Genomic DNA, 45139 nt, shown 5'->3' on the forward strand with positions numbered 1-45139 from the left:
AGCCGGCTGGACACCCACTCCCTGCTCGGCCAGTCGGCGCTCGGCTGGATCACGTTCCTGGCGCTGTGGGGCCTTCAGGTGCTCATCGTCAGCTACGGCATGCAGATGATCCGCCGCTACATGGCCTTCGCCGCACCCACCACGCTGCTCACCATGTGCGCCCTGGCGGTGTGGATGTTCGTCCGCGCGGGCGGCTCGGTCTCCCTCGACGACGGGAAGCCGCTGACCGGCGGCGCCATGTGGCTCCAGGTTTTCCAGGCCGCCGCGCTGTGGGTGGTGATCTACGGGACGTTCGTCCTCAACTTCTGCGACTTCACCCGCTCCGCGCGCAGCCGCGGCGCCATCGTCCGCGGCAACGTCATCGGCATCCCGGTCAACATGCTCTTCTTCGCCTGCATCGTCGCGGTCCTCAGCGGGGCCCAGTTCAAGCTCGACGGACGCGTCATCACCAGCCCAACCGACATCGTCCGGACCATCCCGAACATGTTCCTGCTGGCCGTCGCCTCGCTCGCGCTGATCGCCCTGACCGTCGCGGTGAATCTGCTGGCCAACTTCGTGGCCCCCATCTACGCCCTGGTCAACCTGTTCCCCCGACGGCTCGACTTCCGCAGGGCCGGCCTGGTGAGCGCGGGCCTCGGCCTCGTCATCACCCCCTGGAACCTGTACAACAGCCCGGTCGCGGTGAACTACTTCCTCGGCGGCCTCGGCGCCCTGCTCGGCCCCCTGTTCGGCGTGATCATGGCGGACTACTGGATGCTGCGGAAGTCCCGGGTGAACGTGCCCGCCCTCTACACCGAGGACGCGGACGCCGACTACCACTACCGGCGCGGCTACAACCCGCGCGCCGTCGCCGCGTTCGTGCCGAGCGCGGCCGTCGCCGTCGCGGTCGCCCTGGTGCCCGTCTTCCACACCCTCGCCGGATTCTCCTGGTTCGTCGGCGCGCTCCTCGCCGCCGCGCTGTACACGGTCCTCGCCGACCGCACCGCACCCGTCCGCGACCTGGACGGCGAGGCCATCGCCGTCGCCGCCGAATAGCCCGCCCGAGCAGAAGGCCGGAGCCCGCTCCCATGCGCATCCTCGTCGTCAACGTCAACACCACGCAGTCCATCACCGACGCGATCGGCAGGCAGGCGGCCGAGGCCGCTTCACCGGGCACGGAGATCGTGCCGCTGACCCCCTCCTTCGGCGCGGAGTCCGTCGAGGGCAACTACGAGAGCTACCTCGCGGCCGTCGCCGTCATGGAGACCGTCCGCGCCCACCCCGGACCGTACGACGCGGTGATCCAGGCCGGGTACGGCGAACACGGCCGCGAAGGACTCCAGGAGCTGCTCGACGTCCCGGTCGTCGACATCACCGAGGCGGCGGCCAGCACCGCCCGGTTCCTGGGCCGCCGCTACTCCGTCGTCACCACCCTCGACCGCACGGTCCCCCTGATCGAGGAGCGCCTGGAGGTGGCCGGACTGAGCGCGAGATGCGCCTCCGTCCGCGCCACCGGACTCCCCGTGCTCGCCCTCGAACAGGACGAGCGGGCCGCCGCGGACGCCATCGCCGAACAGTCCGTGCGCGCGGTGGCCGACGACCGCGCCGAGGTGATCTGCCTGGGCTGCGGGGGCATGGCCGGCCTCGCCGGACAGGTCGCGGACCGTACCGGAGTCCCGGTCGTCGACGGGGTGAGCGCCGCCGTGACCGTCGCCGAGTCACTGGTCCGCCTGGGCCTGTCCACCTCCAAGGTGCGCACCTACGCCCCGCCCCGGCCCAAGCGGTTCGCCAACTGGCCGCCGGCGGCAGGCTGACCCGTCGCACCGGCCGGTCCGCCAGGCCCGGCGGCCTCCCGTCGCTCCCCGGCCCGGCGGTGCGCCGTCCGGGCCGCGGGGTATCCTGACGGGCCGCCCGGCTGCTTCGCCGCACGGACGCAGACGGTGCCGGAACGGGACGGGACGGGAGACGAAGGACCGAGATGACGGCGTCAGGGGACTACGTGCCCGAGTCCGAGCGGGTGACGCGGCAGTTGCGCGACGAGATCCTCGACGGAGTACGGCGGCCCGGCAGCCGTCTGGTCGAACGCGAACTCGCCGAGGCGCTCGGCGTGAGCCGGCTGCCCGTCCGCGAGGCGCTCAAGACCCTGGTGGCCGAGGGCCTGGTGACGCCGCGTCCGCGGAGCTGGGCCGTGGTGCGCGAGTTCACCGCAAGCGACGTCGCCGACCTCGACGAGGTCCGTTCGGCCCTGGAGACCCTCTCCTTCCGGCTCGCCGCACAGCGCCACACACGCGACGGCCTGCGCCGGCTGCGCGCGGACCTGGACGCCGAGCTGGAGGCGGCCCGCTCCGGCGACGCCGTGCGGGCACGCCGGGCCGCGGCCGACTTCCACCAGACCGTCACCACGCTGGCCGCCAACGAACTGCTCAACGAACTCGACCGCGTCCTCAGCAGCCGCATGCGGTGGTTCCGGGGCCAGCACGACGACCTGCTGGGTGTGGCCCTGGAGCACGAGGCCCTCTACCAGGCCATCGCGGAACGCGACGTCGAGCGGGTCGGAACACTCGTCCTCAGCCACCTGGCGACCGGCCGCAGCGCGGCCCTGGGCCACCGCGGCCAGGAGCGCGACCAGGACTGAGCGGGGGCCGACCGGAGTGCCGCGGCGCACGGCGGCCGCTAGCGGCGGCCCGACGCCGGCCGGTCCGCCTCCCGTCCGGCCCGGTCCGCCTCGCGTTCGGCCCGGCGGGCCTCCCGCTCGGCCCCGGTGAGGGCGTCGGCGGCCGTCCGCAGCCGCCCCTCGGCCTCCTCCCGCTCCCGTTCGGCCCGCCGCAGTCCCTCACGGGCCCGCCGCAGCTCCTCACCGGCCCGGCGCACCTCCTCCTCGGCGGCGGACACCCGCTCACCGGCCTGGTCGCACCGGTCGCCCGCCCGCCGCGCCCGCGCGTCGGCCTCGGCGTGCTCCTCCCGCAGGGCACGCAGCCGCTCCGCGGCCTCCTCGGCCGCCTTCCCGGCCGCCGCGAGCCGCGTCCGCCGCTTCCGGCGCCGCTCGTCCAGTTCGTCCTTCGTCCGGGACCGGGCCGGTGCGCCCGCGGCAGCCGGACGGCGCGCCGCCGGGGCGGCCCCCGCCTCCGGGCCGGTGCCGCCGGGGAACGCCGACGGCGGCGTGAGCGCGCTGTGCAGCCGGCCGGCGGCCCACAGACCGGCGGCGTCCGGGTCGCTGAGCACGGCGCGCAGGGTGGACTCCAGCTCCTGGCGCACCGCGCCGGACAGCGGGTGCCCCGCGTCCCGGGCGAGCTGCGCCGCCTGCCCGGACAGCGCGGCGACGACACGCTGCCGCCGAGCGGACAACTCACGCAGCCCGTCGGCGTCCAGGGTGCGGTACGCCTCGCGCAGCGCCCGGCCCAGCTGGAGGAACTGTTCGCTCTCCGCCGGGCGGGAGCGCAGCAGCAGGTTGGCCGCCCAGGCAGCCAGGGTGGGCCGCCGGGCGGCATGGATGCGGCGGGCGTCCTCGGCACGCCCGTCGGCCCTGGCCGCGCCCGCCAGTTCCTCCCGGCGGGCGACGAAGCCGGCCGGCGGCACGGTGTAGAGGTCGTCGAGGGCCGCCTCGGCCCCGTGCCCCGTGCCACCGCGGCCGTTCTCGCGCTTCATGATCCCCAGGCTCCACCGCCCGGGACCGTCCCGCATCCGCAAGGGGCCCGGGCCGCGCGTGCCGCCGCGGCACTCCTGGGACCGGCTGGAGCGGCTCGCTCGCGTCAGGTCTTGCGCAGGTCGGGCGCGGGGACGCCGAGGAGCAGACGGCGCACCGCGTCCCAGGCGGCGCGCAGGGCACGGGCCACCGCGGGCGGGTCGCTGCCCATGATCCGCACCCACGCGCCGCAGTCGTCGGGCAGCATGCTCACCCCGAAGGCCTGGCCTGCGGTGCGCAACGCCTCGTGCAGGGTGTCGGCGACCTCACCGGCGGCGGCGAGCGGCGTGAGCACGAACAGCGTGGCCATCAGGTCGTGGCCGCCGAAGACGGCCGGGCCGGTGACCGAGCCGGGCTCCCGCGGATCCAGCCGTACGGTGTCCAGGACCAGCAGGTCGCCGTCGGGCCGCGTGATCTCCAGGTCGCTGAACAGCATGCGGTAGGCGTGCCGTTCACCGCGCGCCAGCCGTCCGGCCGTGATCGTCTCGCCCAGCAGGACGGTGGCCGTCGGGTCCGCGGTCACCAGGGTCTGCTGGTAGAAGCGGGCGTCGCGGTAGGGGATCAGCGGGTCGGGCAGGTACTCGACGTAACTGTCCGCGCCGGCAGTGAGGTGGACGACCTGCGTGGCGTGGTCGAACTCCACCCGGTGCAGCTTCGTGGCCGCCTGCGTCGTCAGGTGCACGGCGGTGCCCGGACCGCAGTCGACGTCGATGCGGTTGCGGTCGGCCTGGACGATGCCGCCGCCGGTGGACATCAGGTAGGTGAACGGCATGTCCGGCCGGAGGGGGTCCACGTACAGCGGCCGCATGATCTGCAGCGGCGACTTCTGGTAGCGGTGGACGAGTTCGGTGCGCTCGCCGACGCGGGCGTAGCGCAGTTCGAGCAGGCCGACCTTGCCGGGGCGCCCGGCGGCCAGGGTGTCCGCGGGGCCGGTCAGGCCGAGCATCCGGGCCGGAACCCGCCGGGGTTCGTAGTGTGCGGGATCCAGCCGCGCGGGCGCCTTCGTCATGCGGACGCCGCCGGAGCGCCGGCCGGCCGGGCCGCCTCGTGGGCCAGCACGAAGTCGGCGATGGTGTCCAGGCCCTGACCGGTGAGGGAGTTGGTGAGCACCACCGGCCGGCCCTCCCGGACGGTGTGGGCGTCCGCCTCCATCTGCGCAAGGTCGCAGCGCACGTACTGGGCGATGTCGACCTTGTTGATGACGAGCAGTTCGCACTCGGTGATGCCCGGGCCGCGCTTGCGGGGCATCTTGTCGCCCTCGGCGGTGTCCAGGACGAACAGGAACAGGTCGACCAGGGCCGGGCTGAAGGTGAGCGTCAGGTTGTCGCCGCCGCTCTCGAAGAGCAGCGTGTCCACCTCGGGGAAGCGCTCCAGGATCTCGTCGGCCGCCGCCTGGTTCATCGTCGGGTCGTCCCGGACCGCGGTGTGCGGGCAGGCGCCGGTCTCCACGCCGACGATGCGGTCGGCGGCGAGGATTCCGTCCAGGGTGCGCCGCACGTGCGCGGCGTCCTCGGAGGTGTAGATGTCGTTGGTGATCACGGCGGGGGTGCGGCCGCGTTCGATGAGCACCGGGACGAGCGCCTCGATCAGCGCGGTCTTGCCCGAGCCGACCGGCCCGGCGACGCCCACGCGCAGCACACCGTCCTGGGGGCGCCGGACGAACTCGTCGTGGTCGTGGTGGTGCGAGCCCTTGACCTGGGTGGGGTCGTGCATGGTGATCCGTGCTCCTTGTCAGACGTGGTGGTTCTCGGTGGGGGTGGCAGCCGTGGCTCAGCTGGCGAACAGCCGGGCCTCGGCGCGTTCGTGGCGGCCCGCCATGACGTCGGCCACGGGGACGCATCCGCCGAGGTCGGCCAGTTCCCGGTGCAGCGCCGCCTCCACGGTCTCCTCGATGACCGGGGCGGCGCCGTGCAGGACGACCTGGGCCCGCCGGTGGTCGGTGAGCCGCAGCCGCAGGGCGGCGCCGACGAAGCTGGCCGCGAAGGCGAACAGCTCGCAGGTGACGGCCTGCCGCACGGTGAGGCCGTTGCCGGCGTGGACGACGCCGGCGACGACCGGCTGGCAGCCGCGCACCGCGCCGTCCCGGTACAGCGTCCGGTACCGCTCGATCGGCGCGGTGCCGTAGACCTCGCCCGCCAGGTCGAGCAGCTGCCGCCCGGTGCGCACGGCGGCCTGCCGCGCCTCACGGCCCAGCTTCGTGGCGTGCAGCCGCCGCTCCACGGCCACCACCTCGTCCCAGTCGTCCGCGCCGACCGCGCGGTGGGTGAGGGCGAGGGCGGTGGCGTCGGCCGGTCCCGCGCTGTGGCGGAGCAGGTCGTTCAGGAGGGCGGGCAGGGTGCGCGGGGTGACCGCACGGGCCTGCTGGAAGCCCTCCAGGCCGTGGGAGAGGGTGTAGTAGCCGCTGGGGAAGGCCGAGTCGGTGAGCTGGAGCCCGGTCAGCAGCGCCGGGATCGGCATCGGGTCGTTCACGCCGGGTTTCCGTTCCTGCCGGACGGCCGTACGCCGGGACCGGCCGTGGGGCGCGCAGGGCACGCGGGGTGCCCTGCGCACCGTCGTGGGGGGTCAGACGATGTAGAAGAGCTGGTTGAGCGGGAGGCGCTCGGCCGGCTCGATGGTGGCGGGCTCGCCGTCCACGGTGACCTTGTACGTCTCCGGGTCGACCTCGATGCGCGGCAGCGCGTCGTTGCGGACCATGTGCTGCTTGCCGACGGTGCGGCAGCGCCGCACCGGCTCGACGCGCCGCCCGAGACCCAGTTCGCCGGGGACGCCGGCGGCGATGGACGCCTGGGACATGAAGGTGACCGAGGTACGCTGCCGGGCCCGGCCCATGCTGCCGAACATCGGCCGGTAGTAGACCGGTTGGGGCGTCGGCAGGGAGGCGTTGGGGTCGCCCATCAGCGCCCAGTTCACCATGCCGCCCTTGATGATCAGCTTGGGCTTGGCGGCGAAGGAGTTGATCGGCCAGAGCACGATGTCGGCGAGCTTGCCGGGCTCCAGCGAGCCGATCACGTCGGAGGCGCCCACCGCGATCGCCGGGTTGATGGTGAGCTTGGCCAGGTACCGCAGGACACGCGCGTTGTCGTTGCGGGAGCTGTCCTCGGCCAGCGCGCCCCGCATCTCCTTGCAGTGGTGCGCGGTCTGGAAGGCACGGGAGAAGGACTCGCCGACCCGGCCCATGGCCTGGGAGTCGGAGGAGAAGATGCTGATCACGCCGAGGTCGTGCATCACCGTCTCGGCCGCGATGGTCTCCGCGCGCACCCGGCTGTCGGCGAACGACACGTCCTCGGGGATGTCGCGGGACAGGTGGTGGCAGACCATCACCATGTCCAGCAGCTCGTCCACCGAGTTGATGGTGTACGGCAGCGTCGGGTTGGTGGAGGAGGGCAGCACGTTCGGCTCGCCCGCGACCCGCATGATGTCGGGGGCGTGCCCGCCGCCCGCGCCCTCGGTGTGGAAGGTGTGGATGGTCCGGCCATCGATCGCGGACAGCGTGTCCTCGAAGAAACCGCCCTCGTTGAGGGTGTCGGTGTGGATGGCCATCTGCACGTCGTACTCGTCGGCGACGCTCAGCGCGTTGTCGATGGTGGCGGGGGTGGCGCCCCAGTCCTCGTGCACCTTCAGACCGGCCACGCCCGCCTCGACCTGCTCGCGCAGCGCCTCGGGCAGACTGCCGTTGCCCTTGCCGAGCAGACCCACGTTGACCGGCAGGTCCTCGACCGCCTCCAGCATGCGGTGGATGTTCCACGGGCCGGGGGTGCAGGTGGTGCCGTTGCTGCCGTCGGTGGGGCCGGTGCCGCCGCCGAAGAACGTGGTGATGCCGTTGGACAGGCCCTCCTGGGCCTGCTGCGGCGAGATGAAGTGGATGTGCGTGTCGACGCCGCCGGCGGTGGCGATCAGGTGCTCGCCGGAGATCACCTCGGTGCCCGGACCGATGACCAGCTTGGGGTCGACACCGTTCTGCGCGTGCGGGTTGCCGACCTTGCCGACGCCGACGATCAGACCGTCGCGGACCCCGATGTCGCCCTTGACGACACCCAGCACCGCATCGAGCACCACCACGTTGGTGATGACCAGGTCCAGCGCGCCCTCGCGGTTCAGCGCCGCGGGGTCCTGGGCCATGCCGTCGCGGATGGCCTTGCCGCCGCCGTAGACGGCCTCGTCGCCGTAGGAGCCGGCGTTGTAGTCGTGCTCGACCTCCACCACCAGGTTGGTGTCGGCGAGGTGGAACCGGTCGCCCACGGTGGGGCCGAACAGGTCCGTGTACTGCTTGCGCGGGATGATCGCCATCAGCGGTCGGCCCCCTCGTTCTCGGTGTCGGCGGCGGTGGTGGCTTCGGCGGTGGCCGAGGTGGTGGCGAATCCCAGCTCCCCGGCGCGGCGCAGCGCCGCGCGCCGGGTGTCGTCGGTGTTCAGGCCGCCGTTGACGAGTCCCGCGAAGCCGACGAGGCGCCGGGTCCCGCCGAAGGCGACCAGTTCCACCTCGCGGGTGTCACCGGGCTCGAAGCGCACGGCCGTGCCGGACGGGATGTCCAGGTGCATGCCGTACGCCGCCTCGCGGTCGAACAGCAGCGCGCGGTTGACCTCGAAGAAGTGGTAATGGGAGCCGATCTGCACGGCCCGGTCACCGGTGTTGGCGACGGTCAGCGCGACCGTCGCTCTGCCGGCGTTGATCTCCACGGGGTCGTCCCCGTAGAGGTAGTGGGCTCCACCCGACATCGTTGTCTCCTAGTTCCAGGCGGTGGATCAGGCGGGTTCAGGCGCTGATGGGGTCGTGGCAGGTGACCAGCTTCGTCCCGTCCACGAAGGCCGTCTCGACCTGCAGGACGGTGAGCATCTCGCGTACCCCGGGCATGACGTCGCCGGCGGTGACCACCTTGCGGCCCAGCTCCATGCACTCGGCGACGGTGTGGCCGTCACGGGCGGCCTCCAGGACCGCCTCGGTGATCAGCGCGGCCGCCTCCGAGTAGTTGAGCTTGGTGCCCCGCGCCCGGCGGCGGCGGGCCAGGTCCGCCACCACGTAGACGTGGAGTTTGTCGATTTCGCGGGGTGCGAGGTTCATGGCGTCACTTCGCTTTCTCGAACGAGATGCCGGGCCGGTCCAGGGCTGGAACGGCCGCCAGGAAGAGCCAGGTCGTCACGACGAACGGCCAGGTGAAGGGGGAACCGCCGGACGGCTGGGCGAAGGCCTGCCAGGCGGCGGTGAAGGGGACCGAGGCCACTGCGGCGAGCGTGGCGTACCCGGCGGTCCAGGCGGTGGGGGCCAGGAAGGTGGCGCCCAGCGCGATGGCGACCAGCACCGCGTTGTAGCCGTAGAGTCCCGCGCTGATCCGGTCGGCGGGCAGGCCCATGGCACAGGCCGTCAGGATCGCGACGGCGCTGCCGCCGGCCGCAGCGAGGGCGGCGGTGCGGGAGGCGACGAGGAGCCCCGCGAGCAGGATCAGGCCCGCGTACCACTTGTCCAGGAGGAAGACCTGGGCGATGCCGTCGCAGAAGGCCCGGCCGAGCTGCGCCGCCGACAGGGTGGTGAAGCCGTCCGCGGTGATCGGCGGCGCGGCGGCGGCCGAACCGGCCGGCAGGGCGATCGCCAGCACCCCGGCGACCAGGCAGAAGGGGGCCGTCAGGGCGGGGAGGCCGATGCGGCCCAGCAGACGGGCGGCCGCCGCGCCCGCCACGGCGCACACCGCGGCGGCCAGCACGGCGAGCACCGCGGTCCGCCACGAGGCGCCGAACCGCACGACGACGGCGATGGCGGTCAGGCAACCGCAGTACCCCTCCAGGCCTTTGGACAGGCCGTCCCGGTCGGCGCCGAGGACGGCCGCGGCCCCGGTGGACGCCGCCGCGCCGAGCACGCCGTACACGCCGACCCGCCAGCTTCCCGCGAACAGTGCGACGGCGAACAGCAGTCCGGTCCACGGACTCGCGCTGAGGGCGACCTGTGCGATGCCGCGCAGGTGCATCCGTCCCAGATCGGCGGGAACCCAGCCTCCAGGCTGTACCACCCGCCCTTCTGCAGGCATGCCTTCTCCTCGTCCGGGAACACCTCAAGGCACCAAAGACAGCTGATGCACGGCGAGATGATGCGTGATCAACAACTTGTTGAAGGCTACGCCTGGACGTGGCGGAGAAAGCTCACCAGCGGCAGGTGACCAAACGGTCACCGAACGGCATCCCGGCTGGTGAACAGGGTCGGGCAGCCGCCCCGGGATGTGAATTCCTTGGCCTCGAATTCAAACCCTTGGCACTCCCTTGGTCTTTTCCGGATGAAAAATCGACCAAAGCGTGGAAGGGCCTCGCGGGCGGTCCGACGTGGCGCGCCGGGAGGGACGACGGCGGTGGCGCCGGTGTGCCACCGCCGTCGCGGACGTCACCTCACACCCGGTCGGCCGCGATGAGCAGGTACTGGAAGCTGCCGTTGCGGTAGGCGTCCAGGAAGGCGCGGGGGCCGGTGGTGAACGGGACGGTCAACGGGACGGCCGTGTGCGGGAACCAGCCAAACAGGCGGGCGGGGCCGCCGGTACGGCGTGAAGAGGGCGCGCTCGCGCCGGAGATGCGCAAACACCGACTCGGTGCGGGGCGGCGCGCGATCACCGCGCCGTGCGCCCCGCCACTGCCTCACCTGCCCTGTCCGGCACGCCCGGGAGGGCATCCTCGCGCCGGCGGCGGTGTGCGGCGGCGCACCTGGCAGGGGCGCGGGGACACGGCCTCGCCTGGACAGGCGGAGGGCGGGGGAGCGGGCTTCACTCGGGGCGTGCGCGGGACGTGCGGGCCGCTCGTCCCGGTGGGCGGAGACGAAGGGCGGCGGCGGACGGTGTTCCGCGAGCCGGGTGCCCCCCCGTCCTCACCTCGCGGCGCGGGACGCCTCGTCCTTCTGCCAGGCGCCGACGCCGAGCTTCCCCGTGGTGCCCAGGTCCAGTTCGGGCGTCACCGTCACCGCGGCGGCACCGGGCTTCGCCACCACCCGCACGTAGGGCGCGTGGACGGGCTCGCTCCCCAGGCCGGTGGTGTTGCGCCAGACCAGGGCGGCGCGCGCGCTCTCGCCCGGCTCCAGCACCAAGGGACGGGGCGCGGCGTCGGCTCCGGTGCCGGTGGCGATCGAGGCGCCGCCGTGCAGGATCCGCACGCCGGTGACCGCCGTGTGCCGCTCGTCCAGGAGCCGCACCGCCGGATAACCGTCGAGGCGGTAGGCGCGCGTGCCGCAGTTCGCCAGGTGCAGCCCGACGACCCGCAGCCCCATGGCGGCGTCACCGTCGTCGGCGTACACACGCACCCCCGGCGTCGGGCAGGGCCCCGTCCCGGCCGGCGCCTCCGCGGCGGGAACGCTGCGGACCTTGACGATCTTCAGGCGGGCACCTCCGTCCGTCCCGGTGGCCGACGCGCCCGGGTCGACGGTACGTCGCACGGTACCGCCGGGGCCGACGGTCGCCACGGCCTTCTCCGTGCCCGCCCGCGCCACGCCGCCGGTCGTCAGCACCTGGTAGGTGATCGTGTAAGTGAAGGACTGCGCCGCCTCGTTGGTGACCTCGAAAGCGGGACAGCCGTCCACCACGACGGCCCTGACGCCGTCCCCGTCCGCACCGGTGGACTCCCCAGGCGACGCGGGCGACGCCGGGGCGCCGGAAGGGGCGTCGGCGTCGCGGCAGGCGGATCCCTGCCGCCGAGCCGGGCCGGAACCCGGCGCCCCGGTTTCCAGGGGGCCGCACGCCCCGAGCAGCAGGACACCGGTGAGAGCAGCGGCAAGGGGAAGGAAGGCGCGGCGCATGCGGCCAGTCGATCAGGCCGTCCAGCCGCAGGCTGTGACGCAGGCCATAGGCGCCCGTCACAGAGTTGTCACGGCGTCACCCGCGCCCGGCCGAGAGCGCGAACAAAAGCGGGTTCCGATCAGCGGGCGGTGCCCGGCGCCTTGCGAGGGCGCGTGCCGGGCGCCGCCCGCCGGGCCCACTTTTGTTCGCGGCTCCAAGCCGCGGATCGCCCCGCTGTCGCCACGGTGGGGCCGAGACCCGCGCCCACACGGTCAGGGCGCCACGAGCACCCGACCGCACCGCACCGAACACACCGGTCTCCGGCGGGCGTCCGGACGGTTCACCACGCTCGCGCGCCCGGCGTACGCCGCGCTGTCGGCTCCGCCAGGAGCTCCTCGCGCGCGAGAGGCGCCGAAGGGGAGTTCGCCCGGGACGCGCCCGTACCGCCGGTCCGGGGGCGCGCCTGTACCGGCGGTCCAGGGGGCGCGGGTGCCGCCCGTACCGCCGGTCCCTGCGGGCTCCCGTACCGTCGGCCCCGGGGGCGCCCGTACGGCCGGTCCCGGGGACGCCGCGGGGCGGATCAGCGCGCCACGAGCACCCGCCAGTCGCGCGAGCCGATGTCGGCGGGCGTGCCGTCGAGGATCCGGGCGGTGCGTGCCGCCGGTTCCAGGGCGACCGTCGCGAGGCTCGCCCACCGCTGCCCCAGCGGCTTGTCCAGGTCGGGCAGGCAGGTCACCGGCGGCTCGCCGTCGCCGGTGACGAGGAGACCGGTGAGGCCGCCGGGCGTGGCCGGCGCCCCCCGGCGGGCGAGACGCGCGCGGACGAAGTCGCGGCGCCGGCCCGAGTCGGGCTGGTAGAGCCACGTCTTCTCACCGGCGGCGGGCCGCGGCGTGAGGAAGTGGTTGGTGCGCAGGAACGTGCCGTCCTCGGGTGCCACGGCGAACACGCCGACGGGGCTCAGGTCGAGCAGGACGGCGTCCGCCTCGTCGAAGAGCGCGAACGACCCCGACGACGCGACCGGCGCGCCGCGCACGATCTCGACGGCCTCCGCGACGCTGCCCGCCTCCTCGAGGACGACCGCCGCGAGCACGTGCACCGGGACTCCGCCGACGCCGTCGCGGACGTGCCCGAGGATGTTGAAGTGCAGTGCGAGTCCCGCGCTGTTGACACCGATCTTGCCGAGGATGCCGTCCTCGGTGAGCCCGACGACGCCGTGCCGGCCGCCGCGCACCTCCACCGTGTGCCACAGCTCGCTCAGTTCGACGTGCCAGTCCCAGGTCTGCGCACCGAACGTACGCGGGGCCGTGCCCGCCCGCCCCGCGGTGACGCGGCGCACGATCGTGGTGCACTCGCCGGGCGGCACCGAGGTGCTGCGGGCCAGGATCTCGGTGCGCGCGTTGAGCGCGGCGACCCGCCACGGCTCGACTCCGGCGCCCCGGGCGATGCCCTCGATCTCGGCGTGCGCCGCCGGCCGGAAGGCCCCGATCGCCTCCGAGGCGCGCTCGGCGTCGGCGCGTACGGCGGCCTCGGTGACGCCGCCGAGGGCGAAGAGGCGGTCGTACACCTCGATCGCGGCGGGAAGGGTGGCGCGCAGCTGACCGCCGCGGACGGTGCCGCGCTCGTACGGGTCGGCGGCGACCGCCTCGACGTGGCGGCGGTGCGCGGGGCGGGGGATCGGCGTCGTGGTCACGAGCGTTCTGCCTTTCGAGTGCGGGTGCGGGTCCGCGGTGGCCGCGGTGGCCGCGGTGTCCGCGGTGTCCGGGGTGTCCGGGGGAACCGCGCGGCGCTGCCGACGGCCGCGGCGGGCACGGCGCCGGCGGCCTGTGCCGCGGTGCACGGGGTCCCTGAGAAGGTGAGGCGTCGGTCAGGCGTGCGGGATGCTCCCCAGGGCGCGGGCCGTGCCCCAGTACACGGCGGCAGCGGTGATCATGCCGGACGGGATCGACAGGTCCACGCCGGCCAGGGCCCTGGCCAGCGGACCGGTCCAGAAGGTGGTGTTCACGCACAGCGCGGACACGACGCCGCCGGCGAGGAGCGCGAGGACGCCGGCCCAGTGGACGCCGCGCCGGTACCAGAACGGGCCGCCGCGCTCCTCTTCGAGCAGATGGGCGCCGTTGTAGCGGTTGCGGCGCATGACCAGGTCCGTCACGGCCACCGCCATCGCCGGACCGGTCACCGTCACCACGAGCTGGAGCATGGTGTCGACGCTGGTCAGGAAGTCGAAGACGAGGATCGCGTACAGCGTCATGGCGGTTCCGAGGACGCCGATGATCAGGACCGCGGGGATCCGGGCGAGGCGGACACCGACCGACTGGATGGACAGGCTCGCGCTGTAGGCCGTCATGCCGTTGTTCGTCATGGTGTTGACGACGACCGCGACGACGAAGACGGGGATGAACCAGCCCGGCAGGATGCTCTCCAGCGCGCCCTCCGGGTCGCTCATGTCGAGGCTGGTCGCGGCGAGCGCCCCGACGCCGGTGAACACCACGCTCGGCAGGTAGGCGCCGAAGGCGGTCCACCCGGCGATGGCCACCGGGCTGCTGTCGGGCGGCAGGTAGCGGGCGAGGTCGGGGCTGTTGCTGTACGACAGGGGCGTGGACGCGATGATCGTGAGACCGGCGCCCAGGGCGGCGGCGAGCGCGGTCCCGCCGAGCGGGGCGGAAGGGGCGTAGGACCAGTCGGCGTGGGCGAGCACGTACCCGGTGACGACGACGAACACGACGGTCAGCACCACGCTGAGCGCGGTGTAGAGGCGGACGATCGTCGCGTGTCCGAAGACGGCGATCAGCAGGGTGCCGCCGGCGATGAGGCAGATGACGGCCGCGTCGACGGAAGAGCTGTGCGGCAGCCCGGCCCGGCCCGCCAGGCCGATGCCCGCCACGGAGGCGGCCGACCAGTTCAGGGCCAGGTAGGCCGCGGCGATGAGCCACCCGGTCAGCACGAGCACGGCCTTGTTGCCCAGGACGCCGTACAGGGCGCGCGAGATGACCGACCCGCTCGTGCCGGCCGCCGGCCCGCTCGCCGCGACGACGCCGGTACAGATCCACAGCAGGTTCCCGGTGAGGATCACGCCGAAGGCCTGCGGGAGCGTGAGCCCCATCAGGATCAGGGCGGCACCCACCACGAAGCTCAGATAGCTGACGTTCGGGGCCGCCCAGACCGCGAACAACTGGCGTGGCCGCCCGCCGCGTTCGTCCGCGGGCACCTGGTCGATGCCCCGTGTCTCCATGTGCCCGGCCCGCTCGGTGCCCTGTCCCTCCAGGGGGCCGGGGGCGGAGGCGGGGTTCGTCGTCGTCATCGGGGCCTCTCGGGTCCGCGGACCGCGCTCCTTATTGGGCGCGTGACCAACCAGTTATTGGTCGCACATCCAATAACGTGTCCTCCATCACGTCAAGACCCCGGACGGCAAGGACCCGGAAGCGGCCCGGCGAGCGGCGCGCGGAGATCGTGCGGACCGCCGCCCGGATCGCGCTCCAGGAGGTGCTCGAACGCGTCACCCTGCGGCGCGTCGCCGACGAGCCGGGCGTCCGCCCCGCTCGTCGGCCACTGCTTCCCGGCCGCGGACCACCTGGTGACCGAGACCTTCTCCTGCGCCGCGACCGAGCGACGCGCCTCGCTCCTGCCCCGCGGCGAGGAGGGGCTGCCGCCCGTCGAGCGGCTGGCCCGCTTCCCGGTGCGCCTGGCCGATGGCGAGTACCGCGACCTCAGCCGCCTTCGGCTCGACGCCCGCCGTCTCGGCCGGTTCCGTGCCGGGCTGCGCCCGGCGGTGGCCGCGCAGGAGTCCCTGACGCGCTCCGCCCCCATGGACCTCGTCGAGGAAGGTGTCCGGCCCGGAGACTTCCGGGTCGGCGACCCGCTCGGGGCGGTGCTGCACATCCTCGTCACCGTGGACGGCCTGGGCGTGTACGCCGACGACGACGCACAGGTGGAGCATCCGGCGCTCGAGGACATGGCGATCACCGCGGCCCAACGCCTGCTGGGCCTCGCCCGCGGCACACTGCGCTCCCTTGCCCGGCCTCGGAAGAATCCCGCCGACGTGGAGCGCTTTGCATGATCATGCGTAAGGGTGCATACTCTTCCTATGTCTAAGGTCCTCACCTCCCTTCCGGCCGGCGAGCGTGTCGGCATCGCCTTCTCGGGCGGCCTCGACACCTCCGTCGCGGTCGCGTGGATGCGCGACAAGGGCGCCATTCCGTGCACGTACACCGCCGACATCGGCCAGTACGACGAGCCCGACATCGCCTCGGTGCCCGGCCGCGCCAAGACCTACGGCGCCGAGATCGCGCGCCTGGTCGACTGCCGTGCAGCGCTGGTCGAGGAGGGCCTGGCCGCGCTCACCTGCGGGGCGTTCCACATCCGCTCCGGCGGTCGCTCCTACTTCAACACCACGCCGCTCGGCCGCGCCGTCACCGGCACGCTGCTGGTCCGGGCGATGCTGGAGGACGACGTCCAGATCTGGGGCGACGGGTCGACCTTCAAGGGCAACGACATCGAGCGGTTCTACCGCTACGGCCTGCTCGCCAACCCGCAGCTGCGGATCTACAAGCCCTGGCTGGACGCGGACTTCGTGACCGAGCTGGGCGGCCGCAAGGAGATGTCGGAGTGGCTGCTCGCCCACGACCTCCCCTACCGCGACAGCACGGAGAAGGCGTACTCCACCGACGCCAACATCTGGGGTGCCACCCACGAGGCCAAGACGCTGGAGCACCTGGACACCGGCGTGGAGACCGTGGAGCCCATCATGGGCGTACGGTTCTGGGACCCCGAGGTCGAGATCGCCGCCGAGGACGTGACGATCGGCTTCGAGCAGGGCCGCCCGGTCACGATCAACGGCAAGGAGTTCGCCTCCGCCGTCGACCTCGTGATGGAGGCCAACGCCATCGGCGGCCGGCACGGCATGGGCATGTCGGACCAGATCGAGAACCGCATCATCGAGGCCAAGAGCCGCGGCATCTACGAGGCCCCCGGCATGGCGCTGCTGCACGCCGCGTACGAGCGTCTGGTCAACGCCATCCACAACGAGGACACCCTCGCCCAGTACCACATCGAGGGACGGCGCCTGGGCCGGCTCATGTACGAGGGCCGCTGGCTCGACCCGCAGGCCCTGATGGTCCGCGAGTCGCTCCAGCGCTGGGTCGGCGCGGCCGTCACCGGCGAGGTGACCCTGCGGCTGCGGCGCGGCGAGGACTACTCCATCCTCGACACCACCGGTCCCGCCTTCAGCTACCACCCGGACAAGCTGTCCATGGAGCGCACCGAGGACTCGGCCTTCGGCCCGGTCGACCGGATCGGCCAGCTCACCATGCGCAACCTGGACATCGCCGACTCCCGCGCCAAGCTGGAGCAGTACGCCGCGATCGGCCTCATCGGCGCAGGCACGCCCGCCGTCGGTGCCGCGCAGGCCGCCGCCACCGGCCTGATCGGCAGCATGCCGGAGGGCGGCGCGGAGGCCATCGCCTCCCGCGGCGAGGGCTCCGACGACGCGATGCTGGACCGGGCCGCGATGGAGTCCGGCACGGACTAGGCGGGTTGCCCGGATCGGGCCGGGCCCCGCGAGCCCGGCGCGATCCGAACGGAAGAACGGAAGACCCTGACCGTGGACGCCCGCTCTTCGGACGGAAGGCCCGGCACCGCCTCGGCGCGGTGCCGGGCCTCTCACTCTCCGCCGGGCGCGCGGGCCGGGCCCTGCCGCGGCCGGCCCGGCCCGAGGCCGCTCCCGCGGCGGGCCCCCTTCCGGTCGGCGGCGCCCACGGTCTCGACGGCGGTGCCGCCGCCGCGGGGCGCTCGCCCTCGGGGGCCGGCGATCGTCCACGACTGGGCTGCGGTTCGACCTCACGCCCCTCCCCCCGACGGCGTCTGCCGCACCCGCGCCCACCGACGCTCGGGGAGGCCGCTTCAGCCCGACCTCCGTCCGGCCGTACGAGGCCGCAGGCCACCGGCGGAGCCCGCTCAGAGGCGGCGCCGCCCGCCGGTCCCCGTACCCCGCGTACGACATCCTGCCCCCTGCCTTGCCCGAAAGTTCCTTGCCCCCGGCGCCTGTGCCCCCGTCCCATGGAGGGAGAGCTACCGGAGGAGTGGACTGACCGTCATGCGCGCGCGCCCGCAGGAGAACTCGGAACGAGACACGGGGGCCAAGCCCGCGAGGAACCGTCCGCTGGTTCCCGCCACCCCGACGGCAGCCTCTCTCCTCGACCTCCAACGCACGGCGGGCAACACGGCCGTGGCGCGGATGCTCGACCTCGAGCGCCACAGCCACGGCCCGGGCTGCGGGCACGGGACCGCGGAGGCGGATACGGCACCGGTGCAGCGCTCCGCCGTGCACGACGTGCTGCGCACACCCGGCGCCCCGCTGGAGCCGGTGCTGCGGGCGGAGATGGAGGCCCGGCTCGGCGCGGACTTCTCGGACGTGCGCATGCACACCGACCAGGCGGCCCGGCGCTCGGCCGCCGAGATCGGTGCCCGCGCGTACACCTCGGGCAGTCACGTGGTCGTCGGCGAGGGCGGCGCCGACCGGCACACCCTCGCGCACGAGCTGACGCACGTCGTCCAGCAGCGCAGCGGACCGGTCGCCGGCACCGACCGCGGCGACGGCCTGCGCGTCAGCGACCCCGGTGACCGCTTCGAGCGCGAGGCGGAGGCCAACGCCCACCGCGCCCTGGCCGCCGCGCTCCCCGCGGCCCCGCGGGCGGAGGCGCACGAGGCCGGCGCCCCGGGCCGGGAGCAGCAGGCTCAGGCCGCCCCGGCCGTCCAGCGGGCCCCCACGTTCCACCAGACGGAACAGACCGCCGAGTCCGACCGGGACGTCGCCCTGCGGATGCTGGACCGTGTCGCCCGTACCGCCGAGCGCGTCATCATCGCCACGCAGCCGAAGGCCAAGGGCAAGTTCACCCCTCATCTGGCCGTCAACCTGCTGCCCGACGGCACCCTGGGCATCGCGGGCAACACCGGCAAGCGGCTGGTCACCGAAGAGCAGCGCCAGAAGATCGACGCCGAGGTCAGGAAGTTCGCCGACGGCAGCGCACCCAGGGCCGGTCACCACGGCTGGGGTTCGAGCTCGGGGGAGCGGCAGCGGGAGCGGCAGGACCGCAGCAAACTCCGTGCCCTGGACTCCGGATCGTACGAAGAGGTCCACACCGAGTCGCCCGAACTGTCCGCGATCCGGGAGGCGATGCACAGGCCCCTCACCTGGTTCGCCGTCGGCAGGAAGGACAAGAAGCCCGCCCAGCACGGAGAGATGACGCTCCTGGGCGAGCAGGTCGCCGCCTGGAAGCGGAACCCCGGGGACCCGAACGCGCCCCGGACGGTGCACATGGGCGGCGTCAAACTGGCCTGCCTCGCCTGCGAGTGGGCCTTCGACGCGGTCAACAAGCACATCGGCGAGCCACTCGGTTACCGGGTGGTCGCCGCCGGGGCCCACGGGCAGTTCTTCCCCAACTGGGGCATGCCCGAATGGATGCAGAGGGAGCCCGCCGTGGTCGCAGAGATGAGCGCCAAGGCACACGCGATCGGTGCCGAACTGGCCGACGGGGTGATCAAGGGCGACATGGCCGTGGGGGACTTCCACCACGACCCCGCGGATTCCGTGTCGGAGTACGAGTCGGACTCCGACTGACCTTCCGGGCGAGGTCCGCGGGCGGCCGGTGCGGGGTGGAGAGCCCGTAACAACCGTGTGGGCATGGCGCCCTGACGCTCGGTCAGGGCAGGATGGACGTCACATCGCGCCGCGATGCGGCCGCGCCGGCGGCCGTGCCCAGACCGGGGAGCCTCGACGCCATGCCCGACCGGACACCCGACCGCCTGCCCACGGCCCTGGTGGTCGGTGCGAGCGCCGCGGGCCTGTTCGCCGCGGCGGCGCTGAGCGAGTTCGCCGAGGTCACGATCGTCGAGCGGGACAGCCTCCCCGCCGGCGTCGCGCCCCGCCGCGGCGTGCCCCAGGCCCGGCACGCGCACCTGGTGTGGAGCGGCGGGGTGCGCGCCTTCGACGACCTGCTGCCCGGTGTCGTCGACGACGTCGTGGCCAGGGGCGGCCGGCTCGTCCGCATCATGGGCGACATGGTCTCGCGCGCCCCCAACGAGGTCTGGTTCCGCCGCTTCCTCGCCCCGCACCACCGCAATCTGGTCTGTTCCCGGAACCTGCTCGACGCCGTCCTGCGCGACCGGGTGCTCGCCCACCCGCGGATCACGCTCCGGCAGGCCACGACCGCCCTCGGGCCGACGGGCGACGCCCGCCGCGTCACCGGTCTGCGGGTCCGGGACACGACCGGCGAGCGCACCCTGACCGCCGACCTCGTCGTCGACGCATCGGGACGCGGCTCCCGTGCCCCGCAGTGGCTCGAAGCCCTCGGGCTCCCGCGCGTCGTCGAGCGCAGGGTCGACGCCGGCATCACCTACGCAACCCGCCTCTACCGGGCCCCCGGCACCACCGCCGGCACCCGCTTCCCCCTCGTCAACGTGCAGGCCAACCCGGCGAAGGCACCGGGCCGGGGCGGCATCGTCCTGCCCGTCGAGGGCGGCCGCTGGATCGTCACCCTCGCCGGGACCCGCGGCGGGGAGCCGACCGGCGACCCGGACGCCTTCGTGGAGTTCGCCCGGCGCCTGGGAGACCCCGTCATCGCCAGACTGATCGAGCAGGCCGAAGCCGTCGGCGGCGTCACCGTGACCCGCGGCACGGCCAACCAGCGCCGCCACTACGAGAAGATGCGGCGCCGGCCCGACGGATTCCTGGTCGTCGGTGACGCCGTCGCCGGCTACAACCCCGTGTACGGCCACGGACTGACCGTGGCGGCACAGAGCGCCGCCGCCGTCCGCGACCTGCTGCGCGGAACCGGCTTCCCGGTCCCCGGCGGCATGCGTCGCCTCCAGCGTGCCGCCACCCGCCCCGTCTCGGCCGCCTGGAACCTCGCGGTCGGACAGGACGCCTTCTATCCGGACGCCACCGACACCGCGCCGAGCCCCGCACAACGGCTCCTCGCGCGGTACGTCGACCGGGCGGTGGCCACGGGAGCCCGCAACCCCCGCGCCCTGAGCGCCCTGCTGGACGTCATGAGCCTGGAGGAACCGGCCACCCGCCTGTTCGCACCCGACATGCTGCTCCCCATGCTGTTCGGGCCCAGGAAGAAGCACCTGACGGGACCGCCGCTGACGGAGGCGGAGTGGGAGGCGGCCCTGCCGTAGACCGCTCCAAGCCGCCTCTCACTAGGTAGACTGACCTACCTAGTGAGAGGGGTGGTCTGTGATGAGCGAGACCGGCGCCGCGGCCCCGCGGCCCACCAGGCGGCGGGGTGCCGCGCGGGAGCGGCTGCTCGCCGCCGCGTCGCGCCGCTTCTACGCGGACGGCGTGTGCGCGACCGGCATCGACACGATCACCGCCGAGGCGGGCGTGGCGAAGATGAGCCTGTACAACAACTTCTCCTCCAAGGCCGACCTGGTCAGGGCCTACCTCGATGCCCGGCACGAGGAGTGGCTCGGCCTGTACCGCCGGCGGCTGGAACGGGCCGCGGACGCCCGTGACGGCGTGCTGGCCGTCTTCGACGCCTACGCCGACCACGCGGCGTTCGCCTACGAGCACGGCTTCCGCGGCTGCGGGCTGCTGAACGCGGCGGCCGAGCTGCCCGCCGGGGACGAGGGACGGGCCGTCGTGCGCCGGCACAAGGAGGAGGTCGAGGCCCTGCTCGCCGGGCACGTCGGCCAACTGCTGCCCGGACGGCCCGAGGAGGCCCGCGCGACGGCCGAGCACCTGGCGTTCCTGCTGGAGGGCGCGATGGCACGCGCCGGACTCGAGGGCGCCGGCACGCGCCTGGAGCACGCCCGGGCGATGGCGGCGGACCTGCTGGACCGGCTGTGACCCGGGCGCCCCGGTGGCAAGGGGGTCGGTGTGCGTGCTGGTGGCGTCGGCGCTGTGGGGGACCACCGGGACGGCCGCGGCCTTCGCCCCGGGCGTGGGACCCCTCGCGATCGGGGCGGCCGCCATGGGGCTGGGCGGCCTGCTCCAGGCACTCGTGGCCGCGACGCGTATCGCCCGGCAGGCGCCGCGGCTGCGGGCACGCGGCGGCGTCGTCCTGCTCGGCGCCCTGGCGGTCGGAGCCTACCCGCTGGCCTTCTACACCTCGATGCACCTGGCGGGGGTCGCGGCCGGCACGGTCGTGTCGATCGGTTCCGCCCCGCTCGCCTCGGCCCTCGTCGAGCGGGTCGTGGACGGGCGCCGGCTGACTCGCCGCTGGACGGCCGGCGCCGCCCTGGGCCTGTCGGGTACGGCCCTGCTGTGCGCGGCCGAGGCGACGCGGGCCCACTCGGGTCCCGGCGCCCACTCCGCCGCGCCGACCGTGCTCGGGGTGGGACTGGGGCTGGTGGCCGGTCTCACCTACGCCCTGTACTCCTGGGCGGCCCACCGGCTGATCAGCGGCGGTGTCACTTCCGGTGCGGCCATGGGCACCGTCTTCGGCCTGGGCGGGCTGCTGCTCCTGCCCGTCCTGCTGGCCACCGGCGCCCCGCTCCTCGACTCGTGGTCCCATGCGGCTGTCGGGGCCTACCTGGCGCTGGTGCCCATGTTCGCCGGTTACGTGCTGTTCGGCTGGGGCCTCGCGCATGTCCCGGCGAGCACCGCGACCACGCTCTCACTGCTGGAGCCCGCGGTCGCCGCCGTCCTGGCCGTCCTGGTGGTCGGCGAACGCCTGCCCCTGCCGGGCTGGGCCGGGATCGCCGCGGTCGTCGGCTGCCTCGCCGTGCTCACCGTGCCGGCCCGGGCCGCCCGTACCCCCCGGCCGGCCGCCGCACTCACTTGTACTGGGCGAGCTGAATCAGGTTGCCGCACGTGTCGTCGAGCACCGCTGTGGTGACCGGACCCATCTCCACCGGCTCCTGGGTGAAGCGCACCCCCAGACCGCGCAGCCGGTGGAACTCGGCGTGCACGTCCTCGACGGCGAAGGAGGTGAGCGGGATGCCGTCCGCGACCAGCGCGGTCCGGTACGGCTCCACCGCGGGGTGGCTGTCGGGTTCCAGCACCAGTTCCGTGCCGTCGGGGTCCTCCGGCGACACCACGGTCAGCCACCGGTGCTCGCCGAGCGGGACCTCGGCCTTCTTCACGAAGCCCAGCACCTCGGTGTAGAAGCGCAGGGCCTTGTCCTGGTCGTCGACGAAGACGCTGGACAGGTGGATCTTCATGGAGTGCTCTCCGGCGCATCGGGCCTGAGCCATCGGGTCATGATGTCCTCAAGCGGTGCGGTGTTCAGGTCGTGGAACTTGTAGCGGCCCTCGCGGCGCACCCGGACCAGGCCCGCGGCTTCCAGCACGGCCAGGTGCTGGCTGACCGCCTGGCGGGACAGTCCCAGGCCGTGCCTGGCCGTCAGGCGCCCGCACATCTCGAACAGGGACTGCCCGTCCCGTTCCGCCAGCTCGTCGAGGATGCGCCGGCGGGTGGGGTCGGCCAGCGCCTTGAAGACATCTTCCGGCACGGTCCCACGATAGGCAAGTCGCCGCTTGCCTGACAATCTCCGGGCCGGTGCCGGCCGTGTCCCGGGTGCGCGCGGGGGAAGCCGCCGACGCCGAGCGTGGTCCGTCCCGGGTCAGGTCCGCGTCCGGTCGCGGGGGGCCGACAGGTCGTCCAGTTCGGCGGCGAAGAGCAGGGCGGGGTCGAAGCCCATGCCGGCGAAGTGGCCCGCGAGTTCCAGGGACAGCACGCCGTGCAGCCGGGTCCAGAAGACCAGGGCCCTGTGGAGGGCCGCGGGCGGAGCGGTGTGGCCGCCGGCCCACTCCCGGTGGTCCCGCAGGTGGATGCCGAACGCGGTCTCCCGGCCCTCGGGATCCCGCTCCGTGCAGGCGTCGAGCAGGAGGGCCATGATCTGGTCGGCGATCCCGGTGATGTCCTCGGGGGCGTGGTAGCCGGGGACGGGAGTGCCGTAGATGAGGAGGTACCGCTGGGGGTCCTCCAGGGCCCAGTCGCGCAGCGTGTGTGCCAGTGCGGCGAGGTCGGCCCCGGCGGCGCGGGACGCGCCGAGCGCACCGGCGAGACTGCGGTAGGCGTCCCGGACGAGTTCGGTGATCAGGTCGTCGCGGTTGGCGAAGTAGCGGTAGAGGGCGGGGCCGCTCATGCCCATCCGCTTGGCGATCGCGTTGAGGGAGAGGGCGGACACCCCCGCCGCGGCGATCTGCTCCCAGGCGTGCTCCTTGATCTCCGCGCGGACCTGGACGCGGTAGCGCTCGCGCGGGTTCTGCGGGTCCGGCTTCTCCATGGCGTGCCTCCCGCCTCCTGTCCCGGGTCCTGGCGCGCCGCCGGCCGGGCCTGAGTCCGAGGCGGCTGCGAACGCGGTCGCCGCCCGTGCGCGGCTACGCTCTCAAGGTTTCGTTAGAGGCTATCACCAAGGCTGTTGACCTCTCACTCGACATAGCGTTATAACTTCTAACGATCGCGCCACCATCTAGCTCATCCTGTCGCCCCGCCCACGAGAGGGTCACCATGCCGGGCAAGCCTCGTAAGTCCCGTACTCGCCGCAGCGCCGTCCGTGCCGCCCTGCCCACCGTCCCGCTCGTCACCGGTGCGCTCGGCACCGCGGTCGTGCCCGCCGGTGCCGCCCCGCAGCAGCACGCCGCGTCCCTCACCTGCCAAGGGCAGGGCGTCGACCCGGACGCGCGCGTCCGCCACCGGACCGAGACCGTGATCCACGCACCGTTGCGCACCGTCTGGAAGCTCCAGACCGACGTCGAACGATGGCCCGCCTGGCAGGCTTCCGTGACGAGCGCGGAACGCCTCGGCCGCGGCCCCTTCCGGCCGGGCTCGGCGTTCCGGTGGGTCACCCCGGTGCCCCCGAACCCGGCGACCGGCGCCACCAGGCTCGACATCACCTCGACCGTCCGGCAGCTCAGGTACGGCTCCTGCGTCCGCTGGACCGGCCCCGCGGTCGGTGAGGGCCTGCGCATCGACGGCGTCCACGTATGGACCTTCACCAGGGTCCGGGGCGGTGTCCGGGTACGGACCGAGGAGACCCACACCGGTCCTCAGGTCGACGCCGACGTCCCCGAGGCGACCGAGATCCTCCGCCAGGGTCTCGAAGCGTGGCTGACCGATCTGAGGACGGCGGCCGAAGCACGCTCGGGCGGGGCCGGTCAGCCGTCGTGATGCCTGCCGGGCGGCAGGCCGTCGCGGTGCGCCGCTCAGCGCCGGTAGGCGGCCACCGCGAGCCGTACGAACGACCGGATCAACGGGTTCGTCTCCCCCTCGTTCCACGCGACCACCGCGGGGTTCGGCGGTATCCCGGTCAGCGGTACGACGGTCAGCCCCTCCGGCACCTCGTGGTCCACCAGGGTCATGCCCACCGTGCCGTTCCACAGGACCGCCTGCCGGCACTCGTGGACGGTCCGTACCACCGGACCTCCGCGGCGCCCGCCTCCGCTCCAGTACTCCTGCCAGAGCGGATCGGTGCCCTCCGGGAACAGGAACCAGCGGCGGCCGGCGAGTTCGGCCGGGTCCAGGCTGTCGCGGCCGGCCAGCGGATCATCGGCGCGCAGCAGCGCGCCCACCGGATCGGCGCGCAACGTCCGCACCTCCAGGCCGGTTTCGTCGAACGGCCCGCGGGTCAGGGCGACGTCGACCAGCCCCGCGTGCAGTCCGCAGGTGGGGTCGGTCAGATCGGTGTCGCGGACCCGGACCTCGACGTGCGGGTGCCGCAGGCGGTAGGCGTCGGCCAGCCGCGCCGCCGCCGGGTCGCCGCTGTCCCCGAGGATGCCGATCGTGACGGTGGCGGCGCCCGCGGCGGCGGCCACGCGGGCGCCGGCCCGGTCGGCCCGGTCCAGCAGGGCCCGAGCCTCCTCCAGCAGGACCGCCCCGACCGCGGTGAGCGTGACACCGGCGGAAGACCGGACGAACAGCGGGGCGCCCACCTCGGCCTCCAGACGTCTGATCGCCCGGCTCAGCGGAGGCTGGCTCATGTGCAGCCGGGCGGCGGCCCGCCCGAAGTGGAGTTCCTCGGCGACCGCCACGAAATAACGCAGCGTGCGTAGCTCCATGGTGCAACGATACCCAGACGGTATCGAGGCGCCGGAACGGGTCTTGGACAGGTGCGGCGCCCCGGCAGTGGAATCGAGACATGAACGCCGAACCCGCCACCGCCGAACCCGCCACCGCCGAACCCGCCACCGGCGACATGACCGCCGAACCGACCGCCGCTCCGTCCGGCGCCGGCCCCGCCGTGTCGGTGGTCGGACCGGACGACGGAGAGACGATCCTGCTCGGCACCACACGCCTGCGGATCCTCGAGGACGGCAGCACCACCGGGCACCGCCTCGGCATCGCCGAGTCCGTCCTCGCGCCGCACACGCCCGGCCCCCCGCAGCACCGCCACGCCCAGCACGACGAGGGGTTCTACGTCATCTCCGGCACGGTGCGGTTCACCGTGGGGGAGAAGGACCACGACGCCACCGCGGGCACCCTCGTGATGGTGCCGCCCGGAGTCCCGCACACCTTCGCCAACACCACCGGCCGGCCCGCCGTCATGCTCAGCACCTTCACGCCGGACCTGTACGTGCAGTACTTCCGGGACCTGCGGGACATGCTCGCCGGCGGTGCCGCACCGACCCCGCAGGCGAGCATCCGGACGATGAGCCGCTACGCCACCGAGCCCGCCGTCGACTTCGCCCGGCGGCCGCCGGAGCACCACCGTCCGGCCGCCGGCGCCGACCCGCACGACGAACACCGCTGAAGAGGCCCCTCCTTCCACGCCCTTGAGCCCACCCGCAACCGACAGCAGCGACGAACGGGACGATGAACGCCGCATATTGGATCCTTGCAAGCCTGCTCGCGCTCTTCTACCTCTACGGGGGCGCACTGAAAGCGACCCGGAGCCGCGAGCGGCTCCGGCCGATGATGGCGTGGGTGGACAGCATGCCGATGCCCGTGGTCAGGGCCCTCGGACTGACCGAGGTGCTCGGCGCGTTCGGGCTGGTCCTCCCTCCGCTGACCGGTGTCGCTCCGTGGCTCGCGACGGTCGCCGCCGTCGGGTTCGTGGTCCTCCAGATCGGTGCGACCAGGGTGCACCTGAGCCGCGGCGACCGCCGCATCGCCCTGAACATCACACTGCTGCTCACCGCCGCCGTGACCGTCTGGCCGGCGACGGGGTGGCTCTGACGCCGCTACGCCCGCTGCCTGCGTCCGAACTTCTCGACGGCGGCGGGCGTGACCGGCGTGAAGAAGTTGACGAGGTTGCCGTCCGGATCGCGGAACAGCAGGGACCGGTTCCCCCACGGCATGGTGGTGGGTCCGCCGACCACGTCATCGAGGAGGCCGGCGAGGTTCTCGTGGACCCGGTCGACGTCGTCGACCAGGAACTCGATGATCACGCTGTGGTTGTCGGCCGGGCGGGCGGAGTCCGGCGCGAAGAGCGGGACGGTGCGGGTACTGGCGATGGCGAGGGTCGCACCGGGGGTGCGGACCTCGGCGAAGTCCTCGGTGGCCCAGACCGCCGTCGTACCGGTCGCCTTCTCGTAGAAGCCGACCAGGCGTGCCACATCGCCGGTGATGACGCGGACCGAGACGAAGTCCATGGTGTTCTCCCTTGCTCGACCGGTGGATCCGTCCACCGGTGGCTCTGCTGACGAGCGGCCCCGCCGACCCCGGGTCCCGGTGACGGGATGTTCGGCGGCGGGGATTTCCGTTGCGTCTCCGAAGGTAGGACAAATAGAGGACAGAAACGGTCCAGTATTCTCGCTTTAGACTCGTCCCATGTCCCGACCCACCGGCCGCGTCCTGACTCTTCTGGAACTGCTGCAGTCGGGCGGCGTCCGGACCATGGCCGAACTCGCCGACCGCCTCGGCGTCGACCCGCGCACCGTGCGCCGGTACGTGGACCACCTGGTCGACCTCGACGTGCCGGTCGAGGCGGTGCGCGGCCGCTACGGCGGCTACCGGCTCGCACCCGGTCACCGGCTGCCCCCGCTCATGCTGAGCGACGACGAGGCGCTCGCCGTGCTGCTCGGCCTCGCTGTCGCACGCCGGTCGGGACCGGCGGCGACGGCGGTCACCGCAGGTGAGACGGCGGCGGCCAAGATCCGGCGGGTACTGCCCGAGCGCGTCGCCCGCCGGCTCGACACGGTGCTGGGGTCCCTCGCCTTCACGGCGCCGCCCGGCGAGTTCGCGGTACCCGACCCCTCGGTCCTGCTGACCCTCGCCGACGCGGTGCGCCACGGCCGGCCCGTCTCGGTCAAGTACACCGACCGCAACGGCAGGCGCAGCGACCGCACGCTGCACCCGTACGGGCTCGTGGCCCACTCGGGCCGGTGGTACGTCACCGGCGCCGATCCGGGCATCGGCGAGGACCGTACCTTCCGGCTCGACGGCATCACCGACGCGCGGACCCTGCCCGGCTCGTTCGAGGCCCCGGCCGGTCCCGACCCGGCCCAGCGCGTCCTGACCGGGTTCGCCACCGCCGCGTACCGGCACGAGGTGACGCTGCGGATCCATGGGACGCCGGAGCAGATCCGGGCCCGGTTCCCCGCCGCCCTCGCCAACCTGGAGGAGCTGGACGCCGCGCCGGACGCGGACCTGACGCCGGAACCGGACCCGGTGCCGGACTCGGCCTCCGGGCCGGTCCCGCTTCCGGAGCCGGACCCGCTCGCCGGGCCGCCCTCGCGCCCAGGGCTCTCCTCGGGCTCCGGGCCGCCCTCGGGCTCCGGGCCGGACGCCGCTCCCTCCGCCGCCCGGTGGTTCCGCGTCGCATTGCGGGTCGAGCGGCTCGACTGGCTGCCCGGACTGCTGGCCTCGCTCGACCGGCCGTTCGTCATCGAACGCCCCGGCGAACTGCGCGACCTCGTGGCCGCGCTCGCCGACCGCCTGGCGCACCACGCCCGCCGCACCTGACCGGCGAGGCAGCGCCCGCCGGGCCCCTGCCGGGCGAGGCGGCGTGCTCCGGACCGCTCCTCTACCGGCGCTCGGAGTGATGGAGTTTGCGGGCGGCCTCGTGACGGTTGTGGACGCCGAGTTTGTTCAGCACCGCGCCCACGTGGTGCCCGGCCGTCTTGGGCGTGATGTAGAGGCGGGCGGCGATCTCGGCGTCCGCCAAACCCTCGTTCAGCAGCTTCAGTACGTCCAGCTCCCGGTTGGTCAGTCCGTACGGATTGGCCCGTGTGGCCGCTCGGGGGCCCCGCCGTACCGGGCGGACGCCTCGGGCCCGCATCAGGGCGCGGGTGTACGCGACGGCCGGCCGCGCCCCGAGGCCCTCGAAGGCGTCCAGGGCCTGGTCCAGCGCGCCCGCGTCCCCGGACAGACGCGCCAGCGCGGCGTCGTGGGGACAGCCGAGCCGCTCCCAGTGTTCCGCGGCGCCCGCCCAGTCGCCGGCCAGCTCCAGCGCGTACGGCTCGGCCGCAGGAACCCCCGGGGGAGTGCCCCCGGCGCGACGGATCCAGCAGGCCAGCGGCCCGGACAGCCAGGGATGGCTGCGCTCCTCCAGCGCGGCCAGCCCGCGTCGTGCCTCCGCCTGCACCCTCTCCTGATCACCGGCGAGCCAGGCCGCCTCGACCCGGGCCTCCCAGCCCGGACCCGTGTCCAGCAGACAGCCGGGGTCGACCAGGCCCGCCGCCTGCTCCAGCAGGGGCCACACCTGCCCCTTGCCCTGGCGGGCCCGCACCAGCCCCAGCACGGTCAGCGCCAGGGCCCGGACGACCGGCGGCGAACCGGGATGGCGCAGGACCTTCTGCGCGGCGCCGGCGGCCTGGGGCCACAGGCCGCGGTTCAGCAGTCCCCAACTGTCCCAGGCCTGCGTCCACAGCAGGTAGGTCAGCAGGTCACGGTCGAGGCAGTAGGCCTCCGCCCGGCCCACGGCCGCGGTGGTCCGGGCGGCGTCGCGCCGCAGTGCGCTGAACCAGGCCATGATGACCGTCAAGAGGGCCGCGTCCACCGGCAGGTCCTGTGCGATGGCGCTCGCCACCGCCTGCTCGCAGTCCTCCCAGCCGTCCTCCTGGCACAGCAGCCGCGCCGCCGCGGTATGGAAACGCGCCTGGACGACCACGCCCGCGTCGCCGAAGCGTTCGCCGAGCGCGGTCGCCTTCTCGGCGTACGCGGCCGCCACCGGCACCGGGGCGTGCTCGTAGCAGGCCAGCTGGCACAGGTTCAGGTATGCCCCGGCCAGCTCCCGGCTTGGCCGCAGCCGCTCGAGCACCCGCACCGCGTCCAGGCCGGTCCGCCCGGCCTCGGCGGTGCGCCCGGCCGGCCACAGCCAGGACGACAGCCAGCGCAGGTCGTCGCCCTCGCGCAGCCGGTCACCCAGCTCATGACGCAGCCCCACCGCCGCGCGGCGGGAAGCGATCCCGTCGTCCAGTCTGCTGGACAGCAGGCACGCCCGCGAATGGCCCTCCAGCAGGGCCGCCCGCCGGCCTGGCGGCAGGCGGTCGGCGTGGCGCAGGGAACGGGCGTACTGGGCGGCCGCCTCGCGGTGCGCGCCCAACGCGGCGGCGCGGGCGGCCGCCGCGGGGGCGTACTCCAGCACGGCCGCCGGATCCCTTGCGGCCTCGGCGTGATCGGCCAGCAGCGCGAGGTCGTCCACGGCGACGGGACCTGATCGCATGGCCGCCAGTACGTCCCGGTGCACGCGCAGCCGGCGGGCGGCGGGGACGGCCTCCAGCACCGCCCGCCGGGTCAGTTCATGGCGGAACTCGCTCACCTGCCCGTCGGTGCGGACGACCCCGCAGGCGACGGCCTCCTCCAGCGCCCCCTCCGCGTCCGGCAGGATGCCGGTCAGCAAGGGCAGCGAGACCCGGGAGCCCAGGACGGCCAGCACGTCGACCACCGTGCGGGTCGCGGCCGAAAGGCCCGCCAAACGTCCGGCGACGGCCTCACGCACCGTCGCCGGGATCGCCTCTGCCGGGGCGGCGAGGATCTCGGCGACGATGAACGGATTGCCCGCGGAGACCTGGTACAGCTCTTCGGCGTCGATGGCGTGTCCTGCGGCGAGCCGGGCCACGGCCCGTCGGCTCAGCGGGGCCAGGTCGTGGCGGTGTACCCACGGATAGCGGGCGAGAGTGCCGAGGAGCGCGGTGAGATCGTGGGTGCGCCCGATCTCGTCGTCGCGGTAGGTGGCGACCACCAGCGCGGGGACCTCCGGCAGGCGCCGGGCCAGGTAGCGCAGCAGGTCCATCGTCGCTTCGTCGGCCCAGTGGACGTCCTCCACGACCAGCAGACTGGGGCAGACGCTCAGGTCGGCCAGGAGGCGGTCGAAGACCTCGTCGGCGCGGCAGGCGCCGGCCAGCGCACGGGTCAGTGCCGTGCGCACGGCCCGGCCCAGGCGGGGGGCGAAGTCCATCACGGGGCCCAGCGCGCGGGGGGTGGACAGCGGGTCGCAGGCCCCGACCAGGACCCGGATGTGGGGATCCGCCATCTGGGCCAGACGGTGCACGACGGTGGTCTTGCCGATGCCGGCCTCGCCGCGCACAAGGGCAACGCCCCCAGGACCGCTTACGGCCTCGTGCAGGTGACCGGTGAGGTCCTGGAGCACAGCCTCTCGCTCCAGCAGGTCCATCACCAGCCAGTTTCCCTCCGGGGCCAAAGCCGCGCAAAAGATCCAGACGGGTCAGGTCAGGCCGACCGGTGGGGTGGCGTCATGGGATGCCGGGATGAAAGGTGGGGGATGCCCGGGTGGAAGATGGGGGGCTCGCCCGATGCGTCCCCCGGCCGCGGCGTGGAACGCTGTCGAAAGAGTTCCAGAACCCGGGGCTCCCGGTTCGCGGCTCGAAACAGGCCCGTGCAGAGCATGCCGACCTACCCCGCCTTCGAAATGCCTGCGGCAGTGAATTCAGCCCGGCAGTGAAAGGCGTCTCCGGCTGCCGTCGCCTTTCGGACTGTCCGCCTATCGGCAGGGATCCGCCTCATCGGAAAGAATCGTCATGATCAAGCACATCGCAAAGCGTACGGCGCTGCTGACCGCATCGGCTGCCCTGGCCGCTGGTGGCGCGCTGGCGCCCTCCGCCGCCTTCGCCTCCCCGGAACCCGCAGGCACCCATGCGACAGTGCCGTACGACAACGGCCACCACGGGCACGGTAACGGCAAGAGGCAGAACAACAACAACAATAACAACAACAACGGCAGGGGAGCGAACAACAACAACAATAACAACAACAACGGCAGGGGAGCGAACAACAACAACAATAATAACAACGGCGGAGGTGGGAACAACAACAATAATAACAACAACAACGGGGGAGGGGCGAACAACAACAATAATAACAACAATAACGGCGGGGGAGCGAACAACAACAACAATAACAACAATGGCGGAGGTGGGAACAACAACAACAACAATAACAACAACAACGGGGGAGGGGCGAACAACAACAATAATAACAACAACGGCTGAACTTCAGCAGTCCGGCCGGGTGGGATCACCCGGCCGGACCTGCATGTCTGCGGCAGTGCGCGATTCACGACCCCGCGTTCTGATTGCAGTTGATGTTCTGCGTTCCGCTGAAGGTGTTGCCCTGGCCGACCTGCCCCATCGGGTAGCAGACCTGAATGATTGACGTGGTACCCAGGATCGAGAGGAGCCCGCCGCCCTGGCCCTGGGTGGTACCGACATTGTTGTTATTGTTGTTGTTCACCTCGCCAGTGCCGTTGTTGTTATTGTTGTTGTTCACGCCTCCGTTGTTGTTGTTATTGTTGTTGTTGTTGTCTCGCACGGCGGTGCAGCTGTCTCCCAGCCCGACCTGTTCCAGCGGGAAACAGGCGTCGAGGAGGGACCTGGCGCCCACGAGCGAGAGGATTCCTCCGTCGCCCTGCGCCTGGGCGCCCCCGCTGCTGAAAAGCACCGCTGCCGCCGCAGCGACACTGATCGTGGCAAAACGCTTCCTGAGCCTCACTCGACCGACCTTTCGTCGTCCTGTCGCCGAACCCTGAGTTGCAGTGGTCAGGATGGCGACGGCAGGCGTGGGGCGATCACAAGGCACGCTGCGGTCCGCTTCTTTTCCCCCGTACAGCCGCTCCGTCGGCGCAGCCGCCGCCGGGTCCGGCTCCGCTTTGGGTGTGGTCCTGAAGATCTCCCGGACGGCTGGTACGCGGTGTGCCGGCCCGGAAGTGTCGTGTCCCGGCCAGCACGTCCGGGACACGCGTCATCCGTGCCGCCTCATGTGCCGCTCTGGGCGTCCCGTTCACCTCTCGACGCGCCGATCACGGCCGGTTCGCGTTCTTGCCGCCCGGTCGGGGTGCCGTCACCGTCGACATGTCCGCTTGTCGATGGAAGGGATTCCACTTGGCCGCACCCGCCGCCCCAGGTCCGCAGAACCGCCTCGACGAATGGCAGGGCCAGATCCTTCTGGGCCTTGCCCGGCTGATACAGAACATGCTGGCCGGCCGGCGCAAGCGGCTGGACGTCGCCCTGCGCAACTGGGCCATGCGCGGCGCCCACGCCCACGGCGTCGACCCGCGCGTGATCACCCGGGCGGTCGGGCTGAGCGACGCACAGGTGCGCAAGGCGCTGGGCGGCGGAAAGCCCGGCGGCGAGCAGAAAAACGGTGAGCAGAAAAACGGCGGGTAGCAAAGGCGAGCAGAAAACAGTGAAGGCCCGGCGGAAACCGGGCCTTCACTTTCTCGTAGCGGGGACAGGATTTGAACCTGCGACCTCTGGGTTATGAGCCCAGCGAGCTACCGAGCTGCTCCACCCCGCGTCGACACCGTGAACTGTACGGCATCGGCCCGCCCAGGGCGAACCGGGTCCGGTTCACGGTCCGGGATGCCCCGGTTCAAGCCGGTTCGGGCTGCGGTTCGGCGGCCTGGGAGTCGGGGGAGTCGTGCTGGCCCGAGCGCGGTCCCGGCAACGGAGCCGGCACCGGCTGCGCGTCCCACGGCTTGGTGGTCCGCACGTAGAAGAAGATCACCGATCCCATCGCCACGATGAGGAGCGGTCCGAACAGCCACGGGAGATCGGCCATCTGCCGCGGGAGCCAGCGGTAGGCCACCAGGAGCGCGGTGAAGACCGTGGCGCCGTAGGCGACGAACCGGACGCCCGAGCGGTCCCACCCGCGTGCGAACGCGCGCATCGCCGCCTCGACCGTGAGCGCGAACACCACCCCGGCGACGAGGTCCGAGCCGTAGTGGTAGCCGAAGCCGAGCGTCGCGGTGAGGGTGGCGACCAGCCAGAACGCGCCCGCGAAGCGCATCGCCCGGGAGCCCTTGCGGGAATGGATGAAGAGCGTCATCGCCCAGGCCGTGTGCAGACTGGGCATGCAGTTGCGCGGGGTGATCTCGTCGAACGGGATCGCGTGCGGGACGCCGATCGGCGGCATGGTGTGGGGCCACAGATCGGCCGTGGCCCAGTGACCGCCGTCGGCGCCGTAGGCGAAGACCGGTCCGACGACCGGGAAGATCATGTAGACGGCCGGCCCCAGCAGACCGATGACCAGGAAGGTCCGCACCAGGTGATGGGCCGGGAAGCGGCGCTCGGCGGCCACGTGACGCAGCTGGTACAGCCCCACGAGGGCCGCCGCCAGCGGGAGCTGGCCGTACACGAGGTGGAGACCGTGGGAGCCGATCGGCCCGCTGGCCTCCACGAGCCGCCCCACCAGCCACGACGGGTTGCCCAGCGCGTGGTCGGCGGTCGCCACGTACTGGTCGAGCACCTGCGGGCGGGTTTTCGACGTGATCAGCAGCCAGGTGTCGCCGGTCTTGTGGCCGGCGACCAGCAGCAGCGCCAGCCCGACGCCCTTCAGGAGCAGCGCGCGCTCCTGGCCGGTACGGCGGGTGACGGCGAGGACCGCGCAGCCGAGCACCACCCACAGGGCGCCGTTGCCGAAGCTCAGCTGTGCTCCGGCCAGCCACCGCACCAGGAGGAAGACGAGGTCGACACCGATCGCCGCGCCGGCCGCGATGAGCCGTTGCCGCCAGGTGAGCACCACCATGAGCAGTGCCAGGCCGGCGTACAGCAGCGGGCCGGAACTGGGAGCGAAAATCACCTCCCGTGCCTGGTTGGTGAGGGGCCCCCGCAGGCCGTAATGGCGCGCGGCGAACTCCAGGGCCACGAGGAACCCGAGGGTCACCACGCCCGCCGCGGCCCACAGCAGCAACCGGGGCTGACGCCACGCCGCGGACGCGGGATCACCGTTCGTCCGCGGGGATATTCGTGTCGATGTGTTCTTCAATTGTTTGGCCCATGCGGTAGACGGTGGACAAAGGTCTCGCTCATCGTGCTGCTCGGTACGCTTCTCCGGTGAAGAACGGGCGATCGGGGCGATCGTCGCGAGTTCGAACATGCTAACGGCAGGTGTGCGCCGGCTCCGCCGGTCCCGGAGACGGGCGCGGGTTCGCCGGTCACGGAGGGCGCGGGACGAGGTGCTCCCACCCCCGGCACCGGTCCGGTGAGGGCGGAGGGCGGCCGCGAAGACGAGGGAGACGGAGGGGGAATGGGGTCCCGGGGGCCGGGGCACACGGGTCGTCGTATCACCCCTGTGGACCACCGCGACGAGGGAGACTCCCGATGCTCATGGCACACCCCACCGTGCTCAGGAACCTGATCGAGCAGTACGACACGCTGCGGATCCTGCACGCCGAGGAGGGCAGCCCGGAGGTGCGCCGGCGGATGGAGGACATCGCTTACACGCTCTGCGTCTCCACCGGGACCCGGGACGTCGACGCGGCCCTGATCGCGGCCCGCCACCAGCTTCCCGGCGCCCGCCCGCAGGACGACTCCCTGGTGTCCGCGTAAGGCCGGCCTCGTCAGGCCGTCCGCCTGGGCGCGCCGGAACGGGACGGGGAGGCCGGGCCGCGTGGCACCCCCCCGGCCGCCCGCCGCCCCCTGCGGGCGGCGTCCACGTCAACTCCGCCGTGTGCCCGCCCCCTGGGCGCCGGAAGCCGAGGGAGCCGGTGCGAGGCCGTAGAGCTTCTCGGCGTTGGTGTGGGCGATCCTCGCCTGGTCCTCCTGGGACAGCGTGTCCAGGAAGCCGGCGACCGCGGCGGCGTCGATCCGGTGGAACGGGTAGTCCCCGGACAGCAGAACGCGGTCCGCGCTCGTGTGCTCCAGTGCGTGGCGCAGCAGCCGCGGGCTCAGCATGCCGCTGGTCGCGATGTGGATGTTCGTCCTGAAGTACTCGGCGACCCGCTGCCGCAGACCGGGCGCGAGGCCGGAGAGCCGGTCGGCCCTGTCGAGCCAGAACAGGAGCAGTTCGCCCCAGTGCCCCAGGACCACCTGCAGGTCCGGGTGGCGGTCGAACGTGCCGCGCAGGATGAGCCGGAGCGCCGCCAGTCCGGCCTCGACGTGCCACCCCCAGCCGAAGGTTGCGAGGCCCAGGCTCAGGTCGGGGCCGAAGCCGCCGTACGACGCCTCGCGGACCGCGTCCGGGGGGATCTGCGGGTGGAGGAAGACCGGCCGGCGCAGCGCGGCGGCGGTGGCGAGCACCTCGTCGTAGGCCGGGTCGTCCAACGGGCGGTCGCCGCAGCGGCCGTAGGACATGATTCCCACGTGGCCGGGCAGGTCCGCGGTGCGCCGCAGCTCCGTCAGCGCCGCGTCCGGGTCCGACATCGGCAGGGTCGTCATCGCCCTCAGCCGGTCCGGGTGGCGCCGGACGGCCTCGCCGGCACGGTCGTTGGCGGCGCGGCTCAGCGCCACCGCCTCGCGGGCCGGGAGTCCGTGGGTGCCCGGAGGGGCGAGCGCGAGGACCTGGACGTCGACGCCGGCCGCGTCCATCGCCTCCACGCGCCCGGCGCCGATGTCGAGCAGACGCGCCGGGACGTCCCTCCGGTCGTTCAGCGCCACGCTCTCGTCCCGCGCTCCCACGGGCCGCTCGCGCAGTGCCCGGTCGAGTTCGGGGGTGGTCCAGTGTTCTTCGATGGCGATGACTCTCATGGCACTCCTGCACACCGCTGAAGGCGGTCACGACCGTCGCGTCGTGCCGCTGTCCGTCGTACGGCTGCAAGCCTCGGCCACGCGCGGCGCGTGACCGCCGGGAAACGGCGCGGTCTGTAGTCTTGCCGTCATGACACGCCCGGGGATCGTGGATTCCGTCACTCTGGAGCCGGAGGACGTGCGAATCCTTCGCGCGCTCCAGGTCGATCCCCGTGTTCCGTTCGCGACCGTCGCGACGGTCCTGGGGCTGTCCGAGCCGACCATCGCCCGCCGCTACCGCCGCATGCGGCGCGCGGGGGTGGTCCGGGTCGTCGGGGTGGTCGACCCGGGAGCGCTCGGGCAGAGCCGGTGGATGGTGCGCCTGCGCTGCCGTCCGGGCAGCGCCGCCGCCATCGCCGAAGCGCTCGCGCGGCGCGACGACATCGGCTGGGTCGCCCTGGGTGCCGCCGGGTCCGAGATCACCTGCGCGGTGCGCTCGCGGTCGCGGGAGCAGCGCGACGATCTCCTCGGCCGCCGGCTCCCCCGTACCGCCGCCGTGCTCGACCTCCAGGCGTCGGTGGTCCTGCGTCAGTTCATCGGCGGGCGGGGGCACTACTGGGCCGCACTCGCCGGGACGCTGACCCCGGAGGAGGAGGCGGCCCTCGGGGGCGGCGGCACACCGTTCACCGAACAGCCGGTGGTGCGTGAGCGGTCCGCGCGGCCGAGCGCCGGGGACGAGGAACTGCTCGCGGCCCTCCCCGCCGACGGACGGGCCACTCTCGTCGACCTCGCGGCCGCGTCCCGTCTCACCCCGGGCCGCGTGTCCCGGCGTCTGCAGGCACTGCTCGCCGCCGGAGTGGCCTACATCGACGTGGAGATCGCGCCGCAGGCACTGGGGTTCCGGGCCCGGGCGAACCTGTGGATGCGGGTCCACCCGGCCAGGATCAAGGACGTCGGACGGGCGATGGCGCGGATGCCCGAGGTGGCGTTCGCCGCGGCGCTGTCCGGACCGCACAACCTCCAGGCCGCCGTCCACTGCCACGACCTCGACGCGCTCTTCGAGTTCACCAGCGACCGTGTCGGAACGCTCCCCGGCGTCGAGGCGCTGGAGATCAGCCCGGTCTTCCGCCAGGTCAAGCAGGCCGGGACCCGGGTGGACGGCGACCGGCTGAGCGAGCCGCCGAGCGACCGCCTCCCCCGCTGAGACGGGCGCGGCGCGTACCGGCGGACGGCCCGGGGCGGCCCCCGGCGGCCGCCACCGGCGTGAACGGCCGGACCGTTCCCCCGACAGCCGGACCTCGGGGGGCGTCCCGCGCATCGAGCCGTCCGACGCGGACGCCTCGGCGCGCACGCTGCGGGAGTTCGCCGCGACGGTGACGCACGAGATGCAGCACGCCCTCGGCTCCGTCACCGGCGGCTTCGATTCCCAGCAGCCCGGGCAGACGATGAAGGAGCGGCGGACCTGCTCCGAACTGCGTGCTTCGGCATGGGGGCGTCCGCGGCGTTCGGACTCGCGATCGGGGACGGCTGTCCAGCCAGTGAGGCCAACACTCCACGGTGCTGGAGGTGATCTCCGAAAGCCGGCGGTCCTCCGAACGCGCGACGGGGCCGCCGCCCGCCGGCGCCGCTTCTCACGCGGGGGCACGATGGGCTCGCCGCTCGCCGCTCGCCGCTCGCCGCTCGCCGCTCGCCGCTCGCCGCTCGCCGGCACCGCTTCCTGCCCGGGGCCGGCCGCACGAGCCCGTGCGCCCTCCTGCCGCGGCGGGCGTCAGGCCGCGGCGCCGGGGCCCGGCGGCAGGTGCACCGTCATGATCAGACGGCAGGTCCCGGTGCCCGCCCCGCGGTAGGTGTGGGACGTGTCGCCGTCGAAGGTGGCGGTCTGGCCTGCTTCCACGGTGTGCTCGGTGCCGTCGACGACCAGGGTCATCCGGCCGGAGGTGACGCTGACGGTCTCCACGACACCGGCCTGGTGAGGGTGGCTGGGGTACTCCTCGCCCGGCTCCAGCCGCCAGCGCCAGACCTCGACCGGGGCGGGCCCCGAGGTGGTCAGCATGAGCCGTGCCTCACCACCGTGCGGTCCGTTCCACAGCGGCGTGAGCGCGTCGGCGGCCACGACGCGTACGCGGCCCTCGGCCCGGCCCTCCAGCAGGGCCGAGACGGAGACGCCCAGGGTGTCGGCCAGCCGTACCAGCGTGGCGAAGTTCGGGTTCCCCTGCGCCTTCTCCAGGGCCACCAGAGCACCCTTGCTGACCTGTGCGCGCCGGCCCAGCTCGTCCAGGGACAGCCCCGCGCGGGTACGGGCCGCACGGACGTTGTGGGCGAGCGTTCGCAGCGCCGCCTCGGTCTCCGCCATCCGGTCCTCTCCTCAGTCGGTTGATCACTGCAATGTACCGCGCGGTCGTTCAGTTGACATGGGACGGTCGTTTCGTTGTACGGTGCGGTCGTTCCATCGACAGCAAGGATGTACCGTGATCGCACTGCTGCTGGCCCTGGGCAGCTCCCTCGCCTACGGATGCGCCGACTTCCTCGGCGGCCTCGGTGCCCGCAAGGCCCACGTCCTGCGGACCGTCATGGTCGCCGCCCCCGCCAGCCTCACGGTCGAACTGCTGCTGTGGCCCGTCCTCGGCGCCTCCTTCGAGCCCGGCGCCCTCGGCTGGGGGGCCGCGTCCGGCGTCGCCTCGGCCGCCGCGTTCGCCCTGCTCTACAAGACCCTGGCCATCGGCCCGATGAACGTGCTCTCACCCGTCACCGCGCTGGTCTCGGCCGCGCTGCCCGTCGCCGCGGGACTGCTCCAGGGTGAACACCTCTCCGCCGCCGGACTGGTGGGGCTGCCGCTCGCGCTCGCCGCGGTCGTGCTGGTCAGCGCCGGACACGGCGCGGGCGCCGCCCGGCCCGCCCGGACGGCGCTGCTGCTGGCGTTCGGGGCGGGTGCCGCCATCGCCCTCCAGCTGATCTGCCTGCACCAGGCGCCGTCCGGCAGCGGTGTGGCCCCGCTGGTCGTCGGAAGGGCGGTCTCCTCGGCCGTCACCCTGACCGCGGCCGGGACGCTGCGCCGCAGGCTGGGGCCGGAGAAGCCCGCCTACGCGATCTCGGCGGCCGCGGGCGTGCTGGACTCGGTGGCGAACCTGCTGTTCCTGCTCGCGGCCCGCAGCGGGGACCTCACCGTCGTCGCCGTGATCACCGCTCTGTACCCGGCGGGCACGGTGCTGCTCGCCCGCGGGGTCCTCGCCGAGCGCATCCACCGCGGCCAGCTCGTCGGCCTGGGGACGGCCGCCGTGGCCGTGGGCCTCCTCGCCCTCACCTGAACCACCGCACCCCCGACCGCGCGCCGGTCGCTACCGCACCCCGCCGAAGGAGAAGCGCATGTTCATCCAGCCCTGGGACGCCGCCCTGGACGACGCCGAGTGGCGGACCTGGATCGCCGACGGCCACGACTTCGGCCAGCTCGCCGTCAACGGGCCGCCCGGCCGGCCACCCGCCGTGGTCCCGACCCACTTCACCACCGACGGGGACCACCTGCTGATCCACCTCGCCCGGCCGAACCCCGTCTGGGCGGCGATCGAGCACGATCCGGACGTCACCTTCACCGTCATCGGTGACTACGCCTTCGTTCCCGGCCCCTGGCGGGCAAAGCCCGGCACACCGCCCACCGAGGGCGTCCCCACCAGCTACTACGCCGCCGTCCAGTTCACCTGCCGCGCCCGCATCGTCGACGACCCCGAGGCCAAGGCCGCGCTGCTGCGCCACCAGATGGCGCACTTCCAGCCCGAAGGGGACCACGCACCCGTCGAGGCGGGCCGCGCACCCTACGGCCGCCTGCTCTCCGGAATCCGCGGCCTGCGCCTGGAGGTCGGTGAGGTGCGGGCCAAGTTCAAGTACGACGACCACAAACCCGTCGGACACCGCACCGCCGTCGCGGGCCGGCTCACCGAACGCGGCCGGGGCCTCGACGTACCCGCCGCCCGCGGGCAGCTGCGCCGCCTGGGCCGCGTGGGCCCCTGGAAGCCCTGACCGCCTGCCGGGGCCCGACCGCTTCCCGAGGTCTGGCCGGCCGGGGGGACGGGGGCGCGCCGGCGCGGCCCGGCACGGGCCGGTGGCGCCGGGCATGTGCCGGTGGGATCGAGGGCGTGCCCGTGGCCGGGCTCAGACGTGCGTGAGGAGGCGTTCCAGGGGCCGCGGCACGCGCCCCGGGGGCAGGTGCTCGACCAGGGCACGCGCGTAGAGGGCCTTGCGGCCGCTGTGCGTGCCCAGGAACCGCCGCAACTGGTGCTCCACGGGCCGTTCCCGCTGCGCGGGCTGTCCCCGGAAGGTACGGAAGGGCCGGGTCTCGCCCTGTGCCTCGATCACCCGCTGCACCCCCTCGGCCCCGAGAGCGCGGATCAGCTCGTCCTCCAGGTCGGCGACGCACACGTGGAACCCGAGCCTCTCCAGTCCGGCCCGCCCGGGCGCGGGGGCGAGACCCACCCGCTCCAGATGGCGCCGGAAGTGCCGCTCCTCGCCGATGTCGCAGAGACCGGCCAGCGGCAGGCCGAGCCCCGGAGGGCCGCACACGTCCAGGAAGCGGCCGATGTTGGTGGCGCCCCCGAGCGGAACCACCGCGACCCCCTCCGCGCCCAGATCGCGGCCGTACCGGGCGGCCAGCGCGTCGAGCGCCGACCGGTCACTGCTCCCCTCGACGAGCACGACCGTGCGCACGCCGTGAGCCAGCTCCCGCGCAGCGGCGGCCGCCGCCTGAGTCCCCGCCCCGCCGGCCGCCCATGCGACCGCCGCCAGACCGAACCGCCCCGACTCGTCCACGAGACCTCGCTTCCCGCCGCCATCCTGGCACCGCGGGGATCCGGTCCGCACGCGAGTTTCCGGGCCCTCACGCCCCCGTCCGGGAGTCGACCAGCGCCAGGGCGTCGTCGACGGAACCCGCCGGGTCGTCGAGCGGGTACAGCACGCCGCGCACCGTGCGGGAGGCGTCGAGGACGAGGGTGAGCCGCTTGAGGCGGTCCACGCCCGCCGCGCGGAAGGTGGGCAGCCGCAGCGCCGCGGCCAGTTGCAGATCGGCGTCGGAGAGCAGCGGGAAGGCGATCCGCTCGTGCTCCGCGAAGGCGGCCAGTTGGTCGGGGCGCTGCGTGCTGACACCGTGCACCCGCGCGTCGCGCCGCGCGAACTCCGCCATCCGGTCGCGGTAGGTGCACGACTCCAGGGTGCAGCCGAGGGTGCCCGGGATGCGGTCCCAGCCCGGCGGGTAGTCGTGGCCGCCGGGCGCGTAGGCCCCCGGGAAGCAGTACAGGACCGTCCAGGTGTGGTCCGCGGAGACCGGGTCGGCCGGCACGCCGCCGGGACCGGCCAGTTCCAGCGGGGGGAGGGTGCGTCCGACCAGGGCGTGCACCCGCCGGGTCTCGGCGGAATCGGCCGGGCTGGTGGCCGAGAGCGCGCCGTCGCCCAGGACGTGGCGGGCGCCCCAGTCCTGGAGGGCGACCAGGACCGGGAGCAGGCCGCGCCCGGCCGGCGTCAGGTGGTACTCGTAGCGGGGCGGGTGCGGGCTGTAGAGGCGTTTCTCCAGCACTCCGTCCGCGACGAGGGTCTTCAGGCGCTCGGTCAGCACTTTGCGGCTGATGCCGAGCCCGTCCCGCAGCGCGTCGAACTGGTGCGTGCCGCCCGCGACGTCGCGGATGAGCAGCAGCGTCCACGGGTCCCCGACCACCGCCAGTGCCTGCGCGATCGCGCAGTCCGGGTCGCCCAGCTCTGTGTATCGCATGATCCATGAGTATAGTCAGTTCCCAAAAGAGACTCACTCGAAGCAGGGGGGCGGCGTGACGACGGTGGTGCGGGGGCGGGAAGAGGAGCGGAAGCGGCCGGACGGCGCGGCGCGCGCGGCGGTGTTCTGGCGGTACTGGGCCGCGTCCACGGTGAGCGGGATCGGCGACGCCGTCACGTCGGTGGCCCTGCCGCTGCTCGCGGTCCTGGTGCTGCACGCCTCGGCGTTCGAGGTCAGCCTCGTCACCGCCGCCTCGTTCGTGTCCTGGCTGCTGATCGGCCTTCCGGCCGGGGTCCTCGTGCACCGGCTGCCGCTGCGCGGGACGCAGGTGGCGATGGACCTGGTCCGCGCCGTCGCCGTGGCCTCGGTCCCGCTGGCTGCCGCGCTCGGCGTGCTGGGCCTGCCGCAGCTGATCGTGGTCGCCCTGGTGGCCGGCCTGGCGTCCGTCGTCTTCGACGTCGGCAACTCGACCTTCCTGCCCTCCCTGGTCGGCAAGGAGGAACTCACCGCCCGCAACAGCCTCACCTCGGGCACCCGGGCGGCCACCCAGCTCGGCGGCCCCTCCCTCGGCGGCGTGCTGGTCCAGGTGCTCGGCGCCGCGGCGTCGGTCGTGGTCGACGCGGTGAGCTACGTGCTGTCGGCCGCGCTCATGGCCACCCTGCCGCGGGCCGCGCACCCCGCACAGGAGGAACCGCGCCGGGGCGTGGGCGAGATGATCCGCGAGGGCTGGCGCTACGTCGTCCGCCACCCCGTCATCGGCCCCTGCGCGGCGGACGCGACCGCCGTCAACTTCGTCTGCGGCGGCCTGATGGCGCTCACCCCGGTCTTCCTGGCCGGCACGCTGGACGCCCCGCCCGCCCTGGTCGGCGCGCTCATCGCGACCGAGGGCCTGGGCACCCTGGCCGGCGCGGCCCTGACACCCCGGATCGTGGCACGCCTCGGCAGCGGCCGGGCGCTGCGCCGGGCCGCGGTGGCCGCACCGTGCTTCGCGGCGCTGCTGCCGCTGGCCGGCCACTCCGCGGCACTCGGTCTGTTCGCCCTGGGCAACGCCGGCTTCGCCGGGTCCGTGGTGGTGACGAGCATCGTGACCCGCACCTACCGGCAGACCGCCACACCCCCTGAGCTGCTGCCGCGCGTGATGGCCACGGTCCGCTTCATCTCCTGGGGTGCGATCCCCTTCGGTGCCCTGACCGGGGGAGGCGCCGCCGCCCTGTGGGGCGACCGCGTCTCCCTGGCGCTCATGGCCGTGCTCTGCACGGTCAGCCCCGCGGTCCTGCTGGCGAGCCCGGTCCGCCGGATGCGCGACCTCGCGTGACCGCCACCGCCGTGACCGCGACGACCGCCGTGGCGTCATGACCGCTGTGGCGTGTGCGGCGCGGCGGGTGAGGCCCGTCCCGGCGCGGCGGTCACGGCGCTGAGGACCGCCGGGTCTCCGTGCGCGCACGCCTGCGGAAGCCGAGCGGCGTCTCCGAGGTGCGCTGGCGGAAGAAGCGGGTGAAGACCGTGGTACTGGAGAAGCCGAGCCGGTCCGCGACCGCGGACGCCGGGAGCTGTGTGTGCAGCAGCAGCCGTTTGGCCTCCAGGACCAGCCGGTCGTCGATGAACGCCTTGGCCCCGCGCCCGACCGCGGCGTTCGTCGCGCGGGTCAGCGAGCGCACGCTGTAGCCGAGCCGGGCCGCGTACGCCTCCACCCGGTGGTCGCGGACGAAGTCCTGCTCGACCGCGTCACGGAAGCGGCGGAAGGCCACGTCCCCGGCATGCCTGCGCTGCCCGCCCGGCAGGTTCGCCAGGCGCAGCACCAGGACCGACAGGAGATGCCGGACGACCGCGACGTGGACCTCCAGCGGCAGGTCACGCAGCCGGTGGTACTCGCTCTCCAGCAGCTCCAGCGTCCGTTCCAGGGGCTGCGCGGCCTGCGGCGCGGGGGACATCGGCAGCCTCCATGCCCTGCGGTCCAGATGCGCCCCGGCGACGGTGGCCGCGTCGAGGAAGCTCGCCTGGAACAGCACCACCGCCGTGTCCGGTACGTCCGCACCGCCCCGGCACCCGTCCGGGAACCGTACGAACTGGCCGGGCCGGATCCACAGCCAGCTCCCGGGCGTCACCGTGCAGTCGGTGGTGTCCACCACGCAGCGCAGCAGCCCCGAGCGCACGGTCGTCAGGAGATGGAACTCTAGGCGCACGGGCGCGTCGGCCGTCGCACCGAGCCGCCCGATGCGGGTCAGCAGCCCGGGCAGGTCGGTGACCTCCACACCGGGCGGCCCGCCGGGGGTGGTGGGGAAGGGGAAGGCGACGGGTCCTGCATCCTGTCCGATTCTGCTCATCTCGTGCCCGAGTCTATCGCCGGCGACCGTGCGGACATCCCTAGCGTGAACGGTGGAACGACCGGGAATCGGGCGTGGCGCCGACCGCCTGCGGCCCACCCGGGCGACTGATTCTGCGCACCCGGCCACCGGGCCGTGCGCCGAGCGGAGGAGGACCGGCGGATGCGGCTGATCGTGGGGATGACCGGGGCGACCGGGGCCGTGCTCGGGGTGCGGCTGCTGGAACGGCTCGCCGCCGATCCCGGGATCGAGACCCACCTGGTGGTCAGCCGCTGGGCGCGCGCCACCATCGAACTGGAGACGGGCCGCACGGTGCGCGAGGTGAGCGCACTGGCCGACGTCACCCACCGTCCGGAGGACCAGGGCTCGCCGCTGTCCTCCGGTTCCTTCCGCACCGACGGCATGGTGATCGTGCCGTGCAGCATGAAGACGCTGGCGGGGATCCGCGCGGGGCACGCCGACGGACTCGTGGGCCGTGCGGCGGACGTCGTGCTCAAGGAGGGCGGACCGCTCGTCCTGGTCCCGCGCGAGACCCCGCTCAACGAGGTCCACCTGGAGAACATGCTCGCGCTCGCACGGATGGGCGTGCGCATCGTTCCCCCGATGCCCGCCTTCTACAACCATCCGCGCACCGTCGACGACCTCGTCGACCACCTGGTGGTACGCGTCCTCGACCAGCTCGGCGTCGACACCCCCGCCCGCGGCCGCTGGGCCGGCATGCGCCCGGCCCGCGCCGAGCGACCCGCCGGCGCTCCTTGACCGGCCCCGCCGCCCCGTTCCCGGACCGGCCCGCCGCCCTCACAGGCCCCACCCTCGACCGGCTCGACGCCCCAGCCCTGTCCGGCCCCGCCCCCGTTCCCGGACCGGCCCGCCGCCGCCCGCCC

Annotated in this window: 45 protein-coding genes and 1 tRNA gene (1 of these 46 cut by a window edge); 21 read left to right on the top strand and 25 right to left on the bottom strand. The window is 73.5% G+C overall.

Annotated features, from left to right (window positions below; genetic code table 11):
• The 3 genes from IG64_RS05430 to IG64_RS05440 form a co-directional block, all read left to right on the top strand.
• Positions 1 to 1035, top strand: the 3' portion of a protein-coding gene (locus IG64_RS05430) for an NCS1 family nucleobase:cation symporter-1 (RefSeq protein WP_037852485.1). It extends 450 nt beyond the left edge of the window; 1035 of the gene's 1485 nt are visible here — the last part of the coding sequence; its start codon lies beyond the left edge, outside the window; the stop codon is at positions 1033 to 1035.
• Between the two features lie 32 nt (positions 1036 to 1067).
• Positions 1068 to 1793 (top strand): aspartate/glutamate racemase family protein, encoded by a 726-nt coding sequence (locus IG64_RS05435; RefSeq protein WP_037852486.1) that lies wholly within the window; start codon positions 1068 to 1070, stop codon positions 1791 to 1793.
• Positions 1794 to 1957: 164 nt separating this feature from the next.
• Positions 1958 to 2614, top strand: a complete 657-nt coding sequence (locus IG64_RS05440) for a GntR family transcriptional regulator (protein ID WP_037852487.1) — start codon at positions 1958 to 1960, stop codon at positions 2612 to 2614.
• 38 nt (positions 2615 to 2652) lie between these two features.
• Here the strand turns inward: IG64_RS05440 and IG64_RS05445 are convergent, their stop codons facing one another.
• The 11 genes from IG64_RS05445 to IG64_RS05495 form a co-directional block, all read right to left on the bottom strand.
• Positions 2653 to 3624, bottom strand: a complete 972-nt coding sequence (locus IG64_RS05445; RefSeq protein WP_037852490.1) for a hypothetical protein — start codon at positions 3622 to 3624, stop codon at positions 2653 to 2655.
• A 104-nt stretch (positions 3625 to 3728) separates the two neighbouring features.
• Positions 3729 to 4670 (bottom strand): urease accessory protein UreD, encoded by a 942-nt coding sequence (locus IG64_RS05450; RefSeq protein ID WP_037852492.1) that lies wholly within the window; start codon positions 4668 to 4670, stop codon positions 3729 to 3731.
• Entirely contained in the window at positions 4667 to 5374 is a 708-nt protein-coding gene (gene ureG, locus IG64_RS05455) for an urease accessory protein UreG (RefSeq protein WP_234438399.1), read from the bottom strand. Before ureG ends, IG64_RS05450 begins: the two co-directional genes overlap by 4 nt.
• 57 nt (positions 5375 to 5431) lie before the next feature.
• Positions 5432 to 6118, bottom strand: a complete 687-nt coding sequence (locus tag IG64_RS05460) for an urease accessory protein UreF (RefSeq protein WP_037852646.1) — start codon at positions 6116 to 6118, stop codon at positions 5432 to 5434.
• Between the two features lie 105 nt (positions 6119 to 6223).
• On the bottom strand, positions 6224 to 7948 hold the full coding sequence (ureC, locus tag IG64_RS05465; protein ID WP_037852494.1) for an urease subunit alpha: 1725 nt from the start codon (positions 7946 to 7948) through the stop codon (positions 6224 to 6226).
• Positions 7948 to 8376 (bottom strand): urease subunit beta, encoded by a 429-nt coding sequence (locus tag IG64_RS05470; RefSeq protein ID WP_037852496.1) that lies wholly within the window; start codon positions 8374 to 8376, stop codon positions 7948 to 7950. The genes ureC and IG64_RS05470 overlap by 1 nt, the downstream gene beginning before the upstream one ends.
• Positions 8377 to 8413: 37 nt before the next feature.
• The gene (locus tag IG64_RS05475) at positions 8414 to 8719 is read right to left on the bottom strand and encodes an urease subunit gamma (protein WP_037852498.1); all 306 of its coding nucleotides are present in this window, start codon (positions 8717 to 8719) and stop codon (positions 8414 to 8416) included.
• A 4-nt stretch (positions 8720 to 8723) separates the two neighbouring features.
• Entirely contained in the window at positions 8724 to 9677 is a 954-nt protein-coding gene (locus tag IG64_RS05480) for an urea transporter (RefSeq protein ID WP_037852500.1), read from the bottom strand.
• An 821-nt stretch (positions 9678 to 10498) separates the two neighbouring features.
• Positions 10499 to 11419 carry a DUF4232 domain-containing protein gene (locus IG64_RS05485; RefSeq protein WP_037852503.1) on the bottom strand — a complete coding sequence of 307 codons (921 nt, stop codon included), beginning with the start codon at positions 11417 to 11419 and terminating at the stop codon, positions 10499 to 10501.
• A 560-nt stretch (positions 11420 to 11979) separates the two neighbouring features.
• Positions 11980 to 13089, bottom strand: coding sequence for a C45 family autoproteolytic acyltransferase/hydolase (locus IG64_RS05490; protein ID WP_037852648.1), 1110 nt, complete (start codon positions 13087 to 13089; stop codon positions 11980 to 11982).
• 174 nt (positions 13090 to 13263) lie between these two features.
• Complete coding sequence (locus tag IG64_RS05495; protein WP_051812387.1) at positions 13264 to 14697, bottom strand: purine-cytosine permease family protein; 1434 nt, start codon at positions 14695 to 14697, stop codon at positions 13264 to 13266.
• A gap of 273 nt (positions 14698 to 14970) precedes the next feature.
• On the opposite strand from IG64_RS05495, the gene IG64_RS05500 reads away from it, so the two are divergent.
• From IG64_RS05500 to IG64_RS05525, 6 genes are all read left to right on the top strand, one after another.
• Positions 14971 to 15453 (top strand): TetR family transcriptional regulator, encoded by a 483-nt coding sequence (locus tag IG64_RS05500; protein ID WP_234438400.1) that lies wholly within the window; start codon positions 14971 to 14973, stop codon positions 15451 to 15453.
• Positions 15454 to 15480: 27 nt separating this feature from the next.
• Positions 15481 to 16923 carry an argininosuccinate synthase gene (argG, locus tag IG64_RS05505; protein WP_037852504.1) on the top strand — a complete coding sequence of 481 codons (1443 nt, stop codon included), beginning with the start codon at positions 15481 to 15483 and terminating at the stop codon, positions 16921 to 16923.
• A 564-nt stretch (positions 16924 to 17487) separates the two neighbouring features.
• Positions 17488 to 19011, top strand: a complete 1524-nt coding sequence (locus IG64_RS38360) for an eCIS core domain-containing protein (protein ID WP_078883809.1) — start codon at positions 17488 to 17490, stop codon at positions 19009 to 19011.
• A 161-nt stretch (positions 19012 to 19172) separates the two neighbouring features.
• Entirely contained in the window at positions 19173 to 20573 is a 1401-nt protein-coding gene (locus IG64_RS05515) for an FAD-dependent oxidoreductase (RefSeq protein WP_037852505.1), read from the top strand.
• A 61-nt stretch (positions 20574 to 20634) separates the two neighbouring features.
• Positions 20635 to 21243 (top strand): TetR/AcrR family transcriptional regulator, encoded by a 609-nt coding sequence (locus IG64_RS05520; RefSeq protein WP_037852506.1) that lies wholly within the window; start codon positions 20635 to 20637, stop codon positions 21241 to 21243.
• Between the two features lie 34 nt (positions 21244 to 21277).
• Positions 21278 to 22234, top strand: a complete 957-nt coding sequence (locus tag IG64_RS05525) for a DMT family transporter (protein ID WP_051812389.1) — start codon at positions 21278 to 21280, stop codon at positions 22232 to 22234.
• On the opposite strand, the gene IG64_RS05530 is transcribed toward IG64_RS05525, so the two are convergent.
• From IG64_RS05530 to IG64_RS05540, 3 genes are all read right to left on the bottom strand, one after another.
• Positions 22173 to 22559: a VOC family protein gene (locus IG64_RS05530; protein ID WP_037852508.1), complete on the bottom strand. Its 387-nt coding sequence runs from the start codon at positions 22557 to 22559 to the stop codon at positions 22173 to 22175. The genes IG64_RS05525 and IG64_RS05530 overlap by 62 nt on opposite strands.
• Positions 22556 to 22849 carry an ArsR/SmtB family transcription factor gene (locus IG64_RS05535; RefSeq protein ID WP_037852510.1) on the bottom strand — a complete coding sequence of 98 codons (294 nt, stop codon included), beginning with the start codon at positions 22847 to 22849 and terminating at the stop codon, positions 22556 to 22558. Before IG64_RS05535 ends, IG64_RS05530 begins: the two co-directional genes overlap by 4 nt.
• A gap of 111 nt (positions 22850 to 22960) precedes the next feature.
• A complete protein-coding gene (locus IG64_RS05540) occupies positions 22961 to 23626 on the bottom strand; it encodes a TetR/AcrR family transcriptional regulator (RefSeq protein WP_037852512.1) in 666 nt (221 codons plus the stop codon).
• A gap of 224 nt (positions 23627 to 23850) precedes the next feature.
• Between IG64_RS05540 and IG64_RS05545 the strand changes: the two genes are divergently transcribed.
• Complete coding sequence (locus tag IG64_RS05545; protein WP_051812393.1) at positions 23851 to 24510, top strand: SRPBCC family protein; 660 nt, start codon at positions 23851 to 23853, stop codon at positions 24508 to 24510.
• A gap of 35 nt (positions 24511 to 24545) precedes the next feature.
• Here IG64_RS05545 and IG64_RS05550 read toward each other — a convergent pair whose 3' ends face one another.
• The gene (locus IG64_RS05550) at positions 24546 to 25397 is read right to left on the bottom strand and encodes a LysR family transcriptional regulator (protein ID WP_037852514.1); all 852 of its coding nucleotides are present in this window, start codon (positions 25395 to 25397) and stop codon (positions 24546 to 24548) included.
• Between the two features lie 137 nt (positions 25398 to 25534).
• Here IG64_RS05550 and IG64_RS05555 point away from each other — a divergent pair, with 137 nt between their 5' ends.
• Both IG64_RS05555 and IG64_RS05560 read left to right on the top strand, forming a co-directional pair.
• On the top strand, positions 25535 to 26089 hold the full coding sequence (locus IG64_RS05555; RefSeq protein ID WP_037852662.1) for a cupin domain-containing protein: 555 nt from the start codon (positions 25535 to 25537) through the stop codon (positions 26087 to 26089).
• A 62-nt stretch (positions 26090 to 26151) separates the two neighbouring features.
• Positions 26152 to 26514 carry a DoxX family protein gene (locus tag IG64_RS05560; protein ID WP_037852516.1) on the top strand — a complete coding sequence of 121 codons (363 nt, stop codon included), beginning with the start codon at positions 26152 to 26154 and terminating at the stop codon, positions 26512 to 26514.
• Between the two features lie 5 nt (positions 26515 to 26519).
• On the opposite strand, the gene IG64_RS05565 is transcribed toward IG64_RS05560, so the two are convergent.
• Entirely contained in the window at positions 26520 to 26930 is a 411-nt protein-coding gene (locus IG64_RS05565) for a VOC family protein (protein ID WP_037852518.1), read from the bottom strand.
• 178 nt (positions 26931 to 27108) lie between these two features.
• Between IG64_RS05565 and IG64_RS05570 the strand changes: the two genes are divergently transcribed.
• Complete coding sequence (locus tag IG64_RS05570) at positions 27109 to 28242, top strand: helix-turn-helix transcriptional regulator (RefSeq protein WP_037852521.1); 1134 nt, start codon at positions 27109 to 27111, stop codon at positions 28240 to 28242.
• A gap of 61 nt (positions 28243 to 28303) precedes the next feature.
• On the opposite strand, the gene IG64_RS05575 is transcribed toward IG64_RS05570, so the two are convergent.
• On the bottom strand, positions 28304 to 30895 hold the full coding sequence (locus tag IG64_RS05575) for an ATP-binding protein (RefSeq protein WP_078883810.1): 2592 nt from the start codon (positions 30893 to 30895) through the stop codon (positions 28304 to 28306).
• A gap of 364 nt (positions 30896 to 31259) precedes the next feature.
• Here IG64_RS05575 and IG64_RS41050 point away from each other — a divergent pair, with 364 nt between their 5' ends.
• Entirely contained in the window at positions 31260 to 31730 is a 471-nt protein-coding gene (locus IG64_RS41050) for a hypothetical protein (RefSeq protein ID WP_158771483.1), read from the top strand.
• A 64-nt stretch (positions 31731 to 31794) separates the two neighbouring features.
• Here the strand turns inward: IG64_RS41050 and IG64_RS41480 are convergent, their stop codons facing one another.
• Entirely contained in the window at positions 31795 to 32229 is a 435-nt protein-coding gene (locus IG64_RS41480) for a hypothetical protein (RefSeq protein ID WP_199811510.1), read from the bottom strand.
• Between the two features lie 389 nt (positions 32230 to 32618).
• Between IG64_RS41480 and IG64_RS05595 the strand changes: the two genes are divergently transcribed.
• Positions 32619 to 32903: a hypothetical protein gene (locus IG64_RS05595; RefSeq protein WP_037852527.1), complete on the top strand. Its 285-nt coding sequence runs from the start codon at positions 32619 to 32621 to the stop codon at positions 32901 to 32903.
• 56 nt (positions 32904 to 32959) lie between these two features.
• On the opposite strand, the gene IG64_RS05600 is transcribed toward IG64_RS05595, so the two are convergent.
• Both IG64_RS05600 and IG64_RS05605 read right to left on the bottom strand, forming a co-directional pair.
• Positions 32960 to 33033 (bottom strand) — tRNA-Met (locus IG64_RS05600).
• A gap of 75 nt (positions 33034 to 33108) precedes the next feature.
• Positions 33109 to 34425, bottom strand: a complete 1317-nt coding sequence (locus tag IG64_RS05605) for a phosphatase PAP2 family protein (RefSeq protein ID WP_037852667.1) — start codon at positions 34423 to 34425, stop codon at positions 33109 to 33111.
• 413 nt (positions 34426 to 34838) lie between these two features.
• On the opposite strand from IG64_RS05605, the gene IG64_RS05610 reads away from it, so the two are divergent.
• Positions 34839 to 35066 (top strand): DUF5133 domain-containing protein, encoded by a 228-nt coding sequence (locus IG64_RS05610; RefSeq protein WP_037852529.1) that lies wholly within the window; start codon positions 34839 to 34841, stop codon positions 35064 to 35066.
• 108 nt (positions 35067 to 35174) lie between these two features.
• Here the strand turns inward: IG64_RS05610 and IG64_RS05615 are convergent, their stop codons facing one another.
• On the bottom strand, positions 35175 to 36203 hold the full coding sequence (locus tag IG64_RS05615) for an amidohydrolase family protein (protein ID WP_051812397.1): 1029 nt from the start codon (positions 36201 to 36203) through the stop codon (positions 35175 to 35177).
• 130 nt (positions 36204 to 36333) lie between these two features.
• On the opposite strand from IG64_RS05615, the gene IG64_RS05620 reads away from it, so the two are divergent.
• Entirely contained in the window at positions 36334 to 37386 is a 1053-nt protein-coding gene (locus tag IG64_RS05620) for an AsnC family transcriptional regulator (RefSeq protein WP_037852531.1), read from the top strand.
• Between the two features lie 564 nt (positions 37387 to 37950).
• On the opposite strand, the gene IG64_RS05625 is transcribed toward IG64_RS05620, so the two are convergent.
• Positions 37951 to 38535 (bottom strand): helix-turn-helix domain-containing protein, encoded by a 585-nt coding sequence (locus IG64_RS05625; protein WP_037852535.1) that lies wholly within the window; start codon positions 38533 to 38535, stop codon positions 37951 to 37953.
• A 115-nt stretch (positions 38536 to 38650) separates the two neighbouring features.
• Here IG64_RS05625 and IG64_RS05630 point away from each other — a divergent pair, with 115 nt between their 5' ends.
• Together IG64_RS05630 and IG64_RS05635 are read left to right on the top strand one after the other, a co-directional pair.
• Positions 38651 to 39487 carry an EamA family transporter gene (locus IG64_RS05630; protein ID WP_037852537.1) on the top strand — a complete coding sequence of 279 codons (837 nt, stop codon included), beginning with the start codon at positions 38651 to 38653 and terminating at the stop codon, positions 39485 to 39487.
• A gap of 58 nt (positions 39488 to 39545) precedes the next feature.
• The gene (locus tag IG64_RS05635; protein WP_037852540.1) at positions 39546 to 40193 is read left to right on the top strand and encodes an FMN-binding negative transcriptional regulator; all 648 of its coding nucleotides are present in this window, start codon (positions 39546 to 39548) and stop codon (positions 40191 to 40193) included.
• A 132-nt stretch (positions 40194 to 40325) separates the two neighbouring features.
• Here the strand turns inward: IG64_RS05635 and IG64_RS05640 are convergent, their stop codons facing one another.
• A complete protein-coding gene (locus IG64_RS05640; protein ID WP_037852542.1) occupies positions 40326 to 40979 on the bottom strand; it encodes a TOPRIM nucleotidyl transferase/hydrolase domain-containing protein in 654 nt (217 codons plus the stop codon).
• A gap of 67 nt (positions 40980 to 41046) precedes the next feature.
• Positions 41047 to 41931, bottom strand: a complete 885-nt coding sequence (locus IG64_RS05645) for a winged helix-turn-helix transcriptional regulator (protein ID WP_037852545.1) — start codon at positions 41929 to 41931, stop codon at positions 41047 to 41049.
• A 55-nt stretch (positions 41932 to 41986) separates the two neighbouring features.
• On the opposite strand from IG64_RS05645, the gene IG64_RS05650 reads away from it, so the two are divergent.
• Complete coding sequence (locus IG64_RS05650; protein WP_037852546.1) at positions 41987 to 43246, top strand: MFS transporter; 1260 nt, start codon at positions 41987 to 41989, stop codon at positions 43244 to 43246.
• Between the two features lie 91 nt (positions 43247 to 43337).
• Here IG64_RS05650 and IG64_RS05655 read toward each other — a convergent pair whose 3' ends face one another.
• A complete protein-coding gene (locus IG64_RS05655; protein WP_037852549.1) occupies positions 43338 to 44255 on the bottom strand; it encodes a helix-turn-helix transcriptional regulator in 918 nt (305 codons plus the stop codon).
• 162 nt (positions 44256 to 44417) lie between these two features.
• Here IG64_RS05655 and IG64_RS05660 point away from each other — a divergent pair, with 162 nt between their 5' ends.
• Complete coding sequence (locus IG64_RS05660) at positions 44418 to 45014, top strand: UbiX family flavin prenyltransferase (RefSeq protein WP_037852551.1); 597 nt, start codon at positions 44418 to 44420, stop codon at positions 45012 to 45014.
• Positions 45015 to 45139 lie beyond the last annotated feature (125 nt).

It is taken from the genome of Streptomyces sp. NRRL S-340 (assembly GCF_000720185.1).
GTDB lineage: Bacteria > Actinomycetota > Actinomycetes > Streptomycetales > Streptomycetaceae > Streptomyces.

Coding starts and splice junctions, on each gene's coding strand:
- IG64_RS05435 (WP_037852486.1), top strand. CDS start 1,068: ATGCGCATCCTCGTCGTCAACGTCAACACCACGCAGTCCATCACCGAC.
- IG64_RS05440 (WP_037852487.1), top strand. CDS start 1,958: ATGACGGCGTCAGGGGACTACGTGCCCGAGTCCGAGCGGGTGACGCGG.
- IG64_RS05445 (WP_037852490.1), bottom strand. CDS start 3,624: ATGAAGCGCGAGAACGGCCGCGGTGGCACGGGGCACGGGGCCGAGGCG.
- IG64_RS05450 (WP_037852492.1), bottom strand. CDS start 4,670: ATGACGAAGGCGCCCGCGCGGCTGGATCCCGCACACTACGAACCCCGG.
- ureG (WP_234438399.1), bottom strand. CDS start 5,374: ATGCACGACCCCACCCAGGTCAAGGGCTCGCACCACCACGACCACGAC.
- IG64_RS05460 (WP_037852646.1), bottom strand. CDS start 6,118: ATGCCGATCCCGGCGCTGCTGACCGGGCTCCAGCTCACCGACTCGGCC.
- ureC (WP_037852494.1), bottom strand. CDS start 7,948: ATGGCGATCATCCCGCGCAAGCAGTACACGGACCTGTTCGGCCCCACC.
- IG64_RS05470 (WP_037852496.1), bottom strand. CDS start 8,376: ATGTCGGGTGGAGCCCACTACCTCTACGGGGACGACCCCGTGGAGATC.
- IG64_RS05475 (WP_037852498.1), bottom strand. CDS start 8,719: ATGAACCTCGCACCCCGCGAAATCGACAAACTCCACGTCTACGTGGTG.
- IG64_RS05480 (WP_037852500.1), bottom strand. CDS start 9,677: ATGCCTGCAGAAGGGCGGGTGGTACAGCCTGGAGGCTGGGTTCCCGCC.
- IG64_RS05485 (WP_037852503.1), bottom strand. CDS start 11,419: ATGCGCCGCGCCTTCCTTCCCCTTGCCGCTGCTCTCACCGGTGTCCTG.
- IG64_RS05495 (WP_051812387.1), bottom strand. CDS start 14,697: ATGACGACGACGAACCCCGCCTCCGCCCCCGGCCCCCTGGAGGGACAG.
- argG (WP_037852504.1), top strand. CDS start 15,481: ATGTCTAAGGTCCTCACCTCCCTTCCGGCCGGCGAGCGTGTCGGCATC.
- IG64_RS38360 (WP_078883809.1), top strand. CDS start 17,488: ATGCGCGCGCGCCCGCAGGAGAACTCGGAACGAGACACGGGGGCCAAG.
- IG64_RS05515 (WP_037852505.1), top strand. CDS start 19,173: ATGCCCGACCGGACACCCGACCGCCTGCCCACGGCCCTGGTGGTCGGT.
- IG64_RS05520 (WP_037852506.1), top strand. CDS start 20,635: ATGAGCGAGACCGGCGCCGCGGCCCCGCGGCCCACCAGGCGGCGGGGT.
- IG64_RS05530 (WP_037852508.1), bottom strand. CDS start 22,559: ATGAAGATCCACCTGTCCAGCGTCTTCGTCGACGACCAGGACAAGGCC.
- IG64_RS05540 (WP_037852512.1), bottom strand. CDS start 23,626: ATGGAGAAGCCGGACCCGCAGAACCCGCGCGAGCGCTACCGCGTCCAG.
- IG64_RS05545 (WP_051812393.1), top strand. CDS start 23,851: ATGCCGGGCAAGCCTCGTAAGTCCCGTACTCGCCGCAGCGCCGTCCGT.
- IG64_RS05550 (WP_037852514.1), bottom strand. CDS start 25,397: ATGGAGCTACGCACGCTGCGTTATTTCGTGGCGGTCGCCGAGGAACTC.
- IG64_RS05555 (WP_037852662.1), top strand. CDS start 25,535: ATGACCGCCGAACCGACCGCCGCTCCGTCCGGCGCCGGCCCCGCCGTG.
- IG64_RS05560 (WP_037852516.1), top strand. CDS start 26,152: ATGAACGCCGCATATTGGATCCTTGCAAGCCTGCTCGCGCTCTTCTAC.
- IG64_RS05565 (WP_037852518.1), bottom strand. CDS start 26,930: ATGGACTTCGTCTCGGTCCGCGTCATCACCGGCGATGTGGCACGCCTG.
- IG64_RS05570 (WP_037852521.1), top strand. CDS start 27,109: ATGTCCCGACCCACCGGCCGCGTCCTGACTCTTCTGGAACTGCTGCAG.
- IG64_RS05575 (WP_078883810.1), bottom strand. CDS start 30,895: ATGGACCTGCTGGAGCGAGAGGCTGTGCTCCAGGACCTCACCGGTCAC.
- IG64_RS41050 (WP_158771483.1), top strand. CDS start 31,260: ATGATCAAGCACATCGCAAAGCGTACGGCGCTGCTGACCGCATCGGCT.
- IG64_RS05610 (WP_037852529.1), top strand. CDS start 34,839: ATGCTCATGGCACACCCCACCGTGCTCAGGAACCTGATCGAGCAGTAC.
- IG64_RS05615 (WP_051812397.1), bottom strand. CDS start 36,203: ATGAGAGTCATCGCCATCGAAGAACACTGGACCACCCCCGAACTCGAC.
- IG64_RS05620 (WP_037852531.1), top strand. CDS start 36,334: ATGACACGCCCGGGGATCGTGGATTCCGTCACTCTGGAGCCGGAGGAC.
- IG64_RS05625 (WP_037852535.1), bottom strand. CDS start 38,535: ATGGCGGAGACCGAGGCGGCGCTGCGAACGCTCGCCCACAACGTCCGT.
- IG64_RS05635 (WP_037852540.1), top strand. CDS start 39,546: ATGTTCATCCAGCCCTGGGACGCCGCCCTGGACGACGCCGAGTGGCGG.
- IG64_RS05645 (WP_037852545.1), bottom strand. CDS start 41,931: ATGCGATACACAGAGCTGGGCGACCCGGACTGCGCGATCGCGCAGGCA.
- IG64_RS05655 (WP_037852549.1), bottom strand. CDS start 44,255: ATGAGCAGAATCGGACAGGATGCAGGACCCGTCGCCTTCCCCTTCCCC.
- IG64_RS05660 (WP_037852551.1), top strand. CDS start 44,418: ATGCGGCTGATCGTGGGGATGACCGGGGCGACCGGGGCCGTGCTCGGG.